This window comes from Chitinophaga silvisoli (assembly GCF_003412465.1).
Lineage (GTDB): Bacteria > Bacteroidota > Bacteroidia > Chitinophagales > Chitinophagaceae > Chitinophaga > Chitinophaga silvisoli.
The window spans coordinates 692,059-749,729 of the sequence record NZ_QTJV01000002.1 but is presented as its reverse complement, the minus strand read 5'-3'; the positions used below and the strand labels follow the sequence as shown (position 1 = coordinate 749,729).

The window sequence follows — 57,671 nt, the reverse complement described above, 5'->3', positions numbered from 1 at the left end:
GTTATGATCATCTGCTCCGGTAGTCTCGGGGTATCCGGCATGGTACCCGGGGGCAGCCATGAACGGAGTGCTTTATTGCCGGATAGGATATATAGTGAAGGCAGGTTAGCATATAGGTTATTTACATCAGTCACGTGGCCGACTTCTCCTTTTGCCGTGATACGGTTGCCTTTATTGTCAGTGAGATTGAGTGTTTCGATCATCAGTTTGCCCAGGCTGCCTTTGAGGGAGGTGGTCAGGAAGATCTCCTTATCCCAGAGCGGCTTCATGGAAGGGTTCTTACGACTATCAGGCACAAAGGGCAGGAACTCGCCCAGGGTGATATGGGTGGAGTCCAGGTTGGCCTGGAGCTGTAGAAGATCCAGGTGCTCAGAAATTGTAGACCAGTTAGGGGCGTTTAACACAATCTGTTTACGTAGGATGCTCCGGTTCGTTTCGAGCAGGAGATTGTGCAGGGCGATGGTGGTAGGTGTATATAATACATCGAAATGACCCTGTTTGATACCGAATCCTGACTTATCCTGCACGGAGATTCTGTGCAATACGGCGCTGAGTGTGTCAGGATTATAATTGATATTGCCTATGTGGGCAACGAAGTCCTTCAGCAGCAAGTGATTATAATCGGGGTCCTTGCTACCGGCACCTCTCGGGGCTGGTGCGATATTATTATCATACCGCATATTGATGTGATCCAGTTCGGCTTTGGTAGCCAGTACTCTCCAGGTATTAGGAGCGCTGCTATCTGCCGGTGCCGGAGCGGAAGTATCTTTGGGGACATTCATTGTCAGCGTACCCCCGGTATGCTGGATGGACAATTCCCCTACCTGTATCAATGTAGAGTCGATGTCCATGCTGGAATTGAGAAGCTGAAGTTTACCTATTTTCCAGCCGGTGCTCAGGCCACTACCCTGGTCAGCGTAGAGGAAAGAGCTATTCTGAATTTCTAATTTCTTGAGGATGAGGTGGAATGGGGAACTGGCTGTATCGTCGACTGGTGGAGGTGCAGAAGCTGCCAGGACTTTAGGTCTGTAATCCTGGGTAAAGAACCCTCTGAGGCCATCAATTTTCAGTCCTCTTACAGAATAGAGTCCCTGGTTGACCAGCAGGTCGTCGGGGTCTACATGCAGTTCCTGGAAGGTGACTACAGCAGTCATGCCTCCGGGTGCATCGGCGTAGCGAAGGGCTACATGTCTGAGGCTAACATCTTTGATGAGGAACTGAAGTGTAGTACCGGTTTTGGAGCTAACAGTATCTGGGATGGTGTCTTTAGTCACAAAGGCATCTACGATAAACTGGTAGTTAAAAGCGGAGTCTCCGGTATTGCGGTAAATATTTGCAGTCAGGGAATCCCATTCAAGACCATTAATTCGCAATTCATTGTTGAGAAATGCCAACAGATTGTAGCGAACCTTCAGGTTTCCGGAGTAAAACAATGCCTGTTTGGAAGTATCTGCTACGTAAACGTTACGTAATTCCAGGTACTGCCATCCGCGTACGCGGAGATAGCCGATACGAACAGTTGTATGCAATTTTTTCTGGAGATATTGCTCTCCCTGCCGGCGGATGTAATCCTGTACAGGTTCAAGCTGTAAAACCAGTACAGCCATCACCGGTATGATCAGCAAGATCAGAATTCCCCATAAGAGCCAGCGCCACCAGGGCCGGCCATGATGTTTTTCGTCGTTAGTTGCGGGTGCTGTCATTTAAAAGGATTACATAGAAAATATTGAGTTAAAACGCATTAGGCGGACCCTTGTTTAAACAAAGAGTTGTTAAACAAAATTTATACCTAGGGAGGGAAGATTAATTAAAAAAGCCCTTTTACCGTCAGTAAAAGGGCTTTTTATGAGTATTTATGGGTGGAATTACCAATTAGGTGTGTTCCGTTGATTGAATTTCTGGATGTAGTAGATGAGTCTTTCCTTGTTTTTAGGATCCTGGTAAAACTCCCGTGTTAAAGCAGTATCCTTTGGAAGGATATATTTCTTCATGTTGTATAGAGTAAGGCCATAGATGGTGCCGGTGGCAAGATTAATCACCTTTTTGGTGACTACGGCTGGCGGGGTATTACTGAATACCATGCCGGCAGTGGCACTGTTGGGGGTGGAGGTGGGAATGGCGCGTACCTGGTAGAGGCAGTAGTAGCCGACTTCTTCAATTTTCTGAAGGCCATTGTCCCTGACGTACAGGTTGTTGCCATCACAATAGCCCCAATATTTTTTTACTTTATGTTCTTTGCCGGTGCTGTCAACAGCGTAAAGTTCATTGGGTGCGGACAGGAGGTAGAACTGGGCGGCGGTGGTTTTGCCTTTGATGACGATGTTGCCGGTTTCGGAGGGTTCGTTGTTGCGGAACTCTTCGAAGGATTTGTAGATGCCTTTATTGTATTGGTGGGTGTCGTAGATGGTATGGCCGATCTGGGCGAAGGTGGTATGAGTAAAGCCTGCGCTGAGCAGGAGGAATAAAATCTTTTTCATGGTTAACAAAAATAAACAAATTGCCGGTGCCTTTGACACGGTCAATATGTTTAAAAGAAAAGGCCGGGTAAAGACCCGGCCCGGCTGAAGGTTACAACAAAATCTAAACCTGCTTATGAGAATCTTCATTACTAATGTGTGTTTGTATCAATCAGCAGGTTTGAAAAAAAGATACGCACATTCACATCAAGATTATGTGTTTACACTGCCAATGCTGGTAAAGAAGCGTCTTTGCTTTCCAGGTGGGACACGCCCATCAGGAACTCATCTACTTTACGTGCGCACTCGCGGCCTTCGCTGATCGCCCATACCACCAGGGACTGTCCACGGCGCATATCGCCTGCTGCGAACACTTTAGGTATAGATGTCTGGAATGCCTTCTCTCCTGCTTTCACGTTGCCTCTCTCATCTTTTTCAACTCCCAGGTCGTCTAAGAGACCGGTATGTTGTGGGTGCAGGAAGCCCATGGCCAGGAAAGCCAGTTCGCATGGAACTTCTCTTTCTGAGCCAGGTACTTCTGTAAATCCACCAGGACGACCATCTGCGCCCAGGCTCCATTGCAGATCTACCAGTTTCAGTCCTTTCAGGTTACCGTTTGCATCTCCTACAAACTCTTTGGTACCTATTGCCCAGTGGCGGTCAGCACCTTCTTCGTGGGAAGAGGATGTTTTCAGCACCATTGGGTAGGTAGGCCATGGCATATAAGGAGTACGTTCTCCCGGCGGCTTAGGCATCAGTTCTATCTGGGTGATGCTTGCAGCGCCATGACGGTTGGAAGTACCTACACAGTCAGAGCCGGTATCACCACCACCGATCACTACTACGTTCTTGCCGGTAGCGAGGATATCTTCACCGCTTACTGGGCGGTTGCTAACGCGTTTGTTCTGCTGTTTCAGGAAGTCCATTGCATAGTGTACACCTTTCAGCTGACGGCCAGGAATATTCAGGTCGCGGGGGATGGTGGAACCACCAGCCAGTACGATCGCATTGTATTCACGGAGCAGGTCGTTCACGCTTATGTTTACACCCACGTTGGCATTACACTGGAAGCTTACGCCTTCTTCTTCCATTACTTTCACGCGGCGGTCGATTACCCATTTCTCCAGTTTGAAGTCAGGGATACCGTAGCGGAGCAGGCCTCCGGGTGCATCATCTCTTTCGAATACGGTTACCTGGTGACCAGCATAGTTCAGCTGAGCGGCAGCAGCCAGGCCGGCAGGACCGGAACCGATAACTGCTACTTTCTTGCCGGTACGTACGCGGGGCGTTTTAGCCTGTACCAGTCCTTTGTCGAAAGCGATTTCGATGATGTGGCGTTCGATTTCTTCGATCGCCACAGGAGGTTGATTGATGCCCAGTACACAGGCACTTTCGCAAGGCGCAGGACAGATACGTCCTGTGAACTCAGGGAAGTTGTTTGTGCTGGTTAAGATTTCATATGCTTCTTTCCAGTCTTTGTGATAGACTGCATCGTTGAATTCAGGAATTACGTTACCCAGCGGGCAACCGCTGTGACAGAATGGAACACCACAGTTCATGCAGCGCGCAGACTGTTCATTCAGCTTGGTATCTGAAAGTCTTTCTACGAATTCGTTATAGTTCTGGACTCTTTCCCGAGGAGCTTTCTTTCCAGGCAGCTCTCTTGTAAATTCCAGGAATCCTGTTGGTTTGCCCATGTTGGTTGTCGTTAGATTGTTAATGTTACTACTTCTCTACCTTTTCCTTTGCTTTGGAAGCGGTCAGCACTGCTTTGTATTCTTTAGGGAATACTTTCACAAAGTGACGCAGCTGGTTTTCCCAATCTTTCAGGATGAACTTAGCTACAGTACTGTTTGTGTAAGCGTGGTGCTTGGTGATCAGGTCGTGCAGTGCGGTAGCGTCTTCCTGGTCCAGCGGATCGAGGTCGATCATCTCCTTGTTGCAACGGCCGGCGAAATTGCCTTTCACATCGTATACATAAGCAATACCACCGCTCATACCAGCGCCGAAGTTACGGCCGGTTTCACCGAGGATGACAGCCCTGCCACCGGTCATGTATTCGCAACCGTGGTCACCCACGCCTTCGGATACAATGGTAGCACCTGAGTTACGTACACAGAATCGTTCACCTGCTTTACCACGGATGTAAGCTTCACCGGAAGTAGCGCCATAGAAGGCTACGTTACCAGCGATGATGTTTTCTTCCGCTTTAAAGCCTGCTTCAGCATTTGGATAAAGGACCAGTTTAGCACCGGAGAGACCTTTACCGAAGTAGTCATTTGCTTCACCTTCCAGTTCCAGGGTTACACCTTTGGTGTTGAAAGCCCCGAAGCTCTGGCCGGCAGATCCAACGAATTTGAAGTGGATCGTATCTTCCGGTAAACCTGCGCCCTGATAGCGTTTAGAGATCTCATTGCTCAGGATTGTACCTACGGAACGGTCAGTGTTCTTAACATTAAATTGCTGGAATATTCTGGTCTTCTTGTCGAGGGCTGCCTGTGCAGCTTTCAGCAGCTGCCAGTCAATCACTTCGCTGATACCGTGATCCTGTTCTTCTGATTTGAACAATGCTGTTGTTTCATCAGCTGGTTCTTTGTACAGGACCTGAGATACGTCCAGGTTTTTATATTTCCAGTGGGTGATGTTCTCACGTACCTGCAGGCAGTCAGATTGACCTACCATTTCATTTACGGTACGGAAGCCCAGTTCAGCCATGATTTCACGGAATTCTTCTACCAGGAATTTGAACAGGTTCACTACGTTTTCAGGATCGCCGTTGAAGCGTTTGCGCAGTTCAGGATCCTGTGTCGCTACACCTACAGGGCAGGTGTTCAGGTGACATTTACGCATCATGATACAGCCTTCAGCCACCAGAGCAGCAGTAGCTACACCCCATTCTTCTGCACCCAGCAGGGTAGCGATAGCGATATCGCGGCCTGTTTTGAGCTGACCATCTGCCTGTACAACTACGCGGCCACGCAGCTTGTTCTTCACCAGCGTCTGGTGAGTTTCGGCCAGACCGAGTTCCCATGGCAAACCAGCATGCTTGATAGAGCTGATTGGAGATGCACCGGTACCGCCGTCGAAACCAGCGATCAGGATAACATCTGCTTTTGCCTTGGCTACGCCGGCAGCAATGGTACCAACACCTGCTTTAGACACCAGTTTTACGCTGATGCGGGCAGCACGGTTAGCATTTTTCAGGTCAAAGATCAGCTGAGCCAGATCCTCGATAGAGTAGATATCGTGGTGAGGAGGCGGAGAGATCAGACCTACACCTGGTGTAGAGTGACGTACTTTCGCGATCCAGTCATCCACTTTATGGCCGGGCAGCTGGCCACCCTCTCCGGGTTTAGCACCCTGTGCCATTTTGATTTGTAATTCATCTGCATTAGTCAGGTAGTTGCTGGTCACACCGAAACGTGCACTTGCTACCTGCTTGATTGCCGAGCGCATGCTGTCGCCGTTAGGCAGCTTCTCATAGCGCAGTTCATCTTCACCACCTTCACCGGTATTGCTCTTGGCACCGATACGGTTCATAGCGATCGCCAGGGTAGAGTGTGCTTCGTGAGAGATAGAGCCAAAGCTCATAGCTCCTGTAGCGAAGCGCTTGAAGATGCTTTCAGCAGATTCCACTTCATCTAGGGTGATAGACGGACGGTTACGTTTGAAAGTGAAAACGCTGCGGAGTGTAGCTGCTTTTTCGCTCTGGTCGTTCACCGCCTTGGAATATTTCTTGAAGATACTGTAGTCGCCCATGCGGGTTGATAACTGCAGCAGGTGGATAGTAGTTGGATTGAAGAGGTGGAACTCACCTTTTCTCTTCCACTGGTAGATACCACCTACACCCAGGCGGGATACAGGTGTTTCTTTACGGCCATAACCCATCCAGTGTTTAGCGAGGGTTTCGCGGGCGATCTCATCGAGGCCCATACCCTGGATACGTGATACTGCACCGGTAAAGTATTTATCTACTACCTGACGGTTGATACCCAATATTTCGAAGATCTGTGCACCCTGGTAAGACTGCAGGGTGGAAATCCCCATTTTGGAGAAGACTTTCAGCAGGCCATCGCAGACAGCCTTGATGTAATTCTTCTTCAGTTTGTCAACATCATATTCAGTTTCCAGTTTGCCATTCAGTTTCAGATCACGGATCGTACTGAGTGCCAGGTATGGGTTGATTGCGGTGACACCGAAACCAAGCAGGCAGGCAAAGTGGTGTACTTCCCACACATCACCGGCTTCCACGATGATACCTACCTGACCACGGTATCCTTTGCGGATGAGGTGGTGGTGTACGGCAGAAGCAGCGAGGATAGAAGGGATAGCGGCGTGTTCGGAGTCGATCGCCCTGTCGGAGAGGATGATTACTTCATAACCATCTTCCACTGCATCTACAGCGTAGCGGCAGAGACGTTGCAGACCTTTCTCCATGGAGCCGGGTTTACCATCGGCGCGGAAGTAAGTTTGCAGGGTCTTTGCCTGGAACAGACCTGTATCGATGCTACGGATCTTTTCCAGCTCGTAGTTGCTCAGGATGGGGTGACGCAGGGCCACACCATGACAGTGCAGGGGATTTTCGTCCAGCAGGTTGCCATTGTTACCTACATAGGTAGCCAATGACATTACCAGCCTTTCGCGGATTGGATCGATAGGTGGGTTAGTCACCTGTGCGAACAGCTGCTTGAAGTAGCTGGTCAGGTGCTGTGGCTGATCGCTCAGCACAGCCAGGGGAGCATCCGTACCCATGGAGCCGATCGGCTCTTTACCATCCAGGGCCATTGGGGCGATGATGGTGTTCAGGTCTTCAGTGGTATAACCGAAGGCTTGCTGGTATTTAAAGATCTGCTCTGGTTCCAGGTGACTGAAAGTAACGCGTGGTTCAGGCAGTTCTTCGAGACGTATTTTGTATTTATTCAGCCATTCACCGTAAGGTTGCTGAGAGCAGATGTTCTGTTTCAGTTCCTCATCGCCGATGATTCTGCCGGCTTCCATGTCCACAATGAACATTTTACCTGGTTGCAGACGGCCTTTTTCTTTAATATTTTTAGGATCTACGGGCAGTACGCCGGCTTCGGAAGCCATGATTACGCGATCGTCTTTGGTTACAACGAAGCGGGCAGGGCGCAGACCGTTACGATCCAGGGTACCACCGATGATTTTACCGTCTGTAAATGAAATACAGGCAGGGCCATCCCATGGTTCCATGAGAGAAGCGTGGTATTCGTAGAAGGCTTTTCTTACCGGATCCATGTCCTCATTGCCATCCCATGCTTCAGGGATGAGCATCATCATTACATGAGGGAGGGAACGGCCGGTGAGCAGCAGGAGTTCTACTACGTTGTCCAGGCTGGCGGAGTCAGACTGACCTTCTTCGACGATTGGAGACAGCATGTCCATTTCTTCCTGAGAGAAGTATTTGGATACGAAGTCTTTTTCGCCGGCACGGAGCCAGTTGAGGTTACCCTTGAGAGTATTGATCTCACCATTATGGGCGATGTAGCGGTAAGGGTGAGCAAGTCTCCAGCTTGGGAAGGTATTGGTAGCGAAGCGAGAGTGGATCACTGCGAAGGCAGACACCATTTTCTCATCACTGAGGTCAGCATAATAATGACGTACCTGGTAGGTAGTCAGCTGACCTTTATATACGATCGTTTTAGTAGAGAGGGAGGCAAAGTAAAACAGCGCTTTTTCCTTAGGAACGGTGTTCCTGACGGTTTTGGACACATAATTACGGAGAACGAAGAGTTTGCGTTCAAATTCGTCGTTGTCGGTGATATGATGAGGACAGGCGATAAATACCTGTTCAATTTCAGGTTCTACTGAAAGGGCGCTTTCACCGATGCCATCGGGACGAACAGGAACTTTACGATATCCAAGAATATCGAGGCCAAGTTTCTCCGCCGCCCGGGCCAGGATCTCGCGGCATTCTTCTCTCCATCGTGGTTCCTTTGGAAAGAAGACCATACCCACACCATATTTACCAAATTCTGGCAGACTAATGCCAATTTTCAGACATTCGTCGTACAAAAACTCGTGCGGGAGCTGGATCAGAATCCCTGCCCCGTCACCGGTATTTTGTTCACAGCCACATGCACCGCGGTGTTCCATATTTTCCAACATGGTAAGCGCATCCCGGATGATCTGATGCGATTTACGGCCCTTAATGTGGACAGTAAAGCCTGTTCCGCATGCATCATGTTCAAAATCCGGGTGGTACAGTCCTTGCAATTGCTTCACTTCTTGCATTCGTTTAGATTTTTTGACCTTGGCACACACTTCACCCCTTCTAAAGGTGCGGTGGAGGTACCGTAATTGTTTCGGGAACGGTATAAAGATACTAAAGGAAGCCGGTATTTTTTAGTAAAACATGCGTATAACACTAAAAATTTAGAAAAGATTAAAAAAGTATAGGCTATTGTTAGAATATAATAAGAGTGGGCGGTGAAAGTGAACGTATTTTACCCTGTGAGTAGTAAATCGTGTTGAGAATTAGTTTAATATATGCATGGGAAATCCGCACTGGTTGCTATAGCAACCAATAAAATGGGGTTATATAATATATTAAGTGGGTAATCGGGACTATACGATTGTCACGTTGATCCCCATCTCTTCTACGGCTTTTACGATGTGGGCAGAGATACCGCTATCGGTAATGATTTCATCAATATCTTCGAGTCCACATATTTTGCCGAACCCTCTTCTGCCGAACTTTGAAGAATCGGCAATGACGATTGTTTTTTGTGCGGCAGCCACCATGCGCTGATTAAGCTGTGCTTCCATCAGATTTGTAGTTGTAAGCCCGAATTCAATATCTATACCTTCAAGGCCGAGGAACAGTTTACTGCAGGAGAAATCGGCGAGGATGCGTTCGGCATAGTTACCGGTGACGGAAGAAGAACTATTGCGGACAATGCCTCCCAGTTGCAATACTTCTATTTCCGGATATCGTAGCAGTTCCTGTGCTACGTTGAGTGCAGGGGTGATGACGGTGAGATGTCCTTTGGGATGAATATTCCTGGCAAGGGCCAGTGCGGTTGTACCGGAAGATATAATTATAGCGTCATTATGGGCAATGAGAGTAGCGGCAGCTGCACCGATGAGATTCTTTTCGTCACGGCGCAGTTTCTCTTTCTCATTTACAGGCTTGTCATTGATATAAGGATTATTTACCGTAGCACCACCGTGTGAACGGAACAGTAAGGCTTTGTCTTCAAGTAACTTGAGGTCCTTTCTGATCGTTACACCAGATACATCAAGTTCTTTGCACAGGTCTATTACGTTTACATATCCTTTTTCCGCTAAGCGGTCTAATATATATTTATGTCGCTCAGCGATATTTATCATTGACATATGCGCAAAAGATTTTATTGCTTCAATTGGTTACAAAAGTACTTTCATGTTGTTGAATTTTACACATGTAAATGGAAAAAAATATTAGGGAAAAGTGCGCTTTTTGATGTATAAAGGCATTTTTTAGGGCTATCCTGTTGAAAACTAGTTAACAAAATATTATTTTCAGCCACTGAATAGAAAGTCGAAACGAAAGTGGACTAGCGAAAGGGGCGAAATAAAAAGAAAGTTTTGAAAAGAGAATGTTATTAAATCCAATGAATAAGATGAAATCTCTATTGACTTTGATGCTGATAGTAGCCTTGTTGCCCGCTGTGATGGCTACTGCACCTCTACCGACATTTTTTAAAGTAGGACACAGAGGTACAAGGGGAATGATGCCGGAGAATACAATTCCAGCTATGATCCGGGCAATTGAAGATGGTGCCAATACCCTGGAGTTTGATGTACACATTACCAAAGACGGACTAGTGGTGGTTTACCACGATGCATCATTCGACCCTGCGTATACAACCAAACCCGATGGCAGTGAAATTCTGCCTGCGGAAAGAGGAAAATATGTTTTCTACCAGATGAATTATAGCGAGATCAGGCCTTTTAGAATTGGTGAAAAGGCGTATCCTAAATTTCCCCAGCAGCAACGTATGAGGACTTATGCCCCACTGCTGTCAGAAATGATTGATTCTGTTGAAGCGTATAATAAGAAACACAATAAGCCTCCTGTTTATTATTTACTGGAAATCAAATCTTCTGAAAAGACAGATGGAAAGGAACAGCCGGCTCCGGAAGAATATGTGGAAAAACTAATGGCCGTTAAGCAGCTGAAAAAACTAAAGGAACGCCTGCTGATCCAGTCTTTTGATATCAGGCCTTTGCAGGTACTGCACAAAACACATCCAAAAGTGGCTTTAGGATTTCTGACCGGAGATAAGAATGTATCCTTTTACCAGCAGCTGGAAAGCCTGGGATTCCTGCCTGCATTTTATAATCCACATTTTTCTTTGGTGACGAAGGAGCTGCTGGACTATTGTCATGGAAAAAAAATAAAGGTGATACCATGGACAGTGGAGGATTTAGAAGATATGAAAAGATTGAAGGGAATGGGGGTAGATGGGATTATTACGGATTATCCGGATCGGATTAATAAGTTATAAAGAATAAGGGGCGACCACCTGGCCGCCCCTTTTCGTTTGATGAGCGGAAATCGTTTATCCCAATTATTATACATCTTTGCGGATGACAATCAGGAAATTATCAATATTATGAGCAATATGAACAAAACATTATCTGCCCTGGCGCTGGTACTAGCCTGTACCTTCGGCCAGAACGATACTGTAATGGCACAGGCGCAGACACAGGCAGCAGTCGCCCGCCCTAAGTTGGTAGTTGGTATCGTCGTAGACCAGATGCGCTGGGACTACCTATACCGTTACGCTGACCGCTATGGCACAGGTGGTTTCAAAAGATTGCTGGGCGAAGGGTTTACATGTGAAAATGCATTCATTACCCATCTTCCCTCCTACACTGCGGTAGGTCACAGCACAATTTTTACCGGATCTGTTCCTGCCATTCATGGAATCACAGGTAATGGCTGGACTGACCAGGCGCTGGGCAGAGAATTCTATTGTACAGAAGATTCTACCGTTACTCCTGTAGGTACTACCTCTGATGCGGGTAAAATGTCTCCACGCAATCTGCTGGCATCTACCATCACTGATGAACTGCGACTGGCCACTAATTTCCGCTCTAAGGTAGTGGGTGTATCCCTGAAAGACCGGGCTTCTATCCTTCCTGCAGGCCACATCGCAAATGGTGCCTTCTGGCTGGATGACAGCAATGCATCTTTCGTGACAAGCAGCTACTACATGAAGGAACTTCCTGAATGGGTAAAACAGTTCAATGCTAAGAATGAACCTGCTGAGCTGATGTCTAAACCATGGGAAACCCTCTACCCTATCAATACTTATGTACAGAGTTCTGAAGATGACGTGACCTGGGAAAATACTTATAAAGGCGAAACCAGTCCTAAGTTCCCCCACGATCTGCCTTCTATCTATAAAGTAAGCAAAGGAAGCCTGCGTGCAACACCAAATGGTAATACCCTTACACTGGATTTTGCGAAAGCTGCCGTGAACGGGTATAATATGGGTAGCGGTCCGGTGACCGACTTCCTGACGATCAATTGTGCTTCTACTGACTACGTAGGCCACCAGTTTGGACCTAACTCTATCGAAGTAGAAGATACTTACCTGCGCCTGGACAAGGATCTGGCAACGTTCTTTACCTTCCTCGATCAAAAGGTGGGTAAGGGAAATTACCTGGTATTCCTGACAGCAGATCATGGTGCTTCCCATTCTGTAGGGTTCCTGAAAGAGCATGATATTCCTTCAGGCCTGGTAAATGACAAGGCGATTATCACCGGTCTGACAGCGGATCTGAAAAATGCATTTGGTGTGGATAGCCTGATTATGGGTACTAACAACTACCATGTGGATTTTGACGTGAAGAGAATTAAAGCTGCGAAGCTGGATTACGATGCGGTGAAAAAGGAAGCTGTGTACTACCTGCAGACAGTGCCGGGTATCCAGTTTGCTGCGGATCTGGACAATATCGGGAACAGTGCATTGCCAGAGCCGATCAGGCAGATGGCAATCAATGGATATTATCCCAAGCGCGATGGTGCGGTAATTATGATTCCTGATCCGGGATGGTATGAAGGTAGTCTGAAAGGTACGACGCATGGTACATGGGCTCCTTATGATACGCATATTCCAATGGTGTTCATGGGCTGGCATGTGAAGCATGGGTATACTAATGAGAAGACGGGTATGACGGATATAGCAGCTACGGTAGCAGCGATGCTGAAGATACAGATGCCGAGTGGTTGTGTGGGCAGGGCAGTGATGGAAGTGTATAAGTAAATTATAAAAAAGAGGCGCGGCTATTAGCCGCGCCTCTTTTGTTTTTATGGTTCAGGATCGAAATAAAATTTCGTTTTCCCTCCTACTATTCTGATGTAAAGCGGATCGCTGGCCAGACTCTCATTCTGCAACCTGTCGAGAGATGTCAGCACATATGTATAGCCTTTCCCTTTCTGATAAGTAGCATCTACATACTGCGGATCTGAGGACTGTGGCAGGATGGTCAGGATCTTTTCGGGATTATTCAGGTTGATCACCTCATTTCCCTCGAAGCGGTATAACACATATTGTTTCGTACGGCTGGTACTATCTTCTTCTCCATCTACCCAATGTATATGTAATCCATTAGCCCTTTCAAAAGCATCAGCAAAATATGGGGATGCGGGGGCTTTAAAGTTCAGCCATGGCATAATAGGACGCAGAGCAGGATAATGATAGAAGTGATTTCGCAGACTATCCTCAATACCCCTGGGGTTTCCGTTGAAAGATTTAGCGCTGTAGAAGATACTTCCCTGCACTGTATTAAGCGTACGGGCTTCGGTAATCTGTACAGGCAATTCATTCGGATTATTCCAGGCGGCATTGCTATTGATGCGGTAAACCCCATGCCCAATGTACAAATGGCGGCCATAAGCATGCTGTGCCCACCAGTTTAGCAGGAGTTCATAGTCTGCAATGCGGTGACCTCTTTCCCAATATAGTTGTGGTGCTACATAGTCAATCCAGCCATTCTTCAGCCATTTTAGCACATCAGCATACAGGTCATCATAATTGGTATTGCCTCCATTGGTATAAGATCCTTCCGGATCCTTGTTCTTATTTCTCCAGATGCCGAAGGGGCTGATCCCAAATTTCACCCATGCTTTCTCCTGCTTGATGGCAATGCTAACCATGTGGATGATGGTATCTACATTGTACCTGCGCCAGTCATCTTTTTCCATTCCATGTCCATACTGGCGATAAGAGGCATAGTCAGGAAATTCCTTACCCGGAACACGGTAGGGATAAAAATAATCATCAAAGTGAACGGCATCTATATCATAACGACGTACTACGTCGCGGATAATCTGTGTAACATACTCGCGGACCTCTGGAATTCCAGGGTCAAAGTATTTCTTGTTATCATAATTCAGGAACCACTGCGGGCGCATCCTGGAAATATGGTTAGGCGTGACATTGTTGCGGCTGGCATTGAATACTGCACGATAAGGATTGAACCAGGCATGAAATTCCATTCCCCGTTTATGTGTCTCTTCGATCATAAACTGGAGAGGATCATAATATGGATTGGGAGCCTGTCCCTGTGTACCAGTCAGGTATTCGGACCAGGGCTCAAAGGGCGAAGCATAAAAAGCATCCGCTACCGGACGGATTTGTACCACCACGGCATTCATGCCATTACGCTGATGTGTATTGAGAAGGTTGATAAATTCCTGTTTCTGTTGTTCAACAGGTAACCCTCTACGGGAAGGCCAATCGATATTCTCAACTGTTGCTATCCATACGGCTCTGAATTCCCGTTTGGGTGGCAGCTGTGCCTGGACCTGTTTGAAAAAGCCTGCCAGGAGGAAAGCGGCCACTAATAAGTGTTTCACCATTCTACAATACGTTAAGACCTGAAAAATTGCGAAAATAAGGAAACCCGGTTACTTGCCAGCGAGGTGTGTGAAAACACCTAACTGATTAGTAAGGAGTACTTTGCAGCACAAACGGTGCCGATCTTTCTAAGAAAGACAGATAATTGAAAGAAAAGGTCTGAAGAGGACTAAATGTTTGCTAAACTTTTCTACCGAGATACTGTGAATAGTCAGGTAAGCGTACTTCATATTCCTGGTGCATGAGAGGAGATGTAAGCAGGAAATCGGCAGAGGTACGATTGCTGGCCATAGGGATATTCCATACTACACCAAGACGGAGCAGGGCTTTGATATCGGGGTCATGTGGAAGAGCTTCCATTGGATCCCAGAAGAAAATCACGACATCAATTTTGCCTTCGGCGATCATAGAACCTATTTGCTGGTCGCCACCGAGCGGGCCGGATAATAATTTTCTGACAGGAACATCGAGATTTTCTTCAATAAGTTTGCCTGTGGTACCGGTAGCATATAATTCATGCCGGCAGAGTACGGTTTTGTTGTAGAGGGCCCATTCTATGAGCTCAGCTTTCTTGTGATCATGGGCGATCAGTGCTATTCTTTTGCGTGCATGCAAGGTTTTGACAGTGGGCATACTCAGTGATGGCGTTATTTCCCATAAAGTTAATATATAGAATAATGTGTCATGTATATTTTTAAAAAGATTTCTGGACCATTGAGACTTCGACATTTATCAATATAGTTTCGTCTATATCCCTATTGAAAAATGTAATAGTTAAAAGGGCTGAATTCCCTCAGATTCTAACCGAAAGTAGTTACCTTTGTCCCATCAAAAGTTTAGAATACTATGATTAAAACAGGAAATCCCATCATCAGCATATATACGGAAATGACACCGAATCCGGAAACCATGAAGTTTGTTGCTAACAAGCTCCTGTACCCAGGTAAGCATATTGACTTTCCGGATGAGGCAAGTGCAAAACCATCTCCCCTGGCGGCCGAACTGTTCAGTTTCCCGTTCATCAGAGGTGTGTTTATTATGGCGAACTTTATCACGCTGACAAAAACTGTTGAAACTGACTGGAATGATATTATCCCTACTATAAAAGCTTTTCTGAAGGAGTATCTGGAAGATAACCGCCCGGTGGTGAACGAAGATGAAATCGTTGACAAACCGGTTGCCGGAAACGAAGTAAGTGCAGATGATACTGATGTGGTAAAGCGTATTAAAGAATTGCTTGAAAACTACGTAAAGCCTGCAGTTGAAATGGATGGCGGTGCCATTCAGTTCAAAGACTACGAAGACGGTACTGTGAAACTGATGCTGCAAGGCTCATGTTCAGGTTGCCCATCTTCCATGATCACACTGAAAGCCGGTATCGAAGGCATGATGAAGCGTATGATCCCGGAAGTGAAGGAAGTGGTAGCCGAAGCGGAATAAGCCATAGTTGAGAGAATGATAGTGTTAAAAATGAGCACAGTCTTTTTGACTGTGCTTTTTTGTTTTTTATAGGTATGCTCTGGAGATTCGGGTGATTTTTTAATGAGAAAATGAAAATAATATACTGCCCCGAATTCTATTTTTTGCAGCTATCTTGCAAGCGTTACAAAATCAGGCCTCATACTTATGAAATACTTGTTTATAGCAGCCAGCATGTTGTTTGCGACAGAACTACATGCACAGAATGCCCTGACGGTTCATTACAAAACCCGTTATCATGGAGAAGAAATGAAAGATGGTGCCCTCACGCTATTTGTTGATGGCAAAAAAGTACATGTGATCAAAAATGCTGATCCGGGAGCAAAAGAACAGCAATACGTTGACTATACAGAAGGAGTAACCATGCAGGTTTTACACCTGAGCGACAGGAATGTGACCTTCAAAAAAAAGACAACAGATTATGAAAAGCCGGAGCTGCTGCCAGATACTGCTACCATTGCAGGGTATCTCTGTAAAAAAGCGAAAGTAATTATCCGGTCTAATACCGTGGAAGTATGGTATACCAATGCACTGAATGTAAACGGTACACCTGCTATTGGTACGACTCCTGACCTGGGTCTTGTGTTAAAGACTGTGCGGAATGGAGAATTGGAGACAGTTGCTACCGAGGTGAAAAAAGGTAAGATCAATCCTAAAGATCTCAATTGGCCGGATGCGGCTGCTATGGGTAAATTGGTAGACCAGGCAAATTATACGCGCGAAGTGATCGACAGCCGTTATACCACTATTCCTGTATTCAGCAAGGAGCAGGTGTCCTTTGGTTATGATAAACCCAATCCCGCTGCCAACCAGAGCGATGTGACCTATCATTACGCCGGTGGAACCGTAATCCTGAAAAAGATAAAATTGCCTAAATACGAAACAGGCCGCCAGCTGTTTGCAGAACTGGCCCAGTACTCCAACGGAGATGCTTATGACCGGACGGGCTCTGTATTTATGATTCCTGTGGATAAGCAACGCTCTTTCCTGAATGGTTTGCAGAATGGTGTAAAAGATTTACCTGTTTATAAAGAGAAATACCAGGGTGTAGTTGCTACAGACGATTACCTGCCTGCTATGGAGCTCCTGCGCTTCTTCACGCCTTTCGGTATACATCATTATAATGAAAGAAGCCAGATTGCCGGTTACAACTGGGCAGATTCTGCAGTGTTCCGTCAGGAGATCACAGAACTGCAACCGGGAATGGAAGGTGATGTATGGATTGGTGTATTCATTGGAAATTATGATAAGGGCGGACACATCGTAAGTCTCCGCCTCAAATACTTTAAGGGGGATGAAGATGAGGGCTTACAGGCACCAGGTTATTTACACCCGATCTTCAATACCACGAACCTGATGGAAATGGCTGGACAGGAATATGGTACTATGTTCGATCATGATTCTTTGACTGTGAAAGTGAATATTCCGGAAGGCGTGACCCACTTACAGCTGCGTTATATCACCACCGGTCATGGTGGCTGGGGCAATGGCGATGAATTTGTACCTAAGCTGAATGAGATCTTTGTAGATGGCAAGCGTGTATATCATTTTGTACCCTGGAGAACGGATTGCGGTACTTACCGTCTGCTCAACCCATCATCAGGCAATTTCTCAAACGGCCTGTCATCTTCCGACCTTAGCAGAAGTAACTGGTGTCCAGGTAGTCTGACACCGGCAGTATATATCCCACTGCCAGATCTGGCACCGGGGGTACATGAATTTAAAGTTGCCATTCCATTAGGTAAGAGAGAAGGTACGGCCTTCAGTGCCTGGAATGTGTCGGGGGTACTGATGGGAGAGAAAAAATAACTTATTGAGAATCGCTTATGCCAACTGCATGAGCGATTTTTTTAGGGACTTGCTACACTTATCTTTGCGGCATGAATGTGGATGTATTTTACCAGGCGCTGATAGAAGGAGTGAAGGCCATGAGCTGGCTGGAAATCCTGGCAGCAATCTTTGGCGCTATCAGCGTGGTATGTAGTAAACAGAACAGCATCTGGCTTTATCCTACAGGGCTGATCAGCACGGGCATATATGTATACCTGTTATCCAGGGAACAGTTTAAGCTGTATGCAGAGGCAACGCTGAATGCTTATTATTTCATCATGAGTATTTATGGCTGGTACCACTGGGCGAAGAAGAAGCCTTCAGAACCCGAAGTACCGATTGCCTGGGCATCCAGAACGGAATGGATTGTGACGGTGGCCATAGCATTGATAGGCTGGGCGGTATTTTACTACCTGCTGAGTCATTTCTCCAATTCGGATGTACCGCTGGTAGATGCATTTGTATCTGCAACTGCCTGTGCTGGTATGTGGTTGCTGGCCAAGCGGAAGATTGAAAACTGGGTGGTACTGAATATATCCAACCTGGTCGCCATCCCATTATTATTTCATAAAAAACTAGTCGCGACAGCGGTGCTGACCATCTTCCTGTTTATAGTAGCGGTGATGGGTTATTTCAGCTGGAAGAAGATATGGAAGAGTTATTCAAAGTAGTGGTTATTGGTCCGGAGAGTACGGGCAAAAGTACCTTGAGTGAGTTCCTGGCATCGCATTATGAAACGATGTGGGTGCCTGAGTATGCCCGTCAGTATATAGAAGATCTGCCTCGTCCTTATGAGCAATCAGATTTGTTGGCTATTGCTAAGGGACAATTGGAACTGGAGGCTGAGAGGGCGAAACTGGCAAGCAGACTGCTGGTATGCGATACAGATCTGCATGTGATCAGGGTATGGAGTGAGCATAAGTATGGTGAATGTGATCCCTGGATTGTAGCCGCTATTGCAGAAAAAAGATATGACCTTTACCTGCTCACGTATATAGATATTCCATGGGAAGAAGATCCGCAGCGGGAACATCCTGACCCTGCTATGCGGGAATACTTTTACAACGTGTATAAAGAGATCGTACAATCTTCAGGCGTGCCATGGGTGGAAGTCCGTGGTTCATTTGAAGAAAGAGAGGCTACAGCTGTAAAGGCGGTCGACCAGCTACTTGGAGCTAATCAGCTCTGAGATATCGGGGTCTCCGGCCAGTAAGCGCATTTGCACCAATATTTTCTTTTGCCTGTAGAGTGTTGGCCTTGCCGGTGGCACGATCGTATATTTGACAGGGTTAGGCAGGCTGGCTGCGATCATGGCAGATTGTTCCCTGTTGAGGTTTGCAGCCGGTTTATGGTAAAACAGCTGGGCTGCAGCTTCTACTCCGAACACAGCATCGCCGGTCTGGGCTACGTTGAGGTAGACTTCCAGGATGCGCTCTTTGCCCCAGAGTTTTTCGATCATGAATGTAAAGTACACTTCCAGCCCTTTTCTGAACCAGCTTCTCCCCTGCCACAGGAATACGTTCTTGGCTACCTGTTGGCTGATAGTACTTGCCCCACGAATCTTTTTACTCTTTTGGTTATGCTTCATGGCTTTTTCGATGGACTTAAAGTCAAAGCCGTTGTGATCAGGAAATAGCTGGTCCTCGCTGGACAGTACAGCCAGTTTGGTAAATTCAGAGATCTCTGAGTAGTCTACCCATGTTTTATGAAACTTAGTATCAGTACCCCATGTACCGATCCAGCTGGAGATCATTGTGACGGTAATAGGGGGATTGACCCATTTTAAAGCAATGAGGTAAACAAAGTGTGCAATAAATAAGCCCAGGAGAATCTTTTTCAAGTATCGCCATGTTCTCGGAACAATTCCTTTCAACTTCATCCACAAGATGATTTTGGAAATCGGGCGGAAAGATAGTAAGATTATTTAATGTCGATGTTAACTAAGGCAGGCTTTTTCTGTAGCTGGCCGCATGCCGGCTACAAAAAATGAGTTATTACCTTTTTTTCTGCTGGTCTGGTAATTGGAGGTATAATCGTAAATTTACAGTATGCTTTTGACTTTACACCCGGACAACCCGAATCCCCGTCATTTGAAGACGATCGTGGAATGTCTGAAAGATGGAGGCGTGATTATCTATCCGACCGATACGGTTTACGGCATGGGCTGTGATATTTCACAGCACAAAGCTATAGAACGCATTTGCCGCATCAAGCATATTAATCCTGCCAAGGCCCAGTTTTCATTTATATGTTACGATCTCAGTCATTTGTCTGACTATGCAAGAAGTGTAGATACACCTACCTTCAGGATGCTGAAGAAGGCATTGCCGGGGCCGTATACATTCATTCTGCCCGCCAGCAGGCAAGTGCCCAGAATGCTGAAACAAAAGAAAGATACGGTTGGTATACGCGTTCCCGATAATAATATCAGCAGGGCAATTGTGAGGGAATTAGGAAATCCTATCCTCAGTACGTCGTTGCCGATTGAAGCTTACGTAGAAGAATATACTGATCCGGAAATCATTCATGAAAAGTTTGAGAACATTGTGGATATTGTAGTGGATGGAGGTCCTGGAGGTATGGAGTTTTCTACAGTGATCGATTGTACCGGTTCTGAACCTGAACTGATCAGGGAAGGTCTGGGCAGTTTTGAAGAGATTGTTTAAACTTTTAAATATGAAAATAGGGAGTGTTTTGTTACTGCTATTTTTAGGATTCAGTGTCGTAAAAGGGCAAAATAAGCTCTCCGTAGCGCCCTTATATCCGCTTCAAAAAAAGATGACTTCGTCAATTACTTTTGTGAAGCCAGCGCCAGTAGCTACTTTTACGCCAAAAGTGACTCCTCCCCTGACTCCCCGTACTTATTATGATCAGTGCTTCGGATATTTCTGTAAAAAGGAATGGAACTTTGAACAGCGTACAAAGGTGCCCTTGAAGTTCCGGTTGGGAACCTACCAGGAGGCACAACGCATTGAAGGTAAATGATAACCAAACTTTATCCTGTTGGCCGAAAGGCCTTTTCCCAGGCGGAAATACAGGAAAGTAGTTGATGAAAGCAAATAAATTACTTGCTTTGAGCAAATAATAAAAAGGGGCTTTTTCCATTGGAAAAAGCCCCTTTTTATTGAGATAAAGAACACTATTGTTTGATGCCCAGCTTCTTAGCTACGTCTGCAGGCAGTGCTTTTTTGTTCAGCATGATGCAGGTAGTCTTATAAGCGAAGTAAGGTTCAGAAGCATAGAAATATCCGCTACCCGGATTGGTAGTACCCCATGAGTTTTTCACACGGAAGTATACTTTACCATTCTGGTCTTTCGCCATACCTACGATGTGCATACCATGGTCATCCTGTGTTTCGAAATTATCGAAAGCTTTCTGGCGCAGTTCAGGTGTGATAGTTTTTTCCTTTACAGGTTCTTCGAATACTTTCTTCTTTTCTTCAGCGCTCATGTCGCTGAATTCAGTTTCTGGTACTACCGCCAGGCCTTCGAAGAAGTTGAACCCTTTCTCACTTACGTCTGCAGCCCATGCGATGGTATAACCATTCTGGATAGCGTTTTCTGCGATGGCAGTGAAGTCGTTCAGGGGTACATTGTATACTCTTTCCCAGTTCCAGTTGTCCGGTACTTCCAGCACGAACTGCTCATAGTAAGGATGATGAGTGAAAGAAGACACAAGTACATAATCGTCTGCATTCAGACCCAGTTCTTTTGCATAAGACTGTGGCGTGTAGGATTTACCCTGGTATTCGAATTTTTCAGGAGCATCGCCAATGTAGGAATTCAGCACGCCATCAACGGCTTTCTTCCAGTTAGGATTGATGGTACCTTCAGCAGCACCGATTTTGTTGGTCAGGCCTTCCAGTACAGACACCATTTCAGCATGGTTATATACTTTATCGCGATTGCCATCGTATACAGCCTGAGGTACCAGACCATATTCACGGAGGCAGAGCAGATCGTCAGGGAATCCACCACCTTCACCGAAGTTGGCCTTACCGTGCATGCGCACGTAGTTTACCGCCTTGAGGGGGTACATTCTTCTTACCACGAACATTTCGCTCAGGTTCGCACCCTTGCCTTTACCATTGCGCAGCGCCTCGGCCTGGAAAAAGGACAGACCAGAGAAAGACCAGCAGGTGCCGGTACGGCCCTGGTTTTCCACATCACCTGCATCTAAGTTTTTGATTACGGTAAACTGGTATTTGCTGCCTTCTTTGTTGGTGGTTTGCGCCATGGCAGTCGTGGTAGAATAACACACGGCCAGGCATAAGATCCATTTCTTCATTTTGGTTTGGTGTTTTGATTTGAAAACGAGGTTTCAAATGTAAACCAATCCTTTTATACTCAGAAAGAAAGTTAAGGTAAGCGGTTGCTAATCCTGGGGGAGTTCATATTGCGCACGGGATATTTCCCAGCGCCATAATTGTGTGTCGGGGTTTTCGCCGGCAAAGGACATTCCTGATTTCTGGAGCACTTTTACAGAAGCGGTATATTCCTCTTCAGTATGAGCTATCACCCGGGTCACATAGGAGTGTCCAAAGGCGAACCGGATCAGGGCCTGAGTGAGCTCGGTACCATAGCCCATCTCGCGGTAGGCGGTGTTAATTTCATAGCCTATTTCGACCACGCCGTCATTGTCCGGGCGGCCTTTAAAGCCACCGGCACCAATCAGGCGTTTGTCTTCCTGGTGAATTACCAGGTAAAGAAACCAGCCAAGCATAGAAGGGTCATTGCGCAATTTGTCGTACGCTACCAGTATTATTTCAGGGAACTCGGTCCAGAATAGAGGTATATCAATATCCAACAAATGGCCCAACGCTTCTTTTCCTTGTAGTAATGCTTCGAAGTACTGCAGGGTACAAGGCAATATTTGCAACCTTGAGGTCAGGATCATGGGCGAAAGCTAGTAAACGAATTTGGAAAACACAAGAGGGGTGTAAGTACTCAGTGCAGATGGGATGCAGTGGATTTTCCTATAGTTTCCAGGAGGAACAAAGGCCGGACAACAGATCATTGTCCGGCCTTATTGTGTATAGATTTAACACTTTGTTAGTAATTAGTGGGCTTCCAGCCAGTTTCGGCCGAGGCCTATTTCAGCTTCTACCGGCACGGCAAGCGGCAGTGCATTGCGCATTCCTTCGAGAATAATCGGCTTAATTATTTCAATTTCATCCTTATGGACATCAAACACCAATTCATCATGTACCTGCAGGATCATTTTTGAGCGTAGGTTTTCCGCTTTCAAAGTTTTGTGGATAGCGATCATTGCGAGCTTGATCATATCCGCAGCGGTACCCTGAATCGGCATATTAATGGCATTTCGCTCAGCATAGCCTCTTACCACAGCGTTGGAGCTGTTGATGTCTTTCAGCCAGCGCTTACGTCCCAGCAGGGTTTCTACATAACCATTCTGCTGTGCAAACCGGATTTGCTTATCCATGTAGTTTTTGATAGCCTGATACTGGGCAAAGTAGTTATCGATCAGCATTTTGGCTTCGCTGCGGGCAATGCCCAGGTTTTCGGAAAGACCGAAGGCGCTTACACCGTAGATGATCCCGAAGTTCACGCTTTTGGCATTGCGGCGCATATCGGAGCTTACTTCTTCCAGTGGTATACCGTAAACCTTAGCGGCTGTAGCGGCATGAATGTCTATACCCTGGCGAAATGCGTCTATCATGGCCTGATCTTCACTGATGGCGGCAATAATGCGCAGTTCTATCTGGGAGTAATCAGCAGAGAGCAGGGTATACTCTTCACTGCGGGGTACGAATGCTTTACGGATTTCCCTGCCCCTGTCCGTTCTGATCGGAATGTTTTGCAGGTTCGGGTTGGTGCTGCTCAAACGGCCGGTTACAGCTACTGCCTGGTTATAGGAGGTATGTACCCTGTTTGTACGTTTGTTGAGCATAGTTGGCAGTGCATCTACATAGGTAGATTTCAGCTTGCTCAGCTCGCGGAATACTAAGATGTCGTCTACGATCTGGTGCTTGCTGGCCAGTTTTGCCAGTACATCTTCACCTGTAGCATATTGACCGGTACGGGTCTTTTTCGCTTTAGGATCGAGTGCCAGTTTTTCGAAGAGCACTTCGCCCAGTTGTTTGGGAGAGGCGAGATTGAAACGCACTCCTGCCTGTGTGTATACACTTTCTTCTGCTCTTCTGATTTCAGTATCCAGTTCGGCGGAGTAATCGGCCAGGGCCTGTGTATCGATAGCGATACCTTCGTACTCCATATCGGTGAGGACCTTTACGAGCGGGTTTTCCACTTCATAGAATACCTTTTCTACATTTTTAGCCGGCAGCAGTGGGGCGAACTTTTCTTTCAGCTGCAGGGTGATGTCGGCATCTTCTGCCGCATAGTCCTTGATCTTTTCGATCTCCACATCGCGCATGTTGCCCTGGTTCTTCCCTTTTTTGCCAATAAGGGTTTCAATGGAAACCGGTTCGTACTGGAGGTACTGTGCGCTGAGCAGGTCCATACTACGACGGCCTTCCGGCTCTATGAGGTAGTGGGCCAGCATCGTGTCAAATACAGGTGCTTTGATATCTACACCATACCACTTGAGCACCAGCATATCATATTTCAGGTTCTGGCCAATGAATACTATGTGGGTGGCTTCAAAAAGCGGGCGGAATTCGTCTACAATCGCCTGTGCACCTGCCTTATCAGCGGGAACAGGTACGTACCAGGCTTCGCCGGCTGCAAATGCAAAGCTCATACCTACCAGGTCTACGGCATTTGCATCGGTACCGGTCGTTTCCGTATCGAAGCAGATTTCCTGTTTGCTTAACAGGGTGGCCAGCAGTTCCGCTCTTTTTTCAGGCGTGTCTGCAAGGTGATAGGTATGTGGAGTATTGTTGATATTCTTTTCTGCTACGAGAATGCTCACCGTTTGCTCAGGATTATCTTCGGGAGTAACGACAACAGTGGCACTGGTTGCGTTGCCAAAGAGGTCCAGCTGTACTTTGCCGGTGGCAACGGCCTCAGCGCCGGAACCAAAGGTGTCGCCCAGGATACGTTTACCCAGGGTTTTGAATTCCAGTTCGATGAATACTTCTGAAAGGGCATCTTTGTTATGGTCCCTGATGCAGAAGTCCTCTTCGTGGAAGGTGACAGGTACATCGGTGATGATGGTAGCGAGTTGCTTCGAGAGGATGGCGCTATCGGCACCGGCTTTGATCTTCTCTCCCATTTTACCGCCAATCTTATCCGCATTGGCCAGCACATTTTCGATGGAATCGTACTGGGCTAAAAGTTTCATGGCGGTCTTCTCTCCTACTCCCGGAATACCAGGAATGTTGTCGACAGCATCGCCCATAAGTCCCAGGATGTCAATTACCTGGTGTACATCTTTAATCTGCCATTTTTCACATACTTCCTTAGGGCCGAGAATTTCTTCTTTGCTGCCCATGTAAGGAGGTTTATAGATGAATACATTTTCTTTTACAAGCTGGCCATAGTCTTTATCGGGAGTCACCATGTATACGGTGTAACCTGCTGCTGCTGCCTGCCAGGCAAGGGTGCCAATCACGTCATCGGCTTCATATCCATCCAATTCTATGCAGGGAATATTGAAACCGGTGATGATACGTTTGATATCCGGAATAGCGTCAAGCAGGTCTTCAGGTGCATCTTCACGATTCGCTTTGTAATCAACAAAGGTGGTATGTCTTTCGGTAGGGGCATGTGTATCGAATGCCACTGCCATGTGTGTGGGGTTTTCTTTTTTGATCAGGTCTATCAGTGTGGAGGTAAAGCCAAACTGGGCATTGGTATTACGACCAGCGCTGGTGAGGCGAGGGTTCCGGATCAGGCCATAGTATGCGCGATATATGAGAGCCATGGCATCCAGTAAAAAAAGTTTCTTTTGCATCTGCCAAAAATAACTATGAATTGTGAAATTTATCGCCTGAGTTAGGATCTTTGCGATCAAAGAAAAGCAACATGAAAAAAATATACCATCTGTCGACCTGTAATACCTGTAAGAAGATCATTGATGCTATATCGGCAAAAGAAAAAGGGTTTGTGTTGCAGGATATAAAGACGGAGAAGATTACGCCAGCGCAGCTGGAGGAGATGTATCAACTGGCGGGCAGTTATGAGGCGTTGTTTAGCAGGAGGTCACAAAAGTATCGTCCGATGGGATTGCATGAAAAGGAGTTGACGGAAAAAGATTATCGTGACCTGATTTTGCAGGAGTATTCTTTTTTGAAGAGACCGGTGAGTATAGTGGGAAATGAGATTTTTATTGGAAATGATAAGAAGAATGTGGAGGGCCTGGAAGCGGCGGCAAAAAAATAGTGAAAAAACAGGGCGACCTCTGGTCGCCCTGTTTTTTTATAAGGAGGTAGCAAAGTCTCTTACCACTTGTTTGTATTGTTCCATATCTTCTTCATGTTCAAATGACTTGAACGGGAATGTTTTGATATCTTCCAATGCTTTTCCCAACCTGAAATCGGATTGATTCACATTAAAGAAGAATCCTTTTTTCATCAGGAACTTACCCAGGTATTCCTGCTCTGACTGGCCGGGTGTAGGCACTAAAATCGCTTTCTTATTCAGCTTTACAAGGTCCATGAGTGTCGTATAACCGGAACGGCTTAATACCATATCAGCACCAAGCATCGCTTCATTCAGTTCTTTTGCATTCAGGTGGTTAACCTGTTGAATACGATCAGTGACCTGTCTGGTTTCAGGAGTACCTGGTTTACCACTTACGATCAGTGCACTGATGGGCAGCGCCGCTACCTGGTCGAGTACCATTTTTTCCAGGTTGGAACGCTGAGGTTCCGGTCCGGAAATGAGTACCAGCAGGTCGTATTTTTTAGGTACATCTGGCTTGTTTTCAAAACGGCTAAGACACCCAAGGTATTTTGTATTCGGAGGTAGTGTTTTGGGATGGCCCAAGACACCGGAAAGGTTGTTGGAACCGGCATAGTCCGGTATCCAGCAGGCACCATATTTACGGATGTAGCTGTAATTGATCTTTTGCAGAAGGGTTTCAATGATTCCACCAAATGGAGTCTTGATCAACAACTGGTGAGAGATAATAACGGTAGGGATGTCGCGATGGTAGAGGCCGAAGCGGTTGTCGGAAATAACAGCATCAATTTGATGTTCTTTCACTACCTGTTGCAGCCATTGTTGCTCATACTTAATGGACTTGATGATCTGGGGGATCTGCTGGATGATTTTCGGTCCAAAAAACCAGCCCTTTTGAGCATACTGGATACGGTATCCGGGAAGTGGCAGGATGGTCAGCTGTGGGAATTCCTGACTTAACAACGCAGCATGTTTTCCTTCGGCGGCAATAACTACATTACAGCCTGCGTTTAATAATTCGTGAATGATAGGGATATCCCTGGTTGCATGACCTAATCCCCAGTCCAGAGGGACTACCAGAACTGTTTTACGCGCAGATTTTGTAGGCAAATATTTGAAATTTTTACGAAATTAGCTTAATTTAGAAATGCGCACTGTTAAGAAAAGGTAAACTCTCGTACAGACTGGCATCTATAATATTTTTGAGGAAACAACATAGAGTATGAAATCAAATAAATGGCTGACTATCTTTCTTCTTTGCGCCAGCATTAGTATTATCGGACAGAGCTGTAAAGTTTTTAAGAAAAACGATTGCGGTTGTCCTACTATGAATAAGAAACGCATGCACTGATCTTTATTGAAAATAGCCGGATCGTTCCCGCGCAATTTAAAGACCTTGTACATCCAGTTGTTAAGCACACCAAATCACTTACACCTATTGAAAACGCCTTTAAACAACATTTAGGGGAACAATCAATTTATTCTAATGAAACAGGTTGAAAGGGATTTATTGTTTGTACTGCATGAAGACAGGTACAGCGAACAGCAAATTCAAAATGCAGTAAGACAAATCAACGAGATGCTATCCATGGTAGAAACAATGGACTATCTGTGTAATGTTATGGAAGTTGCAGATTGTAATAAAAACAAGGTCAGCAGCAAGCGTACAGTACTCCAAAAGGCATTATCAAGAAAAGAAGTCAAACCTTTTGAATTCATCATACATAAGAACTAATTAACAAACGGTTCAATTGTAGTGGCAGGCAGGTCGTCACTATACCCCCTGATATCATCAGTCAGGCCTTGCTACGGCTATCAGTAGCAGATCCGATTACTATCTTTATTCACGTTGATCCTTAATTCACAATTGATTCGTAGGTTTGCGAGCAACTAAATTACTATTGATGGCAGACTTCGCGCTACTTCACGATTACCTGATTCCAATCTCAAAAGCAGACCTGAATAATGAACAGGAATATGACGGATACCAGATTGGTGCTATCTGTGATTGCTATGAAGAAGGAAACATTCCTGATCTGGATGCAGCTGACATCATTTTAATAGGTGCTTCTGAAGAGCGTGGATATGGCCCCGGCAGGAAAGGCCCGGACGCAGCAGATGCTGTTCGCCGCGAGTTTTTTAGTCTTTACTACTGGCATAAGGAGGTAAAGATTGCGGATGTTGGTAACCTGCGCCCCGGTATCGCTCTCACGGATACCTATGCAGGTCTGAAAACGATCCTGTCAGAACTGATTAACTCCAGCAAAACAGTGATTATTCTAGGCGGTTCCCATGACCTGACCTATGCACAATACAAGGCTTATGCAACGCAGAAGTATGTGATAGAAGCTACAGTGGCCGATGCGTTGATAGACCTTAAAGAAGAATCAACGATCCCTGCGGACAGTTTCCTGATGGAAATGTTCACCGAACAGCCGAACTACATCCGCCATTACAATCACCTGGGCTTCCAGAGCTTCTTTGTGCATCCCCGGATGCTGGAAACACTGGATAAACTCCGCTTCGATTGCTATCGCCTGGGTAAGGTGAGAGAAAACATGGATGAGATGGAACCGGTATTGCGGAACACAGATATGCTGAGCCTTGATATCAATATTATCAGAAATTCAGATGCTCCGGCAAATACCCTCTCCCCTAACGGACTCGCTGGGGATGAGGCCTGTATGCTCTCCCGCTATGCCGGCATGAGCGCTCGTCTGAGCTCCTTCGGTATTTATGGTTACCGGCCTGAAAAGGACAAAAACCATCTGACTGCCAAACAGATATCTCAGATGATGTGGTACTTTATGGATGGTGTAGCCATCAGGAATAAAGAGGCCCTGCTGCAGGATCGCGAAGCATTCTGGGAGTTTAACATTGTATGTGGGGATATCGAAACCGTGTTTCTGAAAAGTAAAAAGACCGGGCGCTGGTGGATGCAGATGCCTGGGAAGGAATTCTTACCCTGTGCCTATAACGATTACCTGATGGCGAGCAATAATGAGATCCCGGAAAGATGGTTGCGCCACCAGGAGCGGATGTAACACACCACGAACGGCAAAAGATATAATAGACATTAAATAGTACCTATCATGCCGAACACTAAGGAAATCCGCGCCCGTATTAATCTGATCCAGAACTTGCAGGATATTATCCTGATCACCATTGGCGTGCTGCTGGCAGCTATTGGCCTGAAAGGGTTCCTGATGCCCAATGAGTTTCTCGATGGCGGCGTGACAGGGATCTCCCTGCTGATCAACAGGCTGACCGGATGGAATATTTCTGTACTCCTGGTCATTATCAACATCCCTTTTATCCTATTAGCTTACAAACAGCTTTCAGTTGAGTTTACCATCAAGGCCATGTGTGCTATTGTGGGACTCGCCTGTGCCCTGGTATTTATTAAGGTGCCTACCATTACCAGCGATCGCCTCCTGATTGCCATTTTCGGTGGTTTCTTTTTAGGTGCCGGTATAGGATTGTCGGTACGAGGTGGTGCAGTACTGGATGGTACAGAAGTATTGGCACTTTACATCAACCGTAAGACTGTATTGTCCATGGGTGAAGTGATTATGTACTTCAACCTGGTCATCTTTAGTGTAGCGGCGATCCTCATCAATATTGAAACGGCTCTGTATGCGATTCTGACTTACCTGGCCGCTTCAAAGACAGTAGATTACGTAATCTCCGGTTTTGAAGAATACATAGCGCTTACGATTATTTCCAACGAAAGTGAACTGGTACGCAAAACATTGACTTTGTCCCTGAAAAAAGGGGTGACCGTATTCAAGGGACAAAGCGGTTATGGTAAGCGGGGTGCGGTGGATAAGGATATTGATATTATCTACACCGTGGTGACCCGCCTGGAAGTGCACAAAATCATTGACGAAATAGAGAAAATAGATGAAAAAGCGTTTATAGTGCAGCACAACATTAATGATACTAAGGGGGGCATGATTAAGCGCCGGGCCACACATCATTAATTAAGAGTGCATACTTCTGAGCAGTTCTATTACTCTATGTTTCAGGTAAGCAGCTTTATTGTCGGTAAGGATCATATCGTCATCCAGACCAGCGAGCGTCAATGGTCTTTTCTTTTCCGCACGGATTTCGATGTCTTTAAAGTAGGCCTCTTTCTTTTCAGCCCATTGAGCCTGAGAGAGTTCTAAGGTTTCGCGCCGGGGATTGTCCAGGTTATGATAGACTTCATTGTATACAGTGGCTAGAAGGCTTTCCATTTCCTGGTAATAGGCTAATGCACAGTTGTAAGAGCTGCCGCCCTGGCTAAGGCATTGCTGGTAGCGTAATTCAATAGAGTCTACGGTGGTTTTGGTGGTTTGTCCAAACACAGTCAGACTTATGCACAATGGCAGGCATAGTAAAAGTAATTTCATAGGATATGGATTAAAGTGTGCAAATATAGTAATAAATTATAATAACTATATTTTGACAGTTTTGAGGGAACAAAAAAAAGGCGCGTCTGGAGGACGCGCCTTTTTTTGCATTATATCACGACCAACTCGTACCAGTCTTCCGGCTTGAAGTACTGCTTTGCTAACACGTGCAGTTCTTCTGCTGAAATGGTTTTGATTGTCCGGATATTATTATAGAAGTAATTTTCGTCCAGATCATTGAGGATCAGATTTTTCCAGCGTTGAATAATCTGGAAAGCGCCATCCAGGTCACCTAGAATAGACCCGATCATGAAGTTGCGCACAAGTGCCATTTCTTCTTGGTCCACCACTTCATTCTGCAGTATGCGCATTTCCTTGTACACCTCTTCGATAGTGGCTTCACATACATCTCTGCCAGCTTCAGTATGGATATTGATGGCACTTGCCTGGCGGAAGTTGTAGACCTGTGAGGAAATACCATAGGTATAACCTTTGTCCTCGCGGATATTGCTCATCAGGCGGGATCCAAAGTAACCGCCGAAGATGGTATTCAGCACCATCATCTTCGGATAATCAGGATGGTAGCGGTTAGGGAAATGACGTGCGATACGCACGGCACCCTGTACCCCATTCTCATCATTGAAAATGCGGAACTTTTTTTCTTCCGCCGGCATGATAGATATTTCCGGTTTGATGATCGTTGCCTCTCCATTCCATTTGGTGGTACCAAAGAACTGGTTCAGCTGAGGAATCAGTTGATCCGGAAGTTTCCCCGCCACAAAGATGCGGCAGTTATTGTAAGTATAATGTTGCTGATAGAAAGCTCTCAGTGATTCTGTCTGCAGTGCATCGTATGCTTCCATGCTGCTTACGCGGCCGTAAGGATGGAATTCTCCAAACAGGTATTTATCAATATGCCTGTTGGCTACGAAATCACATTTCTGCAGATTTACTGCCAGCCTTTGCTTCATGTTCTGCTGGAAAAGAGCCAGTTCTTCTTCAGAAAAGGCCGGATCCAGGATCACCTCCTGCAGTGTAGGCAGCAGGGCGGAGAAGCTCTTGGTGAGACAGTGAAGTGTATAAGTACCAAATTCATGGTGGCAACTCCTGTTCAGGTATGCTCCATAGTAATCGATACTTTCATTTATTTCCAGTGCAGAATGCTTGCCTGTACCATTCTTCATGAGGAAGTTGGATGCAGAAGCAATGAGGTTTTCTGATTCGTACCAGCTACCTGCAGGAAAAACCATTTCCAGCTGCAAGGTTTCCTGTTCGTCCGATTCAATTACGTAGACAGGGATGCCGTTATCCAGTGTGAATTTTTCATACGGTTTCAGTGTGACTTCAAAATCAACAGCATCTTTAATCTCAGGGGCGATTTTACGATTTATCATTAATCTTAGTGAATATTATCCTGCGTAATAGTAAAGAGTATTTGAGTTCTTCTCATCAAAGAGTATAGCAGCCTGCTTGTGCATTTCTTCGGCAGTTACCGCTTCGTAGTTGCTGAATTCTGCATTCATAAGAGCAGCATCGCCCATCAGCTCGTAAAAAGCGAGGTTGTTTGCTCTGTTCAACAATCCCATATCCTCAAAAGCGAGCATGCTTTCCACGCGATTTTTCACTTTCTGCAGCTCTCTTTCGGGAATGATTTCCTGTTGTACTTTATCCAGCTCTTCCTGGATTGCTTTTTCGGCATCTTTCATTTTCACGCCTTTTACCAGCTTGCCTTCTATTGTAAACAGGCCGGCATCGAGGGTACCGAAATGGTAACAATCTATATTGCTGAAGAGCTTTTTCTCCTTTACCAGTACCTGGTGCAGACGGGAAGATGCGCCACCACCGAGGATATCAGAGATAAGATCGATTGCGTAATAATCTTTGTCCATACGACCCGGCATATGATAGCATTTGTACAGGGCATCCAGCGGAACGTTGGCTTTTACTTCCAGTTTGTGCGCTTCCTTCTGGACAGGTTCCTGTGGAATGTTGCGTTGGATACGTTCGCCAGCGGGAATATCACCAAACCATTTTTCCGCCAGGGCTTTTACCTGGGAGGTGGTCACTTTGCCAGCTACTACCAGGATCGCATTGGTCGGGCGGTAATATTTGAAGAAAAAGTTCTTTACATCTTCCAGCTTTGCATCTTCAATGTGTGCCAGCTCTTTACCGATGGTCATCCATTTATACGGATGCACGGTGTAAGCCAGGTCGCGCATCTTGTGCCAGATGTCGCCATATGGCTTGTTGATGTAGTGTTCCTTAAACTCTTCACATACTACCTTGCGCTGTACATCCAGGCTTTTTTCGCTGAATGCAAGAGAAAGCATACGGTCGCTTTCCAGCCAGAAAGCGGTTTCAATATTTTCTGCGGGTAGTTGAATGTAGTAGTTGGTCAGATCACTGGTTGTGTAAGCATTGTTTTCGCCACCAGCCATCTGGAGTGGTTCATCATATTCCGGGATGTTGACAGAACCGCCAAACATCAGGTGTTCGAATAAGTGCGCAAATCCTGTCTTGTCAGCATCTTCATCGCGGGAGCCTACATCGTACATAACATTTAGCACTGCCATTGGTGTGGTATGGTCTTCGTGCACAATCACGCGCAGGCCATTGGCTAAAGTGAATTTATTGTAATGGATCATAATTCCTATTTATGAGAACTGCAAGTTAAGGTATTAAAAATAAAGAGGAATGTCCATATTGATTTTGCCAGAAGCAGGCTAAGCCCTTATTTATCGAGGTAAATTTCCCGTTGCTTATAATTAATGGTAATTGTGCGGAATTGGGACCAGACATAAGAACCGATAGAACCGGCCACTTCTGTTAGGCCACCGACATCGTTTACCTGTTTGCAGTAACTGCCGGAAACCTTTTCCATGCGTACTGAGCCAAAAGCCAGGTAAGGGATGATGGTATTCATGTAGGTCAGTTCCTGGTAAAGGTCTCCTACCTTGTCTGAGCTGACGATGGGCAGAATCTCTTTCAGGCGGTACTTTTCAACAAAGGGCCAGTTGAACAAAATGCCGTAATCCCCGCCGGTAATGAAATGATAGCGGCTACCCAGTGAGCGGCCATCAGGTAATTCGATAACGGCTTCTATGACTGGAGTATCAAAATTAAGTGTCATTGCCAGGCGCTTGCCGGGGATGCTCATAGGTGTCTTTCCCGGGCGGTATAGTAAGATCCGGGATTTGGCATAATCGATCTGGATAATGAACATTTTGAGCATGTCCACACCGATGATACCGTCTATATGAATGGGAGATTTTCTGAATTCCTGCAGCGGTTCTAAAAATACCTTTACCAGCGGTAAACGGGCTTTGCCAAAATAGAGAAGGTTAATAGTGGATGTGGGCACTCTTATGACGATATCATCTGTTCCACTAAGTCCTCCATCATCTTTCGTTTCCAGTTTCAGCTTTTTGGCCGTCTCATAACTCAGTGTACTTGCCTCGGCACCTGTATCGAAAATAAAATGCAGGCTATCTTCCGCACTACTCATAGAAGCACTGATAATCAATGAGTGATTATAAATCCTGAATGGCAGAATGGCTACCGGTTCTGCAGTAGCGGGTGGTGCCTGGGCGGCTGACAAGAGCGGCAAAGCGATAAGTATATAGAACAGTAGCTTTTTCACGTTACACATCAAACGAAAGATAGTGCAAAGTATTATAAAATACTTTTGATGAGTACTTTTTTCAGCATGAGTTCGTTGTTTCGGCTAATGAGTAACATAGGCCTTGTGCCTACATTTTTAAGCTGCTCTCTCACCTCCTGAATGTTGTTTGTGAAGAGGTTATTGATAGCCACAATAATATCTCCGGCTTTTAGCCCGGCTTTTTCAGCCGGGGATCCTTTAATGATATCAGTGATTTCAATTTTTCCATCAATCATATAGATGACCAGCCCGGTATAGGAATAGTCAAAAGGCTCTCTGAAATGATTGTTTGGCAGCAGGTAAATTTCCTTTTTGCCATAATTGAGGTAGATATTGAAACGACGCAGGAGGTCATTGCCTACCATGCCTCCAAGAAAGGGATATGCAGTGATATTCGTCTGATCGTCAAATACATAGACGGGAACATTACGAAAACTGAAATTGCCGATTTTAAATTCCCCTATGGTGGTTACATCCATGGTCATTTTCCCTCCCAGGCCCTGGGCTTCAGTTTGAATGACTTTTCGTTGTTTTTTCCTGGTGGAAAGGATGGCGCTATCAGCAACGTACTGCTTGGAAAACAGGAGGCACATACCGGCCCCTGTATCGAAGTAATAGCGGCTATCGCACTGGGTTTTGCCATTACGAAGCTGGGCATTGACGATTGGGATGTTTGTCAGGGTGGGATGGAGTAAAGTACCGCCTTTGGGATAAGTGAACTTTCCTGTGGTGTAGAGCTGTACTTCTTCTGTATTGTAATCTACCAGTACATTGTAGCGGCTCAGCAGGCTGTAGCCAATGATGCCATCTACCTGGAGACCATATACCTGGCTGATCAGCTCATAGTTATTCACATGGAAATTAAGGCTGTCTACTTCCAGGCCGGGTAATACCAGGGTGCGATCCATGGCAAAATCTACTCTTTTGGACCCTCCTACCCCACGTACAACCCTTTCGGAGGGCGTAAGCTTAATGCCCAGGCGGACACAGGTGCTGGTATCCAGCGAAATGCCGGCGCTACCTGTATCGAGAATAAACTGGAGGGTATCCGAAAAACCTTTGAGCTGAGCGAGTATCACCACTACGCCTCCATAGTATTGTCTGAACGGAAAACGACAGATCAGCGTTCCTTCTGCTTCCTGGGGCAATTTTGATTGAGCTGTTGCGGCGTGGAATAGAGAAAGCGCTAGTAATGTGGAATAAATGAGCTTTGACAAAAATGCTTTTTGCATACAAGAGAATGACAGAATAACAGTTGTATAAATTTAGGATTTAATATGCCGATTGCTGCCTAAAAATCCACGAATGGCGGGATATTGTTTTTTGCTACCTTTGTTTATCATGGAACTGAAAGATCTATATAGGAAAGCATTAAATTTTGAGTGGCTTACACCGGAAGAAGGGGTATATCTGTTTGAAAAAGCACCACTTACTGAGCTGATGCACATTGCAAATGAGCTTCGTAAGCAGCAGGTTCCACACGGGAAAGTTACCTGGCAGATAGATCGAAACGTAAACACAACCAATGTGTGTACGGCTAACTGCAAATTCTGTAACTTTTACCGTATCCCAGGTCACGGAGACGCTTACATTACGTCTATTGAGGAGTATAAGGTAAAGATCGAAGAGACCCTGAAATTCGGCGGCGACCAGTTGCTGTTGCAGGGTGGACACCACCCGGACCTGGGTCTGGCCTTCTACGTGGATACCTTTAAGCAACTGAAACAGTTGTATCCTACCATTAAGCTGCATGCCCTCGGCCCCCCGGAAGTGGCACACATCACTAAACTTGAGAAAAGTACACATATAGAAGTCCTGAAAGCGCTGAAAGAAGCTGGTCTGGCCAGCTTACCAGGTGCTGGGGCTGAAATTCTGAACGACCGCGTGCGCAGACTCATTTCCAAAGGGAAATGTGGTGCACAGGAGTGGCTGGATGTAATGCGGGCAGCGCATAAGCTGAATATCGCGTCATCTGCCACCATGATGTTCGGACACGTGGAAACAGTAATGGAGCGTTTTGAACACCTGGCAGATATCAGACAGGTACAGAGCGAGAAGCCGGAAGGCCACTATGGTTTCACCGCTTTCATTCCATGGACATTCCAGGATGTAGATACGCTACTTTCCAGAATCAGAGGGGTCCACAATATGACCACTTCCGAAGAATATATCCGTATGATCGCATTGAGCCGTATCATGCTGCCTAATATTAAGAATATCCAGGCAAGCTGGCTCACGGTAGGTAAACAGGTTGCACAGATCTGTCTCCATGCCGGTGCGAACGATTTCGGGTCTATCATGATCGAGGAAAATGTGGTAAGTGCTGCCGGTGCTCCGCACAGGTTTACCTATAAATCTATGCAACAGGCGATCAAAGAAGCGGGTTTTGAACCGCAGCTGAGAACCCAGTTGTACGAGTTCAGGGAAATTCCGGCAGGTATCCAGGAGCAGGTAATTAATTATTAATACTGATGTATATACATATAGCGGCTTGCGACTAATCGTCGTAAGCCGCTATTATTTTTAAGAGGTCAATGTAACTCTCCACTTTTTTTCCTGTCTAATCAACAGTTAAAAGGAGGAGATTATGAAAAGGCTAGGAGTATTGCTATTATGTATAGGGATGCTGTCCGCGACAGCATGTACCAGTACCAAACTAACTTCGTCCTGGAAAACACCGGATGCCAAACTGGATACCAACAAAAGAATGATTGTGGTAGCCCTTGTTCCGCCCGGGGACAGAAACCTGCGCATTTTAATGGAAAATGAGCTGGCGAACGAGCTACAGAAGGAAGGCATCAACGCAGAATCTTCATTTGCCAAATACGGCCCTGACGATACCTTGTCAAAGGCAGACGATGAAAAGGCTGCCCTGCATAAATTCAGGAATGAGGATGTGGACCAGGTGCTCACTATTGCCATGGTAGATAAAACAAAATCCAAAGGGTATGTGCCCCCCTACCCTTACGCTCCTTATTACAGGGGATGGTATGGAGGTATGTTTACCCCGGGTTATTATACTACAAATGTGCGGTATGAGTGGGATACTAATCTGTATGATCTGGGGCAGAAAAAACTGATCTACAACGCGCAATCAGAAACGATAGATCCGCCTACTGCCTATAAGCAGGCATCACAGTTTGCACGGCAGATAGTTCGCGATATGCAGCGGCAACAGTTGTTTGCAAAAAGTTAAGTTTACTATATTTGAGGTTTGGCCAATATACACAGGAAGGTATAGGGGCCAAACCTTAATTTTTTATGCTGGAGTTAGCCGTAGACGATCATATTATACTCAGGCAGTTGCAACCTGAGAATGCACCGGTGCTTTATCGCACCCTCGATACATCCCGTAAGGCGTTGCGCCGATTCCTCCCCTGGGTGGATTACAACACGAATGAAGATCATTCCCTTCGTTTTATAGAGATGATGCTGCGCAAAGCAGAAGACCAGGAAGCCATTGCCTTCGGTATCTGGTACAATGGACAGCTGTGCGGAGTACTGGACTTACATTGCTGGGATCACCTGCTGCAGAAAGCTGAAATCGGCTATTGGCTGGCAGAACACTGTCGTGGCAAAGGCATTGCTGTGGCCTGTTGCAAGGTGCTCATCTCATTTGCTTTCGAAAATCTGAAACTCAACAAGGTTGAAATCCGCTTTGCACTGGAAAATGATCGCAGTGCGCGTATCCCTATCAAATTGGGATTTACGAAAGAGGGTATTTTGCGCCACAATGCCAGGCTCCATGGACAATTTGTAGATATGGTTGTCATGGGAATGCTCCGCAGTGACTGGAAGTACTGAAACAAGTAGGCGGCTAGATATCACATATCAGTACGGCTTCTTTCAGCGAAGAGAGTTTATCCGTTCTGGTAGGAATGAATTCCTGTGCCACAAACCCTTTATAACCTGTTTCATAAATAGCTTTCACAATGGCCGGGTAATACAATTCCTGGCTTTCATTGATCTCATTTCTGCCAGGGGCACCGCCAGTGTGGTAATGACTGAAATAAGTATGATTATCGCGGATGGTGCGGATGATATCGCCCTCCATGAGCTGCATATGGTAAATATCATAGAGCAGGCTAAAACGATCTGAGCCAATTTTTTTACTCAGGGTTACGCCCCAATTTGTATGATCGCATTGATAATCAGGATGATCTACTTTACTATTCAATAGCTCCATTACAATATTTACTCTCTTTTGCTCTGCATAAGGCAGTAGGCGCTGCAATCCTTTCGCACAGTTTTCAATTCCCTGCTCGTCATCCAGACCATCGCGGTTGCCGGAGAAGCATACTACAGATGGGAATCCGGCTTTGGCTGTTTCATCTATCAGGTACTTATAGTAAGTAATGAGGTCATCGTGGTGCTCAGGGCGGTTCCAGCCCCTGGTGATGTTCCATTCATCGCTCACAGACGCTACCATTGCGCAGGTGAGCCCGAATTGCTTAGCAGTTTCAAACTGGTCAGGATACAGGAGATCAATAGATTCCAGCCCTATTTCTTTAGCACCTTTGCAGAAGGTGTCCAATGGCATTGATTCATAAGGCCAGGCACACACAGAATGACGGATACGACCTTTGAGCGGAGTGGACATATAACGATAGAATTTTTTTATAAATATAGCGTGGAACTACGCATTTTTGAAATACGTACAACCAAACCGGTGTGAAATCCGTAACTTTATAGTAGCATCAAACGTTATAGAAGTACAGTTACGCCTGAGTTAAAGAAGAAATTACGAGTTATCCCTGGAAGTATAAAAAATCAGCATTTTTTTAAGGAATTGTATAACAAATCATTACTCCCGAAAACGCCCCGGCCATCGACTCTGTAATTACTATTCCAGCATCCGTAATTGAATTTTGGTAAGCTATTTGATTATATTATAATGTTCACAATTTAAAGCGGAGGTCAATATGGAAAAGAGATTTACTCCCGCCTTATGGATTTGTATACTGATGGACCTGATAGGCTGTGCCAGTTATGCAGTGCCGGTTTTAGGCGAAGTAAGTGATGTAATTTGGGCCCCCATTTCCGCTATCATATTTTACAGGATGTTTGGTGGTAGTATGGGAGCATTCGGAAGTGTGTTCAACTTTATGGAGGAATTATTCCCTGGATTGGACTTTATTCCGACGTTTACGCTAAGCTGGATAGTACGCAGGATTACTCAGGGTATCAGAGAGCGCAAAACCCCGGCGCAGAAGGTACAGCAATATAAAGTTGCTTAGTCCGATGGTACTACCTCTATGGTCAAACGACAAAGTTATTAAGGTTGTAAGGTTATAAAGCTGAGGGTACGAGGGGAGATGTTTCACCGTCACCTTTATTTCCTTTCAACCTTTCAAAAAAATCCGGAGTCATTTTACATGTATATACATAAAAAAAGGAGTGCAGTTCGCACTCCTTTTCTGTTTTACATTTGACCGCCGCCGCCCGGAGGTGGACCTCCCGGCATGCCGCCACCCGGAGGACGCATAAAGCGCATTTCGCGTGGAGGCCCTTCACGGTTGTTATTATTGTTTGAACCGAACTTACGCAGGAAGTAAGTAAAGCTGACCATGAAATAACGTTGTAATACCATGTTCTGTGTATCCTGAATATAGTTCTCACCCGTAGTACGGCTGATGCTGATATTCTGTTTCAGCAGGTCGTAAGCATAGACTTTAAACTGCCCTTGTTTTTTCTTGCCCACATACTTTGATACATATCCGTTCAGCAAGGTGTAATTTACGTTGTAACCCGCAGCCCGGCCGGCATTCAGGGTATATGTCATGTCGCTGCCCAACTGAAATCCTGCAGGCAGATTGACGTTAAAATCCAGGGAGAATGAATAGTTGAAATAGTTCGTGTTGTTGCTTGGCAGGATGTCATATCGTGCTGCCGCATACTGTACACTACCAGAGGTGGATACATCAAATAATTCTTTGAAGAAGTAGTTGAATGTAATACCTTCTGTCAGACTGAAATTCCTGGTGTAATACTTTGTAATATCTGTGAAGTCTTTGTCTTCACCGGTAAAACTCGCATCTCTTTTATAAGAAACATTAGTGCTAAGATTCAGCGATGTGACGTGGTTCTTAATCGGAATAGAGTTTACCATACTACCGCTAAGTGAATACACGCCATTTGTATTGATTGGTTTAGTGTATTGCTTACCGGTAGAGTCATCAGTACGATTCGCATTTACAATCTGGTTGTTGGAGAATGTTGCATTTGCATTGACAAAAATACCACGGAAAGAACTTCTGTTGAATGCATTGTACCCCGCCATCAGGCTATGTGTGAACGTAGGCTTCAGGTTTGGATTACCTTGCTGTACATACAGGGAACTGGACAGATCAGGCAGTGGTTGCAGCTGAGAAATGGTAGGTTGTGTAGTGCTTCCATTATAACGGAAACGGAACCTTCTACCCTGTTCAAAATTGTAGTTGAAACTTGCTGACGGAAAATAGTTCACCGTGTTTTGAGTAATGTGTGTATTTCTGCTTACGTTATCATTGACCAGGCTATTCCACTTCACATTCATCCCGAAAGTGTAGTCGTACTTGAACTTGTTTGTACGGATGTTTACACCTGCCTGATTGGTAGAAAATGTATTCTCGAAAATATTGCTCAGACTATCATTCAGCACATCGTATTTTCCGGAAGCACTCGCATCGTAAGTCAGGTTTTTGGAAGAGCTGTAATTATTGCTGTAAGAGTAATTCAGTTCCAGGTACCTGTCTTTCATTAATGGCTCCGTGTAGGTGATTGTAGCCTGGTAATTTCTACCAAGGTTGTTTGCATTCGTCTTCCTGTCATAACCACTGCTATAAGCACTTGATGTATCAGTAGCTACATAGTTGTCCAGCGTTTTATAATAGTTCTGACGGTCAGTAGTATTGTATCCATAAGTTAAGTTAGCACTCAGTGTACGGCCTGTTTTATGGAACTTCTGACGGTACAATGCAGAGCCTGAAAAGTTCGGTGAAGTGGCACCACTGGTATTCGTATTGGAACCATCAATGGAGGTCACCTTATTGATATCCTGCTGTTGATAGTAGCTGGTTGAATTGGTGTTACCATCTGTGTAAGAAAAGGTCGGTGTAAAGATCACTGAATGGAAGGAGTCGATTTGATACTCGATCCGCATATTAAGACGGTTGTTCTTATTCTCAGTAAGAGAACCGGTGGTAGAGTTGTAATAGTATGAGCTATCTTTTGTAAAGGTTTGCTTTGCGTTTTGATTTTTGGTTTCGGTTTTTACATCATTGATGAAGTAACTACCATTCACTTTTAATTTGGATCCAAAGTCCTGATTATAGTTGAACCCTGCATTCCAGTTGGTAGTGATACCTGTGGTACTGTTGCCCCCCAGGTTACTTATAGTGGATTGGGCGGCACCTCTGCCACCGCCACCGCTACGGCCGTTGCTACCTCCACTTCCATTGTTGCTGCTGGAGAAGTTGAATACATCCTGCATGGTAAAGCCCATGTTGTTTACATTGTTTCCACTTCCCAGGAAGGAGAGCTGGCGGTTATCGCGGAAGGCGTTTGCATTTGCATTGACAGCAAATCGATCATCCGTACCATAGCCGGCAGATGCCTTTCCGAATACCCCTTTTTTCTTATCTTTTTTGATTGTGATATTGATGGCTTTTTCGGTATTGCCGTCGTCAATACCTGTGAATTGTGCTTGGTCTGATTTACGGTCTATCACCTGAATTTTATCGATCACTTCAGCAGGCAGATTTTTAGTAGCGAGTTTTGGATCATCGCCAAAGAATGGCTTACCATCTACCAGTACTCTTTTCACCGTTTCACCCTGTGCAGTAATGACTCCATCTTTATCCACAGTAACACCGGGCAGTTTTTTGAGCAGGTCTTCTACTACCGCATTTTCACGGGTTTTGAAAGCGTCTGCATTGAATTCGAGGGTATCTTTTTTTACCACTACAGGCGGAACTTCCTGAATGATTTCTACTTCACCGAGGGTGATACCTTTGCCCTGCAGGTGAATGGTACCCATATCTACCACAGGTTGTGCTGCAGATACAGTAATGCTTTTGAAAATAGGCTTGTAGCCCAGGTACGTAATATATACCCGGTAGCCACCAGCGGAGAGACCTGTAAAGCTGAATCCTCCTTTTTTATCAGTAAATGCAGTTGCTGCCAATGACGAGTCTTTGCCATTCAGCAAAGCAACGGTGGCATCAGCCAAAGGATGTGAAGCGGTTGAGTCAGTCAGTTGTCCTTTAACCTGACCTGATTGCGCTTTGGATATTAGCGCAACCAGGATCAGGCATATAATCATCAGGGGGATCCTTTTCATTTAATTCGAGGATGTAAGTTAAGGAGGCTGTTAATTCCTGTTTTGTCTGTCACGGAATTTCTGCATGGCTTCACGGCGCATGTTATGCAGGTCTTCTTCACTCACTTTCTCCGCATTACCAGGCAGGGAAACTTTTTCAGGTGGTACTGGTTTAAAGTCTACCTTCTTTGCTGTAAAGGAACGGTTGCTGCTTTCAGCACCCAGTACTACACCATTGGGTTCAGGCAGCAAACCATTTACCGGGCTATAGCTGAAAGGCAGTTCAGTCGTATACCAAACCGTATAAGTTTCATCTCTTACCGTTACGGTCGCTTTTTTGCAATTGTAACCGGCGATTTTCTTCGTTTTATCGCCAGGTTTTACATCTTTTGCCGGGCGAAAATCTTCTTCTGCAAAGAATGTTTTAGTAGAATCGTCAGGCTTTGTAAATGTTTGCAGGTATTTGTGATTTTGAAGATCTACGAATCCGCCGCCCATCATACCAAATCCACCACGGAAACGTCCGCCACGTCCACCACCTTGTCCGGGTCCACCGTTTCCTTCAGGAGGAGCTCCACCCGGAGGAGGTCCTTGCTCTCCACCCTGACCTGGAGGAGGTCCCTGACGATCCCGGCCGCCGAAGTTGGGGCGTTCCGTCTCCAGCTTACCATGGCCGGCTGAGAAAAAGAAATGTTGGTTTATAGTGATTACCTGTCCTTCTTCATCACCGCCATCACCGCCTCTTGGAGGCAATTTTTGACTCACTTCATAGTCGATTACACCGCTGTTCTTGTCCTGTGCCTGTACCGTAAAGCCAGTGAAGGCAATCAGGGCAGCACCAAAGAGGGTTTTTGAAAAATGGTTCATGTGTTTGTTTTTTGCTCTCACAAAAGTCAATATTCAGCGGGCATTTTCAGGTTAAATAGCTTTATTTATTGTTAATTACTGTTAAGGAAAGAACATAATATGGGCCAAAGGGTTAAGGTTCCTTATTTACTGTTAATTACTGTTAAGGGTATAGCCATGATAAGCCTATAATCAAATAGCTTTGCATGATAAATTCATTGATATAATGCGCCAGCGGATCCGAAACATTCTGATACTCATGTGTATATGCATTCTCGGCATCTACATGTTCCAGGGATACTGGTTATATAACTCCTATCACGTACAGTTAGATCAGTTCAGTAAAGATATAAACGAATCACTGCGCACAGCCGTGTACAACAAGCAGTTTGCTGACGTACGCAGGTATTTCAGGCGCTATGGCAGGGAGCATGGAGATAGCCTGAGAGGCCCTGGAGAGTTGCCTCCACCTCCCGGACCTGAGGAAGGAGGAAGGCATATATTTGCTGAGTCAAATGACCGCCCCGGTCCTCACCAGAATCCAAACCGGATCTATGCAGATACCCTGGCCAGACAAATTTCCGACTTCCTGCTTCTGAATAATATTACCAACGATAGTGTAAAACTGATAAAGCTGGATTCCATCTTTAGCTCAGAACTTCACAACCGTCAGATTAAAACAGCCTTCCGCCTGGATACTTTTCATATCAACTTTGAAGGTTTTGCCAGGGAAAGTTTTAGGGATAGCCTGCGTAGACGCACACCACAAAAGACGAGTAAGATTCCTTTCAACCCGGCCAGCAGTCTCTTTGTACAAGCGGTGTTTGAATCTCCGATGCAATACATCCTGACCAAAATGGTCTGGACACTGGTGGGTTCTCTGGTGCTGCTGGTATTGACCACAATCTGTTTTATCTATATGCTGCGCACAATCCTGAAACAGAAGAAACTTTCAGAGGTTAAAAATGATTTCATCAACAATATGACGCATGAGCTGAAAACCCCGATTGCCACTGTATATGCAGCGGTAGAAGCCATGCAGAATTTCAATGCGCTCAACGACCAGCGGAAAACACAGACCTACCTCGACATCTCCAAGCAGGAATTGCAAAGGTTGTCTGACCTGGTTGAAAAAGTATTGCACATCGCATCGGAAGAAAGAGAAGAAATAGAACTGTACAGGGAAGAAACTGACATGAATGAGATCATGGATACGATCATTACCAACCATCAGCTCAAAACGAACAGGCCAGTACAGTTCAGGTATGATAACCTGATTGGCGACCGCCTGGTAGATGTAGACCGCACCCACCTGTCCAACGCGATCAACAATCTCGTGGATAATGCGATCAAGTACTCAGGAGAACTGCCTGTCGTACATATACGTAGTTCTATTGAAAACGGGAACCTGATCATACGGGTAAAAGATAATGGGATAGGAATTCCTAAATCCTACCAGGAGAGTATTTTTGATACATTCTTCCGGGTACCGACCGGCAATCTTCACAACGTGAAGGGATTCGGGCTTGGGCTCAGTTATGTTAAAAAAATTGTAGAACTGCATGGTGGCCGTATCACAGTACACAGTGAACCGGACAAAGGCAGTGAATTTATCATCCAGATACCTGTTTGAGTTTAAATCTGATACTATGGCGAAAATATTATTGATAGAAGATGAATGGCAACTGGGGCAAATCGTTAAAGATAGCCTGGAAATGCGTGGCTTTGAAATGTTCTACGCATCAGATGGGAAAGAAGGCCTGGAATTGTACCAGCAACATAAACCGGATGTGGTTGTGCTGGATATTATGATGCCAAACATGGATGGGTTTACCGTGACTACAGAGATCAGGAAGCAGGACAAGATCACTCCGATTATCTTTCTCACCGCCAAGTCCCAGACAGCGGATGTGGTAAAGGGTTTTGAGCTGGGGGGCAATGACTACCTCAAAAAACCATTCAGTATGGATGAGCTGATTGTAAGAATCAAGGCACTGCTGCAACGGTTCAATGATCAGCCGGCGGCGCAGGAAGCTTCTGGTTCCGATGTAATCCAGATTGGCCAGTACCAGTTTAATTACACCAAGCAAACACTGACCCGCAATAGTGAAACTGCCTTCCTCTCCCACCGGGAAGCTGAGATCCTGCGGCGCTTGTCGGAAAACCTGAACCAGGTGATAGAACGGAAGACCGTACTGCTGGACTTATGGGGCGACGACAGCTTTTTCAATGCCCGCAGCATGGATGTTTTCATTACCAAATTGCGCCGCTACCTGAAAGACGACCCAAGAGTGCAAATTGTCAATATCCGTGGAGTGGGTTATAAATTAATTTTCTGAGTATATCATTATCTTTGCTGTCTTATGGATCACATAGAACAGCAAATAGCTGCCTACAAACAGGAAATCCAGGCATTTGAACCGGCCACAGCTGCCGACCTGGAAGCATTCCGTATCAAATTCCTTGGTACCAAAGGGATCGTAAAAGCTATATCCGGAGAAATGGCGAACGTGCCCAAAGAGCAGAAAAGAGAATTCGGTTTACTGCTCAACGGGTTTAAGCAATTCGTAGAAGAGCGCTATGCGCAATTTGAACACCTGAAAGATGGTGCCGGTGCTGCCGCTACCGATGCCGACTTTACCCTGCCTGCGGAGCCTCACCGCCTGGGTACCCGCCATCCTATCAGCATAGTAAGAAATAACATTATCAGCATATTTGAGCGCCTCGGTTTTGCTATTGCAGAAGGGCCTGAAATTGAAGATGACTGGCATAACTTTACCGCCCTGAACCTGCCGGAAAACCACCCGGCCAGGGATATGCAGGATACTTTTTACATCAGCAAGTCACCGGACTGGTTACTGCGTACCCATACCTCTTCCGTACAGGTTAGAGAGATGGAGAAAGGTAAGCTGCCTATCCGTATCATCTGCCCTGGTCGCGTATACCGCAATGAAACTATTTCTGCCCGTGCACACTGCTTCTTCCACCAGGTAGAAGGTCTGTATATCGACGAAAACGTTTCTTTTGCTGACCTGAAACAAACCCTCTATCACTTCGTGAAGGAACTGTTTGGCGAAGATACCCGTATCCGCTTCCGCCCCTCTTACTTCCCGTTCACCGAGCCAAGTGCAGAAATGGATATTTCCTGCCTTATCTGTGGTGGTAAGGGTTGTAACGTATGTAAGCATACCGGCTGGGTAGAAATACTGGGTTGTGGAATGGTACATCCGAAAGTGTTGGAAAACTGTGGTATTGATCCTGAAAAATATACCGGATTTGCCTTCGGTATGGGTATAGAACGTATTACCATGCTAAAATACCAGATCAAGGACCTGCGCTTGTTCTCAGAAAATGATGTTCGATTCCTGGAGCAATTTGAAGGGACGGTCTAGCAACAGCATATTTGAATATATTTACAGACAGGAGAAAAGCGCGCAATTGAATCATCCATACGCCTTTTCTCCTGTTTTTCTTTTTTGACCCCAAACGACGAAGATGATCAACCTGGAACAAATGCAAACAATTGCTGTATGCGGAGCTGGTACTATGGGAGCCGGTATAGCACAGGTAGCCGCTGCAAGCGGTTTCAACACGGTATTGTTCGACGTACAGGCAGCCATGCTGGAAAAAGCCAGACAACAGATCAGTAGTCAATTGTCCGCCCTGGAGCAAAAGGGGAAACTGAGGGAAGGAATGGCAGCTCAGATCATGCAGCGCCTGCATTTTACGGCACATACCGGCGATGTAAAGGCTGATGTGGTCATCGAGGCCATTGTAGAAAAAATCGACATTAAAACAGCATTATTCAGGGAACTGGCCGCTGTGAACAGTGAGAACACGATCTTCGCTTCCAACACATCTTCTCTCTCCATATCATCCATTGCAGCAGCGGTACCCCACCCTGATCGGGTAGCGGGCATGCATTTTTTTAATCCTGCACCGGTAATGAAACTGGTGGAAGTGGTGAGTGGTGAAAAAACAGCAGACAGCGTTGTACAGCTATTGCATGCATTGGCTGCTAAAATGGGTAAAACTTCGGTACATGTAAGGGATACCCCCGGCTTTATTGTGAACAGGGTAGCCAGGCATTATTACCTGGAGGCGATGCAGGTAGCTACAGAAGGAATAGCATCCTATAAAACGATAGACCGCCTGCTGGAAAGTGCGGGTTTCAGAATGGGACCTTTTACCCTGATGGACCTGATCGGCAACGATGTAAACCTGGCAGTAACGCAATCTCTGTACGATGCATTTGCAAAGGCACCCCGCTTTACACCGAGCCCATTACAGGTTGCCTGTGTGCAGGCCGGTGATTTAGGAAAGAAAACCGGGAAAGGGTTTTATAATTATCTTTAGACAAACGGAACAAGATTACATGATATTAGTAACAGGAGGAACCGGATTTTTAGGCAGTCATTTATTACGGAAACTGGTGAAAACAGGGGTACCCGTAAGGGCATTGTACCGCAGGGAAATTCCTGAACAGATCAAAGACATCGCGGATAAAATAACCTGGGTCAAAGGTGATGTACTGGATGTATGTGCGCTGGAAGAAGCCATGGAAGGAGTAGAAAAAGTCTATCACTGTGCAGGTGTGGTTTCATTCCGCCCGGAGGCACGTGAGCAGATCATGAAAGTGAATATAGATGGTACTGCAAACGTGGTAAACCTTGCGCTGGATGCAGGCGTGAAAAAACTGGTGCATGTAAGTTCAGTAGCCGCTTTAGGTCGTGCAAAGACGGGGCAGATGATCGATGAAAATACGGAATGGCAGGATAGTCATCACAACTCCCAATATGCCGTGAGTAAGTACAGGGCAGAGATGGAAGTATGGAGGGGTATCGCAGAGGGATTGCCCGCAGCAATCGTGAATCCTTCCATCATCCTGGGACCTGATTACTGGGAAGATGGTTCCGGTTTGCTCATCAAAAATGCATGGAAAGAGTTCCCTTATTATACCGAAGGCGTGACTGGTTTTACAGATGTAGAAGATGTAGCTGAAGTTATGATCCGCCTGATGGAAAGTAATGTTAGCGGACAGCGTTTTGTGATCTCGGCAGATAACTGGCGCTATGTAGATCTGTTCACAGAAATGGCAATACAGCTGGGTAAAAAGCCACCGCATAAACTGGTAAAACCCTGGCAGGCCGAAATAGTATGGCGTATAGAAACCCTGAAGAGTAAGATCACCGGAAAAAAGGCCGTGTTAACAAAAGAAACGGCTCATACAGCACAGCTGAAAGTATACTACAACAATCAGAAGATAAAAGCGGCGTTGCCGGACTTTACGTTTACACCACTGAAAGAAACGGTCGCGCGAATGAGTAAAGCCTATCTGAAAAAGATGCAATCCTCATCTCAGCAATAATGCAGCCATAGCAGCTGCAACGATGATGCGCTGTTCCTCTTTTAAATTATTCAGGTCTAACCATACCCGGGGATTATTGCCGGGTATGACGGCCGCCACCACCTTCTTCCGGAATACAAATTCATACCGGATATTTTCATAAGAATTTACGATACCAAAGTGATTATTGGCAGTGACCTTGAACTCTCCCTGTGGGGAGCGGAGTATGCCAGCCTGTTTGTTTTCGTTCAGGTCCAGGTAAGTCATGTTCCGGAGGATCATTTCCCATTTGCCAAGGGTAGAATCGGCAGCCTGGATGACTATATAGAAGAACTTATTATTTGCGTCTGCATGTTCCAGTGCGGAGGGTAAGGAACGATCCGAAAAAGCGATGTGAGGGGTATAAAGGGCCTGAATATGCGCCTTACTACCTTGTTTGCATGTATCACACTGTAGCAGGAAATTGAAGGCATCAATGGGGTTCTTTATAAAGGATAGATTAGCGGGTTGATCGATACCGTTTTTACGGTCGCCGGTGGTATATTTATCGAAGGAAAGGGTTTTGGCGGTAAACCAGCCATCCTTAATAGTGACAGGGACTTCGGTAAGCCCTTTCTGGGCCACAGCAGTCAGGGTTGAAAACAGGAGAAGCAATGTTCGGAAAAGCATGTTCCAAATGTATAAAAAAATAGCTTCTGCCACTTGCAGAAGCTATTTTACAAAAGTTTATTTACTCTTTAATTTCTCCCAGATTTCAGGGATACGTTTGATCCATGCTACTTCTTTCATCTTCACGCGCGCATCATCTGCCGGAGTACCAAAGTATGTCTTGCCGCCTTCCAGTGAACCCGGTACGCCACTTTGTGCCAGCACCACAGCTCCCTTACCGATTACCAGATCTTTGGATACACCTACCTGGCCCCAGAGAATTACATTGTCTTCGATGTGTGCTTTGCCGCCCACTCCTACCTGTGCAGCAAAGAGACAGTTGCGGCCAATGATGGTACCATGACCAATGTGAATCATGTTGTCGAACTTAGTACCGCGACCAATGATGGTATCACCACTTACACCCTTGTCAATTGTGCAGCTGGCACCGATTTCCACGTCATCTTCAATGATCACCCGACCGCAGCTTTCCATCTTATCGTACATCACTTCCCTGTCAGCCCTTTTCTTAAAGTAGAATGCGTCTGCACCAATCACGGTACCTGCATGTATGATCACGTTATTGCCAATTACGGTATGGTCGTAGATGGTAACGTTCGGGTGAATCAGGCAGTTCTCTCCAATAGTGACATGATTTCCGATGAACACATTCGGCTGAATGATAGTGTCCTTCCCTATTACCGCGGTATCGCTGATGGGTTTGGTCGCTGGTTCAAAAGGGCGGAACCTTTTCACAATTTTAACATAAGCACTGAACGGATCAGGTAATACAAGTAATGTTTTACCGGGAGGACAGTCAACTTTTTTATTGATGATAATAATTGTTGCTGCGGAACGCAGACACTTATCATAGTACTTTTCAAAGTCTACAAATGAGATATCACCTGGAGTAACCTTATGTATTTCATTAATACCGGTTGCCATTTGCTGATCGTTGCCTTCCAGCTCTGCGCCTATGTATGCGGCGATTTCGGTTACCGGGATCGGAGCATTAAACTTCATATATTCTGCTGTTTAGTGCAACAAAGGTAGGTGAGAATCGGGATATAATCGTTTGTGTAAATTTGGTTTGGCTTCCGGCATAAAAAAAGTTTCTGCCACACTTTTTAACTGTTGTTATCCACACTTTTTTTAGTGGTGTGAATAAAAAAGTTTGCATTTTTTTTCTTTTGTGATAAAATTCTTTTTAATATTGTGTAGGGAATTTTTGTTCCCTGTACTTACTAACCCATTCACATAACAAGAAAGTCTGATTGTAACAAACGGTCAGACTTTTTTTATGCCCGCTCAAACCCTTTATTCATCAATGTTTCAGGCGATCATTATGATCTAATATTGTGATAGTTTATCACTAAAAGATAATTCCATTTTTTGGAATAATTTCCAATCCAAGGATGTGCATTCAGCATAAAGCAATAAGAATGAAGTCAATAAGTTTTAGATAGCACTACTGAATAGCTGTGATTGTGGTTGTCTGCGCCATAAACGGGCATCGAATGCCATACAGATATTACGGATAAAAGGGCGCCCTTTTTCGGTTACAAAAACCTTCTTAGGTCTTACAGATACTAGACCATCCCTTTCAAGTTCCTGCAATCTTTGCAAGCCTTCTACAATGGCATCACACTGCACATCTGCCTTGTTCCAGGTAGTTTCAAAGTTGCACATCAGTGCCTGAATATGGCGGCGCAGTAAAAGGTCTTCAGTGCTCAAAATATGTCCTCTTACTACCGGAAACTCATCTTTGTTTACCCTTTCCATCCAGCGGTCAATCGTCTTCTCGTTTTGTGTATAAGCATACCAGCTATCGCCGATAGATGATGCCCCTAAACCAATCATCAGGGATGTATGATGATCTGTATAACCCATAAAGTTGCGGTGAAGGGTACCCTCCTGCGCTGAGCGGTACAGTGAATCATGTGGACGGGCAAAGTGATCCATTCCTATTTCGGTATACCCGTTTTCGGCAAACATTGTTTTGCCTAATTCATACAGCGCACGCTTTTCTTCATCTTTAGGCAGGTCCGCTTCGGAGTACTTACGCTGACCATTTCCTTTGATCCAGGGCACATGTGCATAGCTATAAAAAGAGATCCTGTCCGGACCCAGTTGAATAATCTTATTAATTGTATCCTGTACACTTTCCTTTGTCTGCAAAGGCAGACCATATACCAGGTCGTAGTTAATGGATGTATAACCAATTTCCCTGGCCTCGTTTGTCACCCGCTCTACGGTTTCATAAGGTTGTATACGGTTAATGATATCCTGAACCCTGGGATCAAAATCCTGGATTCCCAGGCTCATACGTCTGAACCCTAAATTGTGCAGGGTTTGCATATGTGCCGCGGTTGTATTGTTGGGATGACCCTCAAAACTCAGAGAAGCGTCAGAGATCAGGTCAGCATGTTCGTAAATACCACTGATCAGTACCGCCAGGTTCTCCGGACTGAAGAAAGTAGGTGTACCCCCTCCAAGGTGAATTTCGCGGATTCTCGGGCGTTTTTCAAACAGGTTGATGTAGAGGCCCCACTCCCGTAAGATAGCGTCCATATAGGGCTTTTCTACCCCGTGGTTGACGGTTATATGCTTATTGCAACCACAGTAGGTGCATAACTTTTCGCAGTAAGGAAGATGTATGTAAATGCTGATACCTTCTGTAGTGTTGGTCGCCTTAAACGATTCCTGCAGTGATTGTTTCCATCTGGTAGCATCGAAGGTTGATTCATCCCAGTAGGGAACGGTAGGATAACTGGTATACCGTGGTGCAGCGGTATTATATTTTTGAATGAGCGTCATTGTAATCAAGGTTTAATACAGTGTAAAGAAACCCTCTCTTCCTGAGGGGAAAGTACCGGGCTGATATAAGGTATGCCCAGGTTCAGGCCACGCATGATGAGTAAAATGGCCATAATGCCTGCTATAACGGGTATGAAGCGCCTGATCCGGGTACGGAAGCGCAGACTGATCAGCTCTGTGAACCAGCTCACCGCTACCATTGCCGGTAGGGTTCCCGTTCCAAATGCTGTCATGAACATAGCTCCCTGCCAGGTAGCACCTGTAGCGATTGCCCCCGCTATGGCAAAGTAAACCAAACCGCAGGGCAGTAAGCCATTGAAAAAACCGATTGCATAAAGTGTACTGAAACGACGTTGACGAAGTAAGTTGCCAAGGATTGTTTTTATCCTTCTGGTATAGAACCCTCCTATCTCAGGAAGTCGGAAGGACTTCCATCCGTACTGAAAAAAAATGACCAGCAGCAATAATGCTCCTACGGTAATAGAAAGCCATTGCTGCAGGCCACCCAGATAAAATTGCCTGCCCAGCCATCCGAAAAAGATGCCAAGGCCGGTATAAGCGCTTACACGTCCTGCATTGTACAATAATATACCTCCCAGCCTGCGCGTGCCCTCCAGGTGCTGAACCGGCAAAGTAAGCGCTATCGGCCCGCACATACCTATGCAATGAAAACTGCCAATAAAACCAAGCGAAAGTGCATATAGAAATGTCAGGAACATGGTGTGTAATATTAAAGTCAGTTCACCGATATATTCTCTTCCTGGAAATAGTGTTTGCCCTTGGCATCCCATTCCATTTTAACCTGGTAGTCTCCCTTACTCAGTTTCTGTTTACTGATGCTTACCGTTCCTTCAATGCCGGAACGGAGTGGAACGGTTACATCCTGACGGGAGTCTGCCGCCTTGTAAAAATAGATCTTGCCACTCAGCGGCGTTCCCTGCATTTCAGGAGGGAAAGTTATTGCTATCTGATCGGCTGCCTGATCGATCTTTACCGGTGCCGACAGCAATGCTGCTTCTTTTCGTCCATCTATCACCTGTTGGTATTTCAGCTCTTCCGCATAATAATCATTGTTCACCATTTCCACATGTGCATGCATACTCTTGGTGACCAATGTGAGTATACCGGCCGCAAAAAGAACGAATACTACGATGATGCTATGTCCCCAGTTCATGATGATTAGTTTAAGAATGTTATTGGATCGGTCCCAGGAAAGTAGTTTTAATGGAACCGGTTTTCTTGTCGCCTGCATATAATGCTACATGCAGTACGGTTTTCCTTTTATCGATCGCGCTCTTGGGCAATACGATAAAGAAGGTACCTTCTCCCTGCGCCTCTGCTTTCACCTTGATCACGGGTGCACCAATAGATTGGATACGACCTGCAATCCCTTCCAGTCTCAACGTCAGCGGAATATCGGCTGTTGTCTTATTGATCAGTTTTATACTGTACAGGTTAGACACGCTGTCCTGTCCCCTTTCCTGGTACAGCATACCCGGTGTACGGATGATATCGCCGCCTACAGGTTGTCTGCTTGTGAGCATAAAAGTGATGGCGGTGAGGATCAGAATCAGGATAGCACTGTACACCTTCATACGGGGGGTGATTGTCAGCGGCTTATTGTTGGCAATACCATCTTCCGATGCATAACGGATCAGGTTCAAAGGCCTGTTTACCTTTGACATCATGAAATTACATGCATCAATACAGGCGGTACAACCTACGCATTCCAGCTGGGTGCCATTGCGGATGTCGATACCTGTGGGGCATACTTTCACACACTGTGCACAGTCTATACAATCCCCGAAGGCGGCATCCTGTTGTTTTTTAAAGTGACTCCTGGGTTCTCCCCTGGAGTAATCGTAAGCTACGATAACGGAGTTTTTGTCCAGCAATGCGCCTTGAAGACGGCCATACGGACACACAATTGTACATACCTGCTCCCTGAAAAAAGCAAAGACTCCATAAAAAATGCCTGCAAAAATGAGCATGGCCGTAAGGCCAGCAATATGTTCAGTTACAGGTCCCGTAATAATGCGCGACAGGTTGTCTATACCTATAATATAAGCCAGAAAGGTGTTTGCGATCAGGAATGAAAGCGCGTAAAATAACACCTGCTTACTGGTCTTTTTGATAATCTTGTCTGTATTCCAGGGAGCTTGATTCAGTACTCGCTGTGCAGCCGCATCGCCTTCTATCCAGTATTCTATCTTTCGGAACAGCATCTCCATAAAGATGGTCTGGGGGCATGCCCAGCCACAAAAGAGGCGGCCAAAGGCCATCGTGAAGATCACTATGAAGAGAATGAAGGCTACCATTGCCAACCCGAAGATGAAGAAATCCTGGGGCCAGAAAATAGCGCCGAAGAGGATAAAACGGCCTTCAACTACGTTAATCAGAAAAAGGGGCCGGCCGTTTACTTTAATAAACGGTCCGGCGAAAAACGCAATGAAATAGAGATAACTAAGAATACTTCTCGCATTATAAAGTTTACCCTTAGGTCTCTGTGCATAGATCCAATTGCGTTTCCCTTGTTTATTCACAGTCGCCAAACTGTCTCGAAACGTTGTATCCATTGTGATACGCGTTAAAAAGTGGGCCGGAACTGGTTTCCGTTTGACCGGTCAGTCCGGCCCGTGATAGGTTATTTTTCCAGATTACCCTGTGGCTCCTTTGGATTAGGAGGGTTAGAGCCATGGATACTTTTTATATAGCTTGCCAGCTGTGCCAGTTGCACAGGAGAGAAATCATCCTTCCATGACTTCATCCCTTTTTCAGGTACTCCATATTTGATGGTAGTAAATACCTTATTGATAGTTCCACCGTGTAACCAGTAGTCATCCGTGAGGTTCGGTCCTACCACACCCTGACCCTGGGGGCCATGGCAGGGAGCACAGTTGCTCGCAAAGAGTTTTTGCGCAGCAGCCAGGTCCGCAGGATCTGTCAGCTGTTTTACTGTATTTTCATCCACATTGTTCGCCGCATTTTTCAGATAGGCAGCTTTTGCTTCATCCGCTTTCGCATTGGCAATGGCCAGCTCTTCTATCTGTGATGGTGCTGAGTGAGCAACCTGGAATCGCCAGAGATACACTACTGCAAATACGATACTGACATAGAAGCCATATCTCCACCATGGAGGCGTAGGATTGTTCAGCTCATGGATACCATCATAATCGTGGCCCATGTCTGCTTCAGCTTCGGAATCAGCATCCAGGCTCTTGGTATCGTTCAGCTTTTCCAGCCAGTGAATACGTTTTTTGCCTTCAGCTACTTCTTTTTCAGCTTTCTCAGCTCTTACTTTACGTCTGCTCTTAATGCCCACCAGGATACGAAGTGCATACAGCAGAGCAATAATAACGAGGAGTTCAAGGCCGATTACAGATATCAACAGGTAAAAGGAAGATTTGGACAGACCGCTGATCGTGTTTGTTGCTGCTGTTGATGTCACAGCTTCCTGTGCCATAGCACCAGAAGCTGAAAAGAGACAGCCTACCAGTAAGCCTCCGATCAGGAGCGCTTTACTGTTTTTCAGCCTTTCCTTATAGATATCGATGGCACCGATGACTGCACTACCCAATATTACGATAGCGATAAACAGGCCTACGATTACGGTAAGGAGTACGATAGCTACAGGGTGCCCCAGTTCTGAAGGCCCATCTGGCTTGTAGGAGGTGTATTCTTCCGCAGCCGCAGGTAAGCTGGCCAGCAGTGAGAACAACAGTGTTGTATTAAAAAGTTTTTTCTTCATTGTTGGTCAGGTTTCAGCTTTCGTCTAATGGGATATTACTGATGTGGTCCACCATGCCTTTCGGTGCTTTGAAAGCCCAGATGGCTGCTACTACAAAGAACAGCGAGAAGAGGACCAATGTTATCATCGGGTAAATGCTTACGCCGGTGATGGATTGCAGATAGTTTATGAACTTCATGATAAATCAGTTTATTTCGTTTTGATATCCTTACCCATTCTTTGCAGATAAGCGATTAACGCTACGATTTCACGGTCTTTACCAACATGCAGTTTTTCTTTTTCCAGTGAACCGGCTATTTCATTTGCCTGTTTCTCCAGATCTGCGTTTGCCTGATTTTCATATCCTGCCGCGTATGGTACACCGAGTTTACGCATTACTGTAATCATAGCTGGTGTCTTGGTCTTATCCAGCCTGTCTTCGAATAACCATGGGTACCTTGGCATGATAGAACCAGGAGACATAGAGGTTGGATCCAGCATGTGATTATAATGCCATGAGTCAGGATATTTACCACCTATTCTGGCCAGATCCGGACCGGTACGTTTTGAACCCCATTGGAACGGGTGATCATAAACGAATTCACCAGCTTTGGAATACTCTCCGTAGCGGGCTACCTCGTCACGGAAAGGACGAATCATCTGGGAGTGACAGGTATAACAACCTTCGCGGATGTAAATGTCACGGCCATGCAGTTCAAGTGGCGTGTAAGGTTTTACGCTGGAGATAGTAGGAATGTTGCTTCTTACCAGGAAGGTAGGCACCAGTTCCAGTAAACCACCGATAGCTACTACAATCAGACTGAATACCGCCAGCTGAATGGGACGACGCTCGATCCAGTTATGCCAGTGTGCTTTACCATGCACCTCGATCACTTTTGGCAGTGGTGCTGCTTCTGCAGCTTCATCAGCTACAAACGTACCGCGGCTGATTGTCTTCGCCAGGTTCACGATCATCAGGATCACACCAGATAAATAGAACACACCACCTACTGCACGCAGCGCATACATTGGAACTACCGTATGTACTGTTTCCAGGAACTGGTATTTCAGCTGACCTTCTGCTGTAAACTCTTTCCACATCATGCTCTGGGTGAAAGCTGCCCAATACATTGGAATCACATAGAAGATGATACCCAGGGTACCCAGCCAGAAGTGAGTGTTCGCCCATTTGCGGTTGTACAGTTCAGTGTTGAAAATGCGTGGCAGCATCCAGTACAGGATACCGAAGGTCAGGAAGCCATTCCAACCCAGTGCACCTACGTGTACGTGAGCGATAGTCCAGTCGGTATAGTGGCTGATAGCGTTTACGTTTTTCAGGGAGAGCATCGGACCTTCGAATGTAGACATACCATAACAGGTCAGAGCTACTACAAAGAATTTCAGTATAGCATCTTCCCTTACTTTATCCCAGGCACCACGCAGGGTGAGCAGACCATTCAGCATACCACCCCATGACGGAGCGATCAGCATGATGGAGAATACAGTACCCAGTGACTGTGCCCATTCAGGAAGAGCAGTATATAACAGGTGGTGAGGACCAGCCCAGATGTAGATAAAGATCAGCGCCCAGAAGTGAATGATAGACCAGCGATAGGAATACACAGGTCTGTTCGCAGCTTTAGGCACAAAGTAGTACATGAGGCCCAGGTAAGGAGTAGTCAGGAAGAACGCTACCGCGTTGTGACCATACCACCATTGTACCAGCGCATCCTGCACACCTGCATACCAGGAGTAACTCTTCATGAAGCTCAGCGGCAACTCGAAAGAGTTGATGATGTGCAGCATGGCGATCGCTACCCATGTACCGATGTAAAACCAGATGGCTACGTACAGATGGGCCTCTCTCCTTTTCAGGATTGTCCCCAGCATGTTGGCACCAAATACAACCCAGATGAGTGTGATTGCAATGTCCAAAGGCCATTCCAGCTCGGCATATTCCTTACCGGTA

50 protein-coding genes (2 of these 50 only partly in view) are annotated in these 57,671 nt (G+C 45.8%); 21 read left to right on the top strand and 29 right to left on the bottom strand.

Going from position 1 to position 57,671, the window contains the following annotated elements; all coding sequences use genetic code 11:
• From DXN04_RS09245 to DXN04_RS09225, 5 genes are all read right to left on the bottom strand, one after another.
• Positions 1–1,703 carry the beginning of a translocation/assembly module TamB domain-containing protein gene (locus tag DXN04_RS09245; RefSeq protein ID WP_116853048.1) on the bottom strand. The gene continues 3,367 nt to the left of window position 1, outside the view, so only the first 1,703 of its 5,070 coding nucleotides appear in the window; its start codon is at positions 1,701–1,703; the stop codon falls past the left edge of the window.
• Positions 1,704–1,865: 162 nt separating this feature from the next.
• Positions 1,866–2,477: a hypothetical protein gene (locus DXN04_RS09240; RefSeq protein WP_116853047.1), complete on the bottom strand. Its 612-nt coding sequence runs from the start codon at positions 2,475–2,477 to the stop codon at positions 1,866–1,868.
• A 200-nt stretch (positions 2,478–2,677) separates the two neighbouring features.
• Positions 2,678–4,153: a glutamate synthase subunit beta gene (locus tag DXN04_RS09235; RefSeq protein ID WP_116853046.1), complete on the bottom strand. Its 1,476-nt coding sequence runs from the start codon at positions 4,151–4,153 to the stop codon at positions 2,678–2,680.
• A gap of 28 nt (positions 4,154–4,181) precedes the next feature.
• Positions 4,182–8,708, bottom strand: a complete 4,527-nt coding sequence (gene gltB / locus DXN04_RS09230) for a glutamate synthase large subunit (protein ID WP_116853396.1) — start codon at positions 8,706–8,708, stop codon at positions 4,182–4,184.
• 333 nt (positions 8,709–9,041) lie between these two features.
• The gene (locus DXN04_RS09225) at positions 9,042–9,812 is read right to left on the bottom strand and encodes a DeoR/GlpR family DNA-binding transcription regulator (protein ID WP_083721900.1); all 771 of its coding nucleotides are present in this window, start codon (positions 9,810–9,812) and stop codon (positions 9,042–9,044) included.
• 266 nt (positions 9,813–10,078) lie between these two features.
• On the opposite strand from DXN04_RS09225, the gene DXN04_RS09220 reads away from it, so the two are divergent.
• Positions 10,079–10,966: a glycerophosphodiester phosphodiesterase family protein gene (locus DXN04_RS09220; RefSeq protein WP_199415003.1), complete on the top strand. Its 888-nt coding sequence runs from the start codon at positions 10,079–10,081 to the stop codon at positions 10,964–10,966.
• A gap of 117 nt (positions 10,967–11,083) precedes the next feature.
• Positions 11,084–12,733 carry an alkaline phosphatase PafA gene (pafA, locus tag DXN04_RS09215; protein WP_233525550.1) on the top strand — a complete coding sequence of 550 codons (1,650 nt, stop codon included), beginning with the start codon at positions 11,084–11,086 and terminating at the stop codon, positions 12,731–12,733.
• A 44-nt stretch (positions 12,734–12,777) separates the two neighbouring features.
• Here pafA and DXN04_RS09210 read toward each other — a convergent pair whose 3' ends face one another.
• Positions 12,778–14,331, bottom strand: coding sequence for a glycoside hydrolase family 10 protein (locus DXN04_RS09210; RefSeq protein ID WP_116853045.1), 1,554 nt, complete (start codon positions 14,329–14,331; stop codon positions 12,778–12,780).
• Positions 14,332–14,509: 178 nt separating this feature from the next.
• Positions 14,510–14,962, bottom strand: a complete 453-nt coding sequence (locus DXN04_RS09205) for a methylglyoxal synthase (protein WP_072358941.1) — start codon at positions 14,960–14,962, stop codon at positions 14,510–14,512.
• A 213-nt stretch (positions 14,963–15,175) separates the two neighbouring features.
• On the opposite strand from DXN04_RS09205, the gene DXN04_RS09200 reads away from it, so the two are divergent.
• The 4 genes from DXN04_RS09200 (at position 15,176) to DXN04_RS09185 (ending at position 18,827) form a co-directional block, all read left to right on the top strand.
• On the top strand, positions 15,176–15,769 hold the full coding sequence (locus DXN04_RS09200; protein WP_116853044.1) for a NifU family protein: 594 nt from the start codon (positions 15,176–15,178) through the stop codon (positions 15,767–15,769).
• 186 nt (positions 15,770–15,955) lie between these two features.
• Positions 15,956–17,617 (top strand): PNGase F N-terminal domain-containing protein, encoded by a 1,662-nt coding sequence (locus DXN04_RS09195; RefSeq protein WP_233525549.1) that lies wholly within the window; start codon positions 15,956–15,958, stop codon positions 17,615–17,617.
• A 71-nt stretch (positions 17,618–17,688) separates the two neighbouring features.
• Positions 17,689–18,309 (top strand): nicotinamide riboside transporter PnuC, encoded by a 621-nt coding sequence (pnuC, locus tag DXN04_RS09190; RefSeq protein WP_116853043.1) that lies wholly within the window; start codon positions 17,689–17,691, stop codon positions 18,307–18,309.
• Positions 18,288–18,827, top strand: a complete 540-nt coding sequence (locus tag DXN04_RS09185; RefSeq protein ID WP_116853042.1) for an AAA family ATPase — start codon at positions 18,288–18,290, stop codon at positions 18,825–18,827. Before pnuC ends, DXN04_RS09185 begins: the two co-directional genes overlap by 22 nt.
• On the opposite strand, the gene mtgA is transcribed toward DXN04_RS09185, so the two are convergent.
• Complete coding sequence (gene mtgA, locus DXN04_RS09180) at positions 18,804–19,478, bottom strand: monofunctional biosynthetic peptidoglycan transglycosylase (RefSeq protein WP_233525548.1); 675 nt, start codon at positions 19,476–19,478, stop codon at positions 18,804–18,806. The genes DXN04_RS09185 and mtgA overlap by 24 nt on opposite strands.
• A 208-nt stretch (positions 19,479–19,686) precedes the next feature.
• On the opposite strand from mtgA, the gene DXN04_RS09175 reads away from it, so the two are divergent.
• Both DXN04_RS09175 and DXN04_RS34520 read left to right on the top strand, forming a co-directional pair.
• Positions 19,687–20,304: an L-threonylcarbamoyladenylate synthase gene (locus tag DXN04_RS09175; RefSeq protein WP_116853040.1), complete on the top strand. Its 618-nt coding sequence runs from the start codon at positions 19,687–19,689 to the stop codon at positions 20,302–20,304.
• A gap of 10 nt (positions 20,305–20,314) precedes the next feature.
• Entirely contained in the window at positions 20,315–20,623 is a 309-nt protein-coding gene (locus DXN04_RS34520; RefSeq protein ID WP_147319882.1) for a hypothetical protein, read from the top strand.
• A gap of 154 nt (positions 20,624–20,777) precedes the next feature.
• On the opposite strand, the gene DXN04_RS09165 is transcribed toward DXN04_RS34520, so the two are convergent.
• From DXN04_RS09165 to polA, 3 genes are all read right to left on the bottom strand, one after another.
• Positions 20,778–21,926, bottom strand: coding sequence for a C1 family peptidase (locus DXN04_RS09165; RefSeq protein WP_116853038.1), 1,149 nt, complete (start codon positions 21,924–21,926; stop codon positions 20,778–20,780).
• An 87-nt stretch (positions 21,927–22,013) separates the two neighbouring features.
• Positions 22,014–22,535, bottom strand: coding sequence for a GNAT family N-acetyltransferase (locus DXN04_RS09160; RefSeq protein WP_116853037.1), 522 nt, complete (start codon positions 22,533–22,535; stop codon positions 22,014–22,016).
• Positions 22,536–22,697: 162 nt separating this feature from the next.
• A complete protein-coding gene (polA, locus tag DXN04_RS09155; protein ID WP_116853036.1) occupies positions 22,698–25,514 on the bottom strand; it encodes a DNA polymerase I in 2,817 nt (938 codons plus the stop codon).
• Between the two features lie 71 nt (positions 25,515–25,585).
• Here polA and DXN04_RS09150 point away from each other — a divergent pair, with 71 nt between their 5' ends.
• Positions 25,586–25,942, top strand: a complete 357-nt coding sequence (locus DXN04_RS09150) for an arsenate reductase family protein (protein WP_116853035.1) — start codon at positions 25,586–25,588, stop codon at positions 25,940–25,942.
• Between the two features lie 36 nt (positions 25,943–25,978).
• Here the strand turns inward: DXN04_RS09150 and DXN04_RS09145 are convergent, their stop codons facing one another.
• Positions 25,979–27,073, bottom strand: coding sequence for a glycosyltransferase (locus DXN04_RS09145; RefSeq protein ID WP_116853034.1), 1,095 nt, complete (start codon positions 27,071–27,073; stop codon positions 25,979–25,981).
• 376 nt (positions 27,074–27,449) lie between these two features.
• Here DXN04_RS09145 and DXN04_RS09140 point away from each other — a divergent pair, with 376 nt between their 5' ends.
• The 3 genes from DXN04_RS09140 (at position 27,450) to DXN04_RS09130 (ending at position 29,946) form a co-directional block, all read left to right on the top strand.
• The gene (locus tag DXN04_RS09140; protein WP_116853033.1) at positions 27,450–27,698 is read left to right on the top strand and encodes a hypothetical protein; all 249 of its coding nucleotides are present in this window, start codon (positions 27,450–27,452) and stop codon (positions 27,696–27,698) included.
• A gap of 169 nt (positions 27,699–27,867) precedes the next feature.
• Entirely contained in the window at positions 27,868–29,007 is a 1,140-nt protein-coding gene (locus DXN04_RS09135; RefSeq protein ID WP_116853032.1) for a formimidoylglutamase, read from the top strand.
• A 48-nt stretch (positions 29,008–29,055) separates the two neighbouring features.
• Positions 29,056–29,946: a YitT family protein gene (locus DXN04_RS09130; protein WP_116853031.1), complete on the top strand. Its 891-nt coding sequence runs from the start codon at positions 29,056–29,058 to the stop codon at positions 29,944–29,946.
• On the opposite strand, the gene DXN04_RS09125 is transcribed toward DXN04_RS09130, so the two are convergent.
• The 5 genes from DXN04_RS09125 to DXN04_RS09105 form a co-directional block, all read right to left on the bottom strand.
• Complete coding sequence (locus tag DXN04_RS09125; protein WP_116853030.1) at positions 29,947–30,357, bottom strand: lysozyme inhibitor LprI family protein; 411 nt, start codon at positions 30,355–30,357, stop codon at positions 29,947–29,949.
• Positions 30,358–30,467: 110 nt separating this feature from the next.
• A complete protein-coding gene (locus DXN04_RS09120) occupies positions 30,468–31,751 on the bottom strand; it encodes a M16 family metallopeptidase (RefSeq protein WP_116853029.1) in 1,284 nt (427 codons plus the stop codon).
• Between the two features lie 15 nt (positions 31,752–31,766).
• A complete protein-coding gene (locus DXN04_RS09115; protein ID WP_116853028.1) occupies positions 31,767–33,002 on the bottom strand; it encodes a M16 family metallopeptidase in 1,236 nt (411 codons plus the stop codon).
• An 86-nt stretch (positions 33,003–33,088) separates the two neighbouring features.
• Complete coding sequence (locus DXN04_RS09110) at positions 33,089–33,997, bottom strand: retropepsin-like aspartic protease (RefSeq protein ID WP_158568928.1); 909 nt, start codon at positions 33,995–33,997, stop codon at positions 33,089–33,091.
• A 32-nt stretch (positions 33,998–34,029) separates the two neighbouring features.
• Entirely contained in the window at positions 34,030–35,250 is a 1,221-nt protein-coding gene (locus DXN04_RS09105) for an aspartyl protease family protein (protein WP_116853026.1), read from the bottom strand.
• A 109-nt stretch (positions 35,251–35,359) separates the two neighbouring features.
• Between DXN04_RS09105 and mqnC the strand changes: the two genes are divergently transcribed.
• The 3 genes from mqnC (at position 35,360) to DXN04_RS09090 (ending at position 37,822) form a co-directional block, all read left to right on the top strand.
• Positions 35,360–36,484, top strand: coding sequence for a cyclic dehypoxanthinyl futalosine synthase (gene mqnC / locus DXN04_RS09100; RefSeq protein WP_116853025.1), 1,125 nt, complete (start codon positions 35,360–35,362; stop codon positions 36,482–36,484).
• Between the two features lie 121 nt (positions 36,485–36,605).
• A complete protein-coding gene (locus DXN04_RS09095; protein ID WP_147319881.1) occupies positions 36,606–37,214 on the top strand; it encodes a hypothetical protein in 609 nt (202 codons plus the stop codon).
• A 65-nt stretch (positions 37,215–37,279) separates the two neighbouring features.
• Positions 37,280–37,822: a GNAT family N-acetyltransferase gene (locus DXN04_RS09090; protein WP_116853023.1), complete on the top strand. Its 543-nt coding sequence runs from the start codon at positions 37,280–37,282 to the stop codon at positions 37,820–37,822.
• 13 nt (positions 37,823–37,835) lie between these two features.
• Here the strand turns inward: DXN04_RS09090 and DXN04_RS09085 are convergent, their stop codons facing one another.
• Positions 37,836–38,618, bottom strand: a complete 783-nt coding sequence (locus DXN04_RS09085; protein WP_116853022.1) for a hydroxypyruvate isomerase family protein — start codon at positions 38,616–38,618, stop codon at positions 37,836–37,838.
• Between the two features lie 322 nt (positions 38,619–38,940).
• Here DXN04_RS09085 and DXN04_RS09080 point away from each other — a divergent pair, with 322 nt between their 5' ends.
• The gene (locus DXN04_RS09080; protein WP_116853021.1) at positions 38,941–39,255 is read left to right on the top strand and encodes a hypothetical protein; all 315 of its coding nucleotides are present in this window, start codon (positions 38,941–38,943) and stop codon (positions 39,253–39,255) included.
• Between the two features lie 185 nt (positions 39,256–39,440).
• Here DXN04_RS09080 and DXN04_RS09075 read toward each other — a convergent pair whose 3' ends face one another.
• Together DXN04_RS09075 and DXN04_RS09070 are read right to left on the bottom strand one after the other, a co-directional pair.
• The gene (locus DXN04_RS09075) at positions 39,441–42,338 is read right to left on the bottom strand and encodes an outer membrane beta-barrel family protein (protein ID WP_116853020.1); all 2,898 of its coding nucleotides are present in this window, start codon (positions 42,336–42,338) and stop codon (positions 39,441–39,443) included.
• Positions 42,339–42,368: 30 nt separating this feature from the next.
• Complete coding sequence (locus DXN04_RS09070; RefSeq protein ID WP_116853019.1) at positions 42,369–43,184, bottom strand: GLPGLI family protein; 816 nt, start codon at positions 43,182–43,184, stop codon at positions 42,369–42,371.
• A 238-nt stretch (positions 43,185–43,422) separates the two neighbouring features.
• Here DXN04_RS09070 and DXN04_RS09065 point away from each other — a divergent pair, with 238 nt between their 5' ends.
• The 5 genes from DXN04_RS09065 to DXN04_RS09045 all read left to right on the top strand — a co-directional run bounded on the left by DXN04_RS09065 (position 43,423) and on the right by DXN04_RS09045 (position 48,531).
• Positions 43,423–44,796, top strand: coding sequence for a sensor histidine kinase (locus DXN04_RS09065; protein WP_158568926.1), 1,374 nt, complete (start codon positions 43,423–43,425; stop codon positions 44,794–44,796).
• 16 nt (positions 44,797–44,812) lie between these two features.
• Positions 44,813–45,502, top strand: a complete 690-nt coding sequence (locus tag DXN04_RS09060; protein ID WP_116853017.1) for a response regulator transcription factor — start codon at positions 44,813–44,815, stop codon at positions 45,500–45,502.
• 24 nt (positions 45,503–45,526) lie between these two features.
• Positions 45,527–46,555 carry a phenylalanine--tRNA ligase subunit alpha gene (gene pheS, locus DXN04_RS09055; RefSeq protein ID WP_116853016.1) on the top strand — a complete coding sequence of 343 codons (1,029 nt, stop codon included), beginning with the start codon at positions 45,527–45,529 and terminating at the stop codon, positions 46,553–46,555.
• A gap of 121 nt (positions 46,556–46,676) precedes the next feature.
• Entirely contained in the window at positions 46,677–47,519 is an 843-nt protein-coding gene (locus tag DXN04_RS09050; RefSeq protein ID WP_233525547.1) for a 3-hydroxyacyl-CoA dehydrogenase NAD-binding domain-containing protein, read from the top strand.
• Positions 47,520–47,538: 19 nt separating this feature from the next.
• A complete protein-coding gene (locus DXN04_RS09045) occupies positions 47,539–48,531 on the top strand; it encodes an SDR family NAD(P)-dependent oxidoreductase (protein WP_116853014.1) in 993 nt (330 codons plus the stop codon).
• Here the strand turns inward: DXN04_RS09045 and DXN04_RS09040 are convergent.
• From DXN04_RS09040 to ccoN, 9 genes are all read right to left on the bottom strand, one after another.
• Entirely contained in the window at positions 48,517–49,179 is a 663-nt protein-coding gene (locus DXN04_RS09040) for a hypothetical protein (RefSeq protein ID WP_116853013.1), read from the bottom strand. The two genes, DXN04_RS09045 and DXN04_RS09040, sit on opposite strands and share 15 nt — an antisense overlap.
• A gap of 57 nt (positions 49,180–49,236) precedes the next feature.
• Entirely contained in the window at positions 49,237–50,181 is a 945-nt protein-coding gene (locus DXN04_RS09035) for a UDP-3-O-(3-hydroxymyristoyl)glucosamine N-acyltransferase (RefSeq protein ID WP_116853012.1), read from the bottom strand.
• Between the two features lie 435 nt (positions 50,182–50,616).
• Positions 50,617–51,975: an oxygen-independent coproporphyrinogen III oxidase gene (gene hemN / locus DXN04_RS09030; protein ID WP_116853011.1), complete on the bottom strand. Its 1,359-nt coding sequence runs from the start codon at positions 51,973–51,975 to the stop codon at positions 50,617–50,619.
• A gap of 5 nt (positions 51,976–51,980) precedes the next feature.
• The gene (locus DXN04_RS09025; RefSeq protein WP_116853010.1) at positions 51,981–52,694 is read right to left on the bottom strand and encodes a sulfite exporter TauE/SafE family protein; all 714 of its coding nucleotides are present in this window, start codon (positions 52,692–52,694) and stop codon (positions 51,981–51,983) included.
• 17 nt (positions 52,695–52,711) lie between these two features.
• Positions 52,712–53,149 (bottom strand): FixH family protein, encoded by a 438-nt coding sequence (locus DXN04_RS09020; RefSeq protein WP_158568924.1) that lies wholly within the window; start codon positions 53,147–53,149, stop codon positions 52,712–52,714.
• Between the two features lie 19 nt (positions 53,150–53,168).
• Positions 53,169–54,551 (bottom strand): cytochrome c oxidase accessory protein CcoG, encoded by a 1,383-nt coding sequence (ccoG, locus tag DXN04_RS09015; RefSeq protein ID WP_116853008.1) that lies wholly within the window; start codon positions 54,549–54,551, stop codon positions 53,169–53,171.
• 68 nt (positions 54,552–54,619) lie between these two features.
• A complete protein-coding gene (locus DXN04_RS09010) occupies positions 54,620–55,723 on the bottom strand; it encodes a cbb3-type cytochrome c oxidase N-terminal domain-containing protein (RefSeq protein WP_116853007.1) in 1,104 nt (367 codons plus the stop codon).
• 13 nt (positions 55,724–55,736) lie between these two features.
• On the bottom strand, positions 55,737–55,901 hold the full coding sequence (locus DXN04_RS09005; RefSeq protein ID WP_116853006.1) for a CcoQ/FixQ family Cbb3-type cytochrome c oxidase assembly chaperone: 165 nt from the start codon (positions 55,899–55,901) through the stop codon (positions 55,737–55,739).
• A gap of 11 nt (positions 55,902–55,912) precedes the next feature.
• Positions 55,913–57,671, bottom strand: the 3' portion of a protein-coding gene (ccoN, locus tag DXN04_RS09000) for a cytochrome-c oxidase, cbb3-type subunit I (RefSeq protein WP_116853005.1). 350 nt of this gene lie beyond the right edge of the window; the window shows 1,759 of its 2,109 coding nt (coding positions 351–2,109); its start codon lies off the right edge, out of view; it ends in the stop codon at positions 55,913–55,915.

What these genes read in the sequence shown, in the direction of transcription:
- DXN04_RS09025 (WP_116853010.1), bottom strand. Translation starts at nt 52,694, where the DNA reads ATGTTCCTGACATTTCTATATGCACTTTCGCTTGGTTTTATTGGCAGT.
- DXN04_RS09175 (WP_116853040.1), top strand. Translation starts at nt 19,687, where the DNA reads ATGCTTTTGACTTTACACCCGGACAACCCGAATCCCCGTCATTTGAAG.
- DXN04_RS09220 (WP_199415003.1), top strand. Translation starts at nt 10,079, where the DNA reads ATGAAATCTCTATTGACTTTGATGCTGATAGTAGCCTTGTTGCCCGCT.
- DXN04_RS09070 (WP_116853019.1), bottom strand. Translation starts at nt 43,184, where the DNA reads ATGAACCATTTTTCAAAAACCCTCTTTGGTGCTGCCCTGATTGCCTTC.
- gltB (WP_116853396.1), bottom strand. Translation starts at nt 8,708, where the DNA reads ATGCAAGAAGTGAAGCAATTGCAAGGACTGTACCACCCGGATTTTGAA.
- DXN04_RS09225 (WP_083721900.1), bottom strand. Translation starts at nt 9,812, where the DNA reads ATGTCAATGATAAATATCGCTGAGCGACATAAATATATATTAGACCGC.
- DXN04_RS09105 (WP_116853026.1), bottom strand. Translation starts at nt 35,250, where the DNA reads ATGCAAAAAGCATTTTTGTCAAAGCTCATTTATTCCACATTACTAGCG.
- pheS (WP_116853016.1), top strand. Translation starts at nt 45,527, where the DNA reads ATGGATCACATAGAACAGCAAATAGCTGCCTACAAACAGGAAATCCAG.
- polA (WP_116853036.1), bottom strand. Translation starts at nt 25,514, where the DNA reads ATGCAAAAGAAACTTTTTTTACTGGATGCCATGGCTCTCATATATCGC.
- pnuC (WP_116853043.1), top strand. Translation starts at nt 17,689, where the DNA reads ATGAATGTGGATGTATTTTACCAGGCGCTGATAGAAGGAGTGAAGGCC.
- DXN04_RS09140 (WP_116853033.1), top strand. Translation starts at nt 27,450, where the DNA reads ATGAAACAGGTTGAAAGGGATTTATTGTTTGTACTGCATGAAGACAGG.
- DXN04_RS34520 (WP_147319882.1), top strand. Translation starts at nt 20,315, where the DNA reads ATGAAAATAGGGAGTGTTTTGTTACTGCTATTTTTAGGATTCAGTGTC.
- DXN04_RS09195 (WP_233525549.1), top strand. Translation starts at nt 15,956, where the DNA reads ATGAAATACTTGTTTATAGCAGCCAGCATGTTGTTTGCGACAGAACTA.
- DXN04_RS09165 (WP_116853038.1), bottom strand. Translation starts at nt 21,926, where the DNA reads ATGAAGAAATGGATCTTATGCCTGGCCGTGTGTTATTCTACCACGACT.
- DXN04_RS09095 (WP_147319881.1), top strand. Translation starts at nt 36,606, where the DNA reads ATGAAAAGGCTAGGAGTATTGCTATTATGTATAGGGATGCTGTCCGCG.
- DXN04_RS09085 (WP_116853022.1), bottom strand. Translation starts at nt 38,618, where the DNA reads ATGTCCACTCCGCTCAAAGGTCGTATCCGTCATTCTGTGTGTGCCTGG.
- DXN04_RS09040 (WP_116853013.1), bottom strand. Translation starts at nt 49,179, where the DNA reads ATGCTTTTCCGAACATTGCTTCTCCTGTTTTCAACCCTGACTGCTGTG.
- DXN04_RS09010 (WP_116853007.1), bottom strand. Translation starts at nt 55,723, where the DNA reads ATGAAGAAAAAACTTTTTAATACAACACTGTTGTTCTCACTGCTGGCC.
- DXN04_RS09130 (WP_116853031.1), top strand. Translation starts at nt 29,056, where the DNA reads ATGCCGAACACTAAGGAAATCCGCGCCCGTATTAATCTGATCCAGAAC.
- DXN04_RS09020 (WP_158568924.1), bottom strand. Translation starts at nt 53,149, where the DNA reads ATGAACTGGGGACATAGCATCATCGTAGTATTCGTTCTTTTTGCGGCC.
- DXN04_RS09240 (WP_116853047.1), bottom strand. Translation starts at nt 2,477, where the DNA reads ATGAAAAAGATTTTATTCCTCCTGCTCAGCGCAGGCTTTACTCATACC.
- DXN04_RS09120 (WP_116853029.1), bottom strand. Translation starts at nt 31,751, where the DNA reads ATGATAAATCGTAAAATCGCCCCTGAGATTAAAGATGCTGTTGATTTT.
- DXN04_RS09150 (WP_116853035.1), top strand. Translation starts at nt 25,586, where the DNA reads ATGAAAAAAATATACCATCTGTCGACCTGTAATACCTGTAAGAAGATC.
- DXN04_RS09210 (WP_116853045.1), bottom strand. Translation starts at nt 14,331, where the DNA reads ATGGTGAAACACTTATTAGTGGCCGCTTTCCTCCTGGCAGGCTTTTTC.
- DXN04_RS09050 (WP_233525547.1), top strand. Translation starts at nt 46,677, where the DNA reads ATGCAAACAATTGCTGTATGCGGAGCTGGTACTATGGGAGCCGGTATA.
- DXN04_RS09080 (WP_116853021.1), top strand. Translation starts at nt 38,941, where the DNA reads ATGGAAAAGAGATTTACTCCCGCCTTATGGATTTGTATACTGATGGAC.
- DXN04_RS09185 (WP_116853042.1), top strand. Translation starts at nt 18,288, where the DNA reads ATGGAAGAGTTATTCAAAGTAGTGGTTATTGGTCCGGAGAGTACGGGC.
- DXN04_RS09075 (WP_116853020.1), bottom strand. Translation starts at nt 42,338, where the DNA reads ATGAAAAGGATCCCCCTGATGATTATATGCCTGATCCTGGTTGCGCTA.
- DXN04_RS09160 (WP_116853037.1), bottom strand. Translation starts at nt 22,535, where the DNA reads ATGATCCTGACCTCAAGGTTGCAAATATTGCCTTGTACCCTGCAGTAC.
- DXN04_RS09045 (WP_116853014.1), top strand. Translation starts at nt 47,539, where the DNA reads ATGATATTAGTAACAGGAGGAACCGGATTTTTAGGCAGTCATTTATTA.
- DXN04_RS09060 (WP_116853017.1), top strand. Translation starts at nt 44,813, where the DNA reads ATGGCGAAAATATTATTGATAGAAGATGAATGGCAACTGGGGCAAATC.
- DXN04_RS09135 (WP_116853032.1), top strand. Translation starts at nt 27,868, where the DNA reads ATGGCAGACTTCGCGCTACTTCACGATTACCTGATTCCAATCTCAAAA.
- ccoG (WP_116853008.1), bottom strand. Translation starts at nt 54,551, where the DNA reads ATGGATACAACGTTTCGAGACAGTTTGGCGACTGTGAATAAACAAGGG.
- DXN04_RS09090 (WP_116853023.1), top strand. Translation starts at nt 37,280, where the DNA reads ATGCTGGAGTTAGCCGTAGACGATCATATTATACTCAGGCAGTTGCAA.
- DXN04_RS09005 (WP_116853006.1), bottom strand. Translation starts at nt 55,901, where the DNA reads ATGAAGTTCATAAACTATCTGCAATCCATCACCGGCGTAAGCATTTAC.
- DXN04_RS09115 (WP_116853028.1), bottom strand. Translation starts at nt 33,002, where the DNA reads ATGATCCATTACAATAAATTCACTTTAGCCAATGGCCTGCGCGTGATT.
- DXN04_RS09235 (WP_116853046.1), bottom strand. Translation starts at nt 4,153, where the DNA reads ATGGGCAAACCAACAGGATTCCTGGAATTTACAAGAGAGCTGCCTGGA.
- DXN04_RS09200 (WP_116853044.1), top strand. Translation starts at nt 15,176, where the DNA reads ATGATTAAAACAGGAAATCCCATCATCAGCATATATACGGAAATGACA.
- DXN04_RS09125 (WP_116853030.1), bottom strand. Translation starts at nt 30,357, where the DNA reads ATGAAATTACTTTTACTATGCCTGCCATTGTGCATAAGTCTGACTGTG.
- hemN (WP_116853011.1), bottom strand. Translation starts at nt 51,975, where the DNA reads ATGACGCTCATTCAAAAATATAATACCGCTGCACCACGGTATACCAGT.
- DXN04_RS09035 (WP_116853012.1), bottom strand. Translation starts at nt 50,181, where the DNA reads ATGAAGTTTAATGCTCCGATCCCGGTAACCGAAATCGCCGCATACATA.
- mqnC (WP_116853025.1), top strand. Translation starts at nt 35,360, where the DNA reads ATGGAACTGAAAGATCTATATAGGAAAGCATTAAATTTTGAGTGGCTT.
- DXN04_RS09065 (WP_158568926.1), top strand. Translation starts at nt 43,423, where the DNA reads ATGTGTATATGCATTCTCGGCATCTACATGTTCCAGGGATACTGGTTA.
- DXN04_RS09205 (WP_072358941.1), bottom strand. Translation starts at nt 14,962, where the DNA reads ATGCCCACTGTCAAAACCTTGCATGCACGCAAAAGAATAGCACTGATC.
- pafA (WP_233525550.1), top strand. Translation starts at nt 11,084, where the DNA reads ATGAACAAAACATTATCTGCCCTGGCGCTGGTACTAGCCTGTACCTTC.